Here is a 57,671-nt window from a genome sequence, read left to right on the forward strand (position 1 = left end):
TGGAGGTGAGTGACAAAAGACGCAATCTCAAAACGCACACCTTACATTCCCGCAGTTCAAAAAAGTGCTAGATATATAGCTTTGCGTCTTTTGTCACTAGCCCAGTTCCAAAGACACCTGGAGAAGGCAACAAGAAAGCCGCACCACCAGGGTGCGGCTTTCCAACCTACTGATTAGACCGGTTCAGAGCCCCGACCATCGGAGTCCGAGCCAGAGTCAGGCTCAGGGCCGGACTCTGTGCGCTCATCTGGGAACTGGGAGGCCTCGGTCTCAGGGGTGCCCTCCGAAGGGGCGATGTCCCGAACGGCCTGCTCCTCAGGTTCCTCGGACGCAGCGTCCTCGCCGAACGTTTCCGCTGGCAGCGGGCGTGGGCGCGGGGTGAAGGTGAAGGTTGCCTCCGGCGCAGCCTTGCCGCGGGTGTTGCGGGCGGCTTCGATGTCCCCATCCCAGCCTTCGACGTCGACGGTGATGATCTCGCCGGCGCCGATCTCGCCGAACAGGATCTTCTCCGAGAGCATGTCTTCGATCTCGCGCTGGATGGTGCGACGCAGTGGGCGCGCGCCGAGGACTGGGTCGAAGCCGCGGATGGCCAGGAGGTTCTTGGCCTTCTCGGTGAGCTCGATGCCCATGTCCTGCGCAGCCAGGTTGGTGTCCACCCGGCTGATGAGCAGGTCCACCATCTGCACGATTTCTTCCTGGGACAGCTGGCGGAAGACGACGATTTCGTCAATGCGGTTGAGGAACTCTGGTCGGAAGTGCTTCTTCAGCTCGTCGTGGACCTTGTTCTTCATGCGCTCGTACTGGGCGTCGGCGTCGGTGGCGGTGCTGCCGGTGAAGCCGAGGCCGACTGGCTTGGAGATGTCGCCGGTGCCCAGGTTGGAGGTGAAGATGAGCACGGTGTTCTTGAAGTCCACCATGCGTCCCTGGCCGTCGGTGACGTGGCCTTCTTCGAGGACTTGGAGCAGCGTGTTGTAAATCTCCTTGTGTGCCTTCTCGATCTCGTCGAAGAGGACCACGGAGAACGGCTTGCGGCGCACCTTCTCGGTGAGCTGGCCGCCTTCCTCGTAGCCGACGTATCCCGGAGGGGCGCCGAAGAGTCGGGAGGCGGTGAAGCGGTCGTGGAACTCGCCCATGTCGACCTGGATGAGGGAGTCTTCGTCGCCGAAGAGGAACTCGGCAAGCGCCTTGGACAGCTCCGTCTTACCGACACCGGACGGGCCGGCGAAGATGAAGGAGCCGGATGGGCGCTTCGGGTCCTTGAGCCCGGCGCGGGTGCGTCGGATGGAGCGCGACAGGGCGCGGACAGCTTCGTCCTGGCCGATGATGCGCTTGTGCAGCTCGGCCTCCATGTTGAGCAGGCGCGAGGACTCGGACTCGGTGAGCTTGAACACGGGGATGCCGGTCCAGTGCGCGAGCACGTCGGCAATCTGGTCTTCGCCGACCTCGGCGATTTCCTCGAGGTCGTCGGAGCGCCACTTCTTTTCCTTCTCCTTGCGCTCTTCGCCGAGCTTGCGTTCGGTGTCGCGCAGGCCCGCTGCCTTCTCGAAGTCCTGGGCGTCGATGGCCGCTTCCTTCTCGCGGCGGACGTCGGCGATACGCTCGTCGACTTCGCGGAGTTCGGAAGGGGCGGTCATGCGCTTGATGCGCATGCGGGCGCCTGCCTCGTCGAGGAGGTCGACGGCCTTGTCCGGCAGGAAGCGGTCGTTGATGTAGCGGTCCGCCAGGGTGGCGGCGGCCTTGAGGGCGTCGTCGGTGTAGGAGACGCGGTGGTGCGCCTCGTAGCGGTCGCGCAGGCCGCGCAGGATGGTGACGGTGTCCTCGACGGAGGGCTCGTCGACCTGGACGGGCTGGAAGCGGCGCTCGAGGGCGGCGTCCTTCTCGATGTGCTTGCGGTATTCGTCGAGCGTGGTCGCGCCGATGGTCTGGAGTTCGCCACGTGCCAGCTTCGGCTTGAGCAGCGAGGCTGCGTCGATGGCGCCTTCGGCAGCGCCGGCGCCGACGAGGGTGTGGATCTCGTCGATGAACAGGATGATGTCGCCGCGCTGGTTGATCTCCTTGAGGACCTTCTTCAGGCGTTCCTCGAAGTCACCGCGGTAGCGCGAACCGGCAACCAGGGAGCCGAGGTCCAGGGAGTAGACCTGCTTGTCCTTCAGCGTTTCGGGGACGTTGCCGTTCGCGATGTCGAGCGCGAGGCCCTCCACGACGGCAGTCTTGCCGACGCCCGGCTCACCAATAAGCACTGGGTTGTTCTTGGTGCGGCGCGAGAGCACCTGCATGATGCGCTCGATTTCCTTGTCGCGGCCGACCACTGGGTCGAGCTTGCCCTCGCGGGCTGCGGCGGTGAGGTTGCGGCCGAACTGGTCGAGCACGAGCGAGTTGGAACGCTCGCCCTGCTGGCCTGGGCGTGGCCCGCCCATGATGCCGGGGCCCTGTCCGGCGCCTGCGAAGCCCGGTCCGCCGCCCTGCGGGGTCTCCGGGTTCTGCGCTTCGCCGCCCTCGTAGCCGGAGAGCAGCTGGATCACCTGCTGGCGCACGCGCGGCAGATCGGCGCCAAGTTTGATCAGTACCTGGGCTGCGACGCCATCACCCTCGCGGATGAGGCCGAGCAGCAGGAACTCGGTGCCGATGTACTTGTGCCCCATCTGCAGGCCCTCGCGCAGCGAGAGCTCCAGCACCTTCTTGGCGCGCGGGGTAAATGGGATCTGGTCAGTGACCGGCTGCGTGCCATGCCCGATGATCTCGATGACTTCGGAGCGGACGTCGTCAAGATTGATACCCATGGACTCGAGCGCCTTTGCTGCGACGCCTTCGCCCTCCTTGATAAGGCCGAGCAGGATGTGCTCGGTACCCATGAAGTTATGGTTCAGCTCGCGCGCCTCCTCCTGGGCTAAGACGATGACGCGGCGGGCCCTATCGGTAAACCTCTCAAACAACTGGCTGACCCCTTACTAATAATGGTTTTTAAAGAGTTGTCACCAACCATAACGCCCCCGACGGACACATCGTCCCGCCGAGGGCGTCATTTCATGGCTTCAGGGGCCATCGCACCAGCTCAGACCGGATGTTCGCTCGTAGCGAACAGAGGCTTTTCGACGCCTTCTCCGGCCCCAACCGGGCAGTTTAGAGCAAGTCGCGCAGCACCGGATCCGCGATCTTGAGCACGTTCTCGCGTGCCTCCTTCGCAGTCGGGGCGTCGACGGCAAAGTTGGCCATCTGGCGACAAGTGTCGCGGTCGTGCAGGCGCAGTGCGGCGCGCACCGCGTTCACCTTGCCCGGCGCCATGGACAGGGAGCTCACGCCCAGGCCGACGAGGACGAGCGCCATGAGTGGGTCGCCGCCTGCCTCGCCGCAGACGCCGATGGACTTGCCGGTGGCTTCGCCGCCGCGGCAGGTCTCGCGGATCATGGCCAGCGTTGCCGGCTGCCACGGAGTGAGCAGCTCTGCGAGCTCGCCCTCCATGCGGTCGGCGGCCATGGTGTACTGCGACAGGTCATTGGTGCCGATGGATGCGAAGTCGGCGATGTCCAGGATGTGGGAGGAGCGGATTGCGGCCGCTGGGGTCTCTACCATCACGCCGACCTTCGGCAGGCCGTGGGCGCGTGCGCGCTCGGTGAACCAGCGGGTCTCCTCTACCGTGGCCACCATTGGGGCCATGACCCACAGCTCGGCCTCCGGGACGGTCTTGTGTGCGGCGGCCAGCGCCTTGAGCTGGTCGTCGAGGAGGTCTTCGCGGGCCATCGACAGGCGCAGGCCACGACGTCCCAGCGCCGGGTTCTCCTCCTCGCCGAGGTCGGCGAAGGATAGCGGCTTGTCGGCGCCGGCGTCCAGGGTGCGCACGACGACGCGGCGGTCACCGAATGCGCGCAACACCTTGGTGTAGGTTTCGGTCTGCTCGTCGACACTCGGGGCGGAGTCGCGATCCAGGAAGAGGAACTCGGTACGGAACAGGCCGGAGCCTTCCAGGTCGTAGCCGGAAGCCTTCGCGGCGTCGTCCGCGGTGCCGATGTTGGCCAGCAGCTTCACGCGGTAGCCGTCGCGGGTGGCACCCTCGCCGGAGGAGCCCGCCAGGGCTGCGGCGCGGCGGCGGGAGCGCTCCTCGAGCTCGGCGACGTCCGACTCGTTCGGAGAGACGATCACTTCACCGACGCCGCCGTCGAGAGCGATCGCTGGGGCGTCGACAAGCGCTTCGCTAATGCCCTTGACCTGCACTGCTGCCGGAATCCCGAGCTGCGCGGCGAGAATCGCCGTGTGCGAGGTCGCACCGCCAGCCTCCGTCACGATGCCGAGGACCAACTCGGGGTCCAGCGTCGCCGTCTCAGCAGGCGCAAGGTCGTTCGCGACGAGCACGGACGGCTCGGTCAGCGCTGGAACGCCCGGCTCCGGCAGCCCGCGCAGGCGCGCGGTGGTGCGGTCGCGGATGTCGTACAGGTCGGTAACGCGCTCAGCCATGTAGCCGCCGAGCTTGCGGAACTTCGCCGCGTAGGCCTCCACCGCGTCGTGGACCGCCTTGGTCACGCCGCTGCCCTTCTTCAGCTCCTTCTTAATGCCGCGCACCAGGCCACGGTCCTTCGCCAAGGCAGCAGTTGCCTCAAGGACAGCCTTGGACGTTTCGGAGTTCGCGTGCGCTGCACGCGCCGTCAGGGACGCGGAGACCTCTTCCAGGACCGCAACGACACGCTCGCCGTCAGCGTCTGGGTCGGTGCATGGTTGTTCGTGCTCGTCGATACCAACGGCGGGTGTAACAACTGCGACCGGGCCAGAGGCGGTACCTGAGGAAACCCCGATCCCATACAAGACGGTGCGGTCAGTCATGAGTGTGTCCTTTCAGCAATCAAGCTAATGGTATTACATTTGATGGTACGCGCTGAGGCGCGCAATGTGCAGAGCAAGGTACGCAATTTCATCTTCTGTCAACGCTGTATCGAAGCGAAGCTCCACAACAGCGGCCACTTTTCGGGCGCACTCAACTTCCCGCGGGTAACTGCGCGTCAACTCACGCGCCAGCGGAGAATTTCCGCGCTCGAGTTGTTTCCCCTGCTCAAGACGAACAAAAAGATAACGAATGTGAGTAATGAACCGGGCCACATTTATCGACGCAGCTTCGAACTCCACCCCAAACTCAGCCGCAATGATCTGCATCATCTGCTGAATGAGCCCCGTCATCCGGTACGTATGCGCCAGATCGCCAGTGTTGAATCCGGCGTTGACCAGGTGCATCGCAAGCGCGGTGGCTTCGGTGGCGGGCAGGGTGGCGTCGAAAAGTTCGTTGATGCGCTCCAGCAGGCGCTCGCCTTGCTCGTACTCTGCTGGGTAAAGGTACTGGACCTCGGCGCGCAGCGGGTACGCGATGTTCTCGCCCCGCGAGGCGCGCTCTAACGCATTAATAATGTGGTCCGTCACCGCGGTGACCAGCGTGATGCCGGGCGTGGCACCAACTGCCTCCAACGCTGCAGTCACCCGGTGGACATCCTCGGCGGGAAAACCAGCGATCATCTCGCCGGAGTGGTCCGGGTCGCGACCATCCGCCGGGACAAATACTCGCTGCACCTTCGACTCGTCGATGAGGTCGCCCTTCTTTGCCCCGAAGGCGACGCCCCGACCGGTCACCACAACGTCCTCAGACCCGCGACGGGCCAGGACGACGTTGTTGTTAAAGATGCGGAGTATTTGCATGCACTCGACCCTACTTGGTTACCCCCAACAGTGGCTGGCCGACCACGGCCTCACCAGTGGCGATATCTTCCACAGCAGCCAGCGACTTGGAGTTGACCACGGTCATAATCACCGTGGTGTCCACGCCGTGACCTGCGATTGCGCCGAAGTCGACGTCCGCAAGGGCGTCGCCGATCTCGACGCGCTGCTTCTTCTCCACGAGCGGGGTGAACCCTTCGCCCTTCAGCTTGACGGTGTCAATACCGATGTGGACGAGAACCTCGACGCCGTCGTCAGTCTTGATGCCGTAGGCGTGGCCCGTCTTCGCGACAGAGATCACCTTGCCGGCAACCGGCGCCACGACCTTCTCGACGCCACCTTCCGGCAACACACCAACCGCCTGGCCGAGCGCACCGGATGCGAACGCGGCGTCCTGGATCTGATCCATCGGGACAACCTTGCCGGCGATCGGCGCGTTGACCTCGCGGGTGTCCGCTGCAGGGGTCGCAGATGCCTCAGCCTCGGCCTCTGCTGCTGCGGCGGCTGGCGCGGCAGCAGCCGCCGGAGTTGCTGCCGCAACTGCCGGAGCTTCCTTCTGCTCCTTTTCTTCCTGTGCCGCGCGTGCGCGAGCCAGGGCTTCTTCACGCTCTTCCGGGGTGCGGTAATCGGTGAAGTAGATGACGAAGAAGGAGGTAAAGAACGCAACCGCAATCGCGATGACGTAGACCCAGATTGGGCTGAAGACCACGGTGGTCAGCAGCGAGGTGAACACGAACGCGTTGGTCTGCACACCACCGAACGGGGTGCCCAGGATAGCGATGGTCAGGCCACCGGTGAAGCAACCCACCAGCATGCGCGGGTAGATCCTCTTGTAGCGCAGGTGGATGCCGTAGAGGGACGGTTCCGAAATACCACCGAACAGACCAGCTGCCAGCGCCGAACCGGAGGTCTGGCGCATGACCGGGTCCTTATCGCGCAGAGAGAGCGCGAACACAGCCGCGGTTGCACCGAAGCAGGCGAAGTTCCAAGCACCCATTGGGCCCTGGATGAAGTCGTAGCCCAGGGTCTGGATGTTGACCAGCATGAGGGCGTTGAGTGGCCAGTGCAGGCCGAGCGGAACCAGGAACGGGTACAGCATCGGAATCAGGATGGCGAACACGAACGGCGCGTTGCCGTTCAGCCACGCCAGGCCAACACCAATCCATGCGCCGAGCGCGTAGCCGAGCGGGCCAATCACGATCGCGGTGACCGGGATCATCACCAGCAGGGTGAGGAACGGCACGAACACCATGTGGACCGCGGACGGAATAATCTTCTGGAAACCCTTGTACACCAGGGCCGCCACGACCGCCATGATCAGCGGCACAAACACGTTGCCGCCGTAGTCAGGCAGCACCATCGGCAAGCCCATCACGGTCACGCGGCTGACCTCAGTGCCGAGCAGGTTGTTGACCTCAGTCACGGCATCCGGGTGGTCCGCCAGCCCCATGAACTCAGGGGTGAACAGCGCCAAGATGACGGCGGCAGGCACCCACGGCTCAATGTTGAGCTTCTTGCCCGCGTTGTACGCAACCATCACCGGCAGGAAGTAGAACACCGAGCGCCACATCGCGTCGACGAACTGCCAACCCGGAGTCTTGACCTCCGCACGGAAGTCAACAAATCCCAGGGCGTCCATCACTGCAGCAAACGCAATAATTAACGACGCCCCAAGCAACACACCCAGAATCGGCCTAAAGGAATCCGAGAGGTACTCGAAGAACGCGTCCATCCACGGCACCTTGCCCTGCGCTTTCGCGCGCTGGGCCGCCTTCACGTCATCGTTGCTTTGGCTGCCACGCGACTGCATCTCAGGCAGGTTGTTCATCGCGTTGTACACCGTCGCGACGTCCCCGCCAACAATCACCTGGTAGTGCGACCCGCCCTGCGGCACCGCACCCATCACCTTCGGGTTCGCCTCAAGACGCTCCTTGTCAGCCAGGGAGGCGTCGTTGAGCTCAAAACGCAAACGGGTCGCGCAGTGCGTAAAGGACGCAATGTTGTCCGCACCGCCAATCCCCGCAAGGATATCCGCCGCCTGCTCCTGCAAGCCGGCCTGCTTGGTTGCCATGTTCACTCCTTTTCTTCAAAGAACCAGGGATGAAAAAAGACCCGGGACGCGAAAACGCCCCAGGTCTTGCCCCGCCGAACCCGGCAGGTAACAACCCTGTGGTTGGTATTACGTTCCACTATATGCCGGAACGTTTTGGTGTGCAATAAGCTTGCTCTCAGCTGGGAACCAACGCTCCAGCAGCAGCGCTGCCCACATCGCCAGCGACGCCAACCCGATCAAGTTGCCCATGTACCAAAGGGGCGTCGAGAAGCTGTAGGCATCAACCTCCGGGTAGAGCTGATACGACGGCACAAACAGCACCGCGACGTAGAGCACGTGCGCGAGCTTCCACACCGACGGCACCGCCGCGAAAATGAGCGGGACCGCCAACATCACGCAGGAGAAGTGGTGCGACACCGCGTAGGGTCCCCCCACGCTGATACCCAGCGCGACGAAGAACAGCGCATGCACGTCCAACCCCCGGCGCAGCAGGTACCACGCACCCAAGCCCGTGAGCAGCGCGAACACCAAGAAGATGACGCCGGTCGGGGCCTCCAGCCCCGCACGCGCGAACAGGCCGGACAGCGCCTGGTTCGGCGGGTACATCGCGTTGCCGCCGCGGTCGGTGTTGAAGAACTCGTCGGTGAAGTAGTACCAGGTCTCCGCCGGACGCATCAGCACACCAATCAGAATCGTGCCCACGAACGTCCCGGCCGCACGCGCCACCGACGCCCAATCTTTCTTCACCAAGAACAAAATCGCGAACGCCGCCGGCGTGATCTTAATCCCAGCCGCAATCCCCACACCGACACCGCGCAACTGCCGCGGCAACAAGCCCAGCACATCCACCACGACCAGCGCGAACAAAAACACGTTAATCTGGCCGAAGAAGAAATTCGCCTGCAGCGGATCAATCGCCAAGGACCACGCAATCACCCCCACCAGCACCAGCGGCGTGACCTTCACGTCTAGCTTGCGCAGCGCCAACCACGAAATGAGCGCCACGCACGCCATCGTCGCCAACGTCCACACCACGTCCATCACTGGCTCAGGCATCCACGTCAGCGGCACAAACAGTAAGGCCGCGAACGGCGGGTAGATGAAGCGGAACCCGCTGCGCGTCGGGAAATCGTCATACAGGTCGGCGCCGCTGGTCAGGGCGTTGCCGGCGTCGCGAAACACGCCGACGTCCAGCAACTCACCGCGCGCCGCACTGCCAAAGACCTCACTGAGCCCACTCGCAGCCGCGAGCACACCAACGAGCACCCACACCCACAACGAAACCTGCTTCACCATCGCATCGCCTTACGCCCATCACTGCTGACTAACTTTGCTGCCTAACTCTGCGCATCATACCGATACACAGGGACACGAATGAACTACACTACGGAATAATCCTTTCCCGACTGCTTTGAATAGAGGAAGCACATGAACAACCAGCAGCCCATGTACGACAAAGATGGCCTCCCAATCTCGCAACCAACCAGCCAATTCCAGGGGTTCGGGCAGTACGGGCAATTCGGGCAGGCTGGGCAGTTCGGGCAGGGATCACCGTACGGGCAACCGCAGATGCAGCAGTTCGCACCTGCACAAACGCCCCAAATGCAGCAGATGCAGATGGCCTACGGGCGCGCCGTGCCCCAAAAGAACAAGTTCCTCGCGGCGGCGTTGTTCTTCTTCCTGGGGTCGTTTGGTATCGGCAACTTCTACCTTGGGCAGAACGTCCGCGGCGTCACCAAAGTGGGGCTCTTCCTGACCGGCAGCCTCTTCAGCCTGATCCCGTTCGTCGGCTGGATCGTTTCCACCCCGATCTTCCTCGCACTATGGGTGTGGTGCGTCATCGAGATGATCATGGTCCTCGTCGGCGGCGGAGGCTACGACACCGACGCCAATGGAATCCCACTGAAGTAAAACTTCAGGCGGTTGTCCTCAGCTCCGTGGCTGAGGACCTGTGTTTGGGTCAACCCCCATCAACACGGGTCGCACATTCTTATGGTCCTCTGTATTCAAGGCACGAGAAGAAGTTCCCACGCTCGGGAACTTCTTTGCGTTTGAGGCCGGTTCTGGTCGCCCGGCACTCGCGTTTCTCCAGGTCGCGACGGCTGTCAACGAAGAAAGTTCCCGCTATTCCTGAAATCGCGGGAACTTTTTCTGAGGGGAAGTGCGAGAGGGGGCCGAGGGCCCGGCAGGGCTCAACGACAAGAAACCAGCCCTACGCCTCCGGCTTCACCAGTGGGAAGAGGACGGTTTCGCGGATGCCGAGGCCGGTCAGGGCCATCAGCAGGCGGTCGATGCCCATGCCGCAGCCGGCGGTTGGTGGCATGCCCTGTTCCATGGCGGCGAGGAAGTCCTCGTCGAGGACCATGGCTTCGTCGTCGCCGTGTGCGGCGAGGCGGGCTTGGTCTTCGAAGCGTTCGCGCTGGATGACGGGGTCGACAAGTTCGGAGTAGCCGGTGGCCAGCTCGAAGCCGCGGACGTAGAGGTCGAACTTCTCGGTGACGCCGGGCAGCTCGCGGTGGTCGCGGGTCAGTGGGGACGTCTCGACTGGGAAGTTGATCACGAATGTTGGTTCGTAGAGCTGGTCGGAGCAGAGGTGCTCCCAGATCTCCTCGACGAGCTTGCCGTGTAGCCAGCCCTCATCCTTCGGCACTTTCAGGCCGATGACGTCGGCGATGCCCTTGAGTTCCTCCACGGAGGATTCGATGGTGACTTCCGGCTGGCCTGGGAATTTCTCCTGCAGCGCCTCGTTGAGGGAGGGGTACATCTCCATGACTTTCCACTCGCCGCCGAGGTCGTACTCGGTGCCGTCGGCGAGGGTGACGGTGGTGGAGCCGAAGACTTCCTTGGCGCAGAACTGCACGAGTTCCTGCATGGTCTTCGCGCCGTCCTTGTAGGTGCCCCATGCTTGGTAGGTTTCGAGCATGGTGAACTCTGGCGAGTGGGAGGAGTCGACGCCCTCGTTGCGGAAGTTGCGGTTGAGCTCGAAGACGCGGTCGATGCCGCCGACGACGCACCGCTTGAGGTAGAGCTCTGGCGCGATGCGCAGGTAGAGGTCCATATCGAGCGCGTTAGAGCGGGTAATGAACGGGCGGGCCGCGGCGCCGCCGTGCAAGGTCTGCAGCATCGGCGTTTCGACCTCGACGAAGTCGTGGCCGGTGAGGAACTTACGCACAGCGGCGATGACCTTGATGCGGGTCATGGCGTTCTTGCGGGCGTCCTCGCGCATGATGAGGTCGGTGTAGCGGTGGCGGACGCGCTGCTCCTCGTTCATGTCGGCAAACGCGACTGGAAGTGGGCGCAGTGCCTTGGACGCCATGTGCCAGGACTGGGCCTGGACGGAGAGCTCGCCGCGGCGGGAAGCGATGACGCGGCCGCGGACGGAGACGATGTCGCCGAGGTCGGTGTCGGCCTTCCAGGACGCGAGTGCCTCCTCCCCTACCTCCGCGAGGGAAAGCATGACCTGCAGCTGGGTGCCGTCGCCCTCTTGGAGGGTGGCGAAGCACAGCTTGCCGGTGTTGCGCTGGAACATAATGCGGCCCGCGACGGCGACGACGTCCTGGGTTTCTTCGCCCGGCGCGAGGTTGAACTGGCCGTCGCCCTCACCTTCGGGCACGGCGCGGTACTTCTGGCGCAGCTCGTACAAGGAGGTTGTGCGGTCGACGACGACTGGGTAGGCGTCGCGGCCTTCGGCGAGAAGCTTTTCGCGCTTCGCACGACGGAACTGTTGCTGTTCGGAGAGGTCCTGCGTTGTTTGATTCTTCACGCTGACTTAGCCTAGTCGGTTGGGGTTAGCCTCGGTCAATTAGTCGTGTGTTCGGCTTGGCTCCCACGAAGCACACCGCCGCAACGACGAGTAGCATGCCGACGCCACCAACGATGAAGGCGCGCGCCGTCCCGTCGGAGGCACTGCCGGTGGCCTGTGTGCCCATCGTCATCGTGGCGATGAATACCGCGGTGCCGGCCGCTCCACCGAGCTGCTGCAGCGTGTTGAGCGCCGCGGACCCGTGGGCGTAGAGCTGCGACGGCAGCGAGGACAACGACACGGTCATCAGCGGGGTCATGATCATGGACATCGCTACGTTGACCAGGATCAGCACGGCGACGAGCTGCCACTGCGGGGTGTCGTCGGCGAGGATCATGACCAGGATCCACTGGGAGGCCAGCATCAGCACGGCACCCGGGATGGTCAAGGGCCGGGGCCCGTACGCGTCGTAGCAGCGCCCCGCGATTGGGGACGCGATGCCCTGCGCGATGCCGCCGGGCAGCAGGATCAGGCCGGTGGCCACCGTGGAAATCCCCAGTCCGACCTGCATGTAGACGGGCAGGATGTTCACGGTGCCCAGCAGGATGCCGAAGGCGATGAACACACCCACGACGGAGAACGCGAAGTTGCGATGGGTAAAGACGCTGAGGTCAAGCAGTGCGCGCCCGGTTGGCGCCAGGCGCAGCTGCCTGCGCACGAACAGCGCGAGAAAGACTGCGCCGATGACCAGAGCCACAAGAGGGTTCCAGGAGGCGCCGGTGAGCAGGGAGGTGATCGTCGATAAGCCGTAGACAAGGCCGCCGAACGCGAGTGCTGAAAGGAGTACCGACAGGATGTCGAGTGGGGCGTCGTGGCGCTCGCCGACGTTCGGGAGGGCGAACACCGCGAGCAGCACCGCGGCGGCGGGGACCGGCACCATCACCCAGAAGATGTGGTGCCAGGTAAACGCGCCGAGCACGAAGCCGGCGAGCGTTGGTCCGAGGGCGGGCGCGACCGACATCACCACCGCGTTGAGCCCCATCACCGTGCCGCGGCGCTGCGGAGCGACCACCGTGACGGTGACCGTCATGAGCAGTGGCAACATCGCCGCCGTGCCGAGCGCCTGCACCACGCGCGCGGCGAGCAACACCGCGAACGAGGGCGCGGTGGCCGCCATGACACAGCCGACGATGAATAACGCCATCGAGGCAAAGTAGACGGTGCGGGTGCTCAGGCGTTGGATGACGAAGCCGGAGGCCGGGATCGCAACGGACATAGTCAGCAGGAAGCCGGTCATCAGCCACTGGGCCGTATCGGCGGGAACGCCGAAATCCGCCATAATTGCGGGCAGGGCAACAGCGACGGTGGTCTCGTTGAAGATCATCATCATCGCAGAGACCACCAGCACTCCAATAAGCAGTACTGGGTTCGTTGATTTCATAGCCCGCTAAGGCTACTCCTCGTCAGCAACTGGGGCACAGAGAGGCAGGTCGAGGCGCTGCGCCTCGGCGTCGTCGCCGTTGATGACAATCATGTACTCGCGCTCGGTGCGCGGGGTCAGCACGAAGGCTGGCGGGGTGGCGTCGGGAAGCTGGTAGTCGTAGATGAGGCACTCGCCGGAGCCCAGCACGACGGCTTCCTTCGGGTCCGGCAGGACGCGATCGAGCGCATCAGAGGACACATACTTTGCGACGGAAACCCCCAACGTCTCATCCGAGCACCTAATCTTGCCTTCCTGGCCCTCGTCCGGGGTCGCGGACTCGCAGATCAGGCCGTGCCAGCCCTTCTGCCCGGCCTTGTCGGACACGATGCCGGGGTAGGTCTCGGCGATCTCGGCTTCGACGCCGACCCATTCCTCACCGCGGTGCTCCATCCAATACCAGATAGCGCCCGCAGCGATGAGCAGCAACGCCACGATGGCTGCGATCCACGGCCAGAGCTTGAACTTCTTCTCGTCTTCCGGGCGGACGTACTCGCCAGTCGGCCCATATGGGTAGGGCTGCGGTGGTTGACGGTAGCCGTCGGTAGCGCCCGGCGCGACCGGGGATACCTCAGACTCGTTGACTGGTTCGCCGGCGACGGCGTTGAGGTAGCCGACGCAGCCGGTGGCGGCCTTCGCGGCGTTTTCATCGACGTCGAGGCCGGTCATGGAGTTAAAGAGCTCGATAAAGCTTGCGACGTTCGCCGCGTGCTGCTCCTCCGCGTGCTCGGAGGCGGTGACCGTCGGACCGACCAACGTGAGCTTGACGGGGACGCTCGACCAGGCTGGCTGCACGAGCATCCGGGAGGCGTCCACGGAGCGAGCGACGAACGCGCCGAGGCCCTGGGCGTCGTAGTCGTCGATGGCTTCCGCCACGCCGATGAGCAGTTCGCGGGCCTCGGCGGGGGTGAACACGCCGCCGTCGGCGTGCTTGTCGGCGATCAGGCGGGCCAGCGAGGCGCCGGTGGGGGCCTCGCGGAGCACATAGAGGTGGCCGTCGTCGGTGTAGCCGGCGCTACGTGGCTGGAATGCACCCGGGTGGTTCGAAGCGGCAAGCGCCCGGTTCAGGCCGACGATATCGCGGCGTTGGTCCTCGGGCTGGGCGGCGTCGAAAAGCTCGACTTCGACGGCCTGGCCTGCATCATTGCTGGCGACGAAGAGCTGTGAGTCTTCGGTGCGTCCTGTGGCTTGGACTTGTTCCGGGGTGAAGTCCATGCCGAAGCGCTCGTTCAGGATTCCAGCAATCAGGTCTATAGGCATGCCAAAGAGTGTAGCGAATAACTCGCCGTTCCTCCGTATCAGTCCTAGTCCTCGATGTGTTTGAAGCCGATGCCGAGCGGCAGACCCACGTTGTCGTGGAGGCGTACCGTGCCGCCGTCGGTGGCGGGCAGGTCGATGGCGGCGAGCAGGCGGGCGTCGCCCTGGGCAGGGGCCTCGCGCATGGCCAGATCGCGCACGGCAAGGTAGGCGGGAGCGACCCCTGCGGCTTCGAGCACGCCACGCACGGTGTCCAGGACGGTCTCGGCGCCGTGCTCGGCGGCGTGTGCCCCGGCGGTCAGGGCAGCGGACAGGGCCAGCGCCTGGTCGTGGGCGTCTTCGGCGACGCGCTCGTTGCGCAGCGAGAGCGCCAGCCCGTTCGGCATGCGCACGGTGGGCACGCTGTGCAGCTTCACCTCCATGCGCAGGCCAGCCACGGCCAGCTGCGTGGCCACGAGCAGTTCGAAGTCCTTCTCCCCCATGACCAGGTCGGTGGCGTGGGTGGCGTTGAGCACCGCGAGGATGCGGGCGACGTCGCGCGCCATGGCATCGGCGTCGTCGAGGTGCTCCATCCCTGTGTGTACGGAAATGGCGGTGCGCAGCTCGCCGTGGAAGACCACGTCGACGCCCTCGTTGCGGAAGGTCTCTGGTACTTCCTCGCCCGAATAGGTGACGAACACGTACGCGCCGAGCAGCGACTTCGCCGCCCGGATCAGCTCGATGTGCCCGGCGTGGACGTCGGCACCCAGCGGCACGACCGCAATCGTCTTGCCAATCTTGCGGAACGCTCGCCCGTAGGTGGCCAGCAGCTGCTCGTCACGCACGACAACCGCGTTGCCAGGTTCAAAGGTCACAGGTCTTCCTCTCGTTGCTGCGCCGCGCGGCGCTCCAATACTTCTACTAATCGACGCACCCCTTCTCCCCCAACCGGCTCTCGGTCGAGCGGGCGCAGCGGCGGCAGCTCGGCGCCGTCGAAGGCGTCAGCGACCGCCTCGAAGTTGGGATTGGCCTGCCGCAACAGCCGAAGCGCGTCTTCCTGGACGACGCGCTGCAAGGCGCGCAGATGCTGGGCGGTGGCCACCAGTGGGCGGTCCGCATCCGTGATCGGCATGGCGACCTGCCCGAGCTCCCCGAGCACCAGCGCGATCACGGTCTCCCCCAGCTCGTCGGCAGCGGAAGTAACCCACACGTTGTCCACGATGTTGTGCGCGCACATGACGACGGCCCCTGCGACCTCCACCTCGTCGAGGAGTTGGGCGCCGTGGTCCAGGTTGGTGTGCCAGAACATTTGCTTCGGGCGCACGAACGGCGCACACTCGGCGGCGGCGCGTTCGATGAAGTCAGCGGAGCCCTCGAGGAGTACCAGGTCGGCGGGGGCGATGTCCGCGGCCACGCGCGGGTACGTCACGCGGTGCCCGGCGCGCGCAAGCTGCTCACTGAGCGCGCTGGGGCCGCGCCAGGCGGCGATGGTCAGCGTTGGGCTCATTTGTTACGACGCGCCAGCAACTCGGCGACGGAAACAGCGTTCTGGCCCGCCGCGTCACGGCGGCGGCGTCCCCCGGCGCGCGGTTCCGGCTCGGGTGGGGTCTCCACGGCTTGGATGACTTCGGTGGGCTGCTCGTGGCGGCCGTGCTCAGCCTCAGGTTCAGGAGCCGGTTCCGGTTCTGGTTCTGGCTCAGGAACCGGTTCAGGCTCAGGCGCTGGCTCCGGCTCTGGTTGCTTGGCTTCCTGCTTCGCCTGGTGCTCGCTGATCAGAGCCGTCAACGGGTTTTGCGTCTCCCGGCTCGGCTGGCTGCCGATGCGCCCGGCGATCGCGTCGGAGGACGGCGCCCCGGCTGGGCGGTCGTCGGACGGCTCGTAAGTCGGCTGGGTGAAGGACTCGATCTCCTGGATCCGGCGCGCCGCGGCGTGCACGGCGGCGGGCTCGTACTCGAAGACGTGCCCGCTCATCTCCTCAATCGTGGAGCGCAAAGAACGCAGCTCCTCCTGGATGTCGTGCAGCAGTTCCTCGGAGGGGGCGTCGACACCCGAGGGTGCGCCAGCGCGGGCAGCCTCGAGCTCGGCGGCGAACGTCTTCTCCCGCTCCTCCTGCAGGCGCGTGGCCTCCTCGTTGTCGCGGCGCAGGCGGTAGATCACGATGAGGCCCGCGACGGCCGCCCACAGCGCCAGGATCAGCGAAAGCTTGAGTATGTTCGCGGAGTTGGTAAACAACATCACCACTGTGCCTGCAAGCGCAGCCACAAATGGAACAATCACCCAAGTATTTTTCATGCCCACTACCTTAGCTAACCTGTTCTCCACTTGAGGGTGGCGACACCTCACACACCCGTTCCAGCACCACACCGGCCACTGCCAGCGTGATACCGCCCAGCGCTCCGGACGCCAAGGGCGGCACGTCGTGCGTCGCCGCCGCCAGTACGTGCAGCCGCGGAAGCACGAAGAGCAGGCACCCCGCGTACAGTCCACCGCTGACCGCCCCTGTCCACGTACAGGCTTTGCCGAACAGCATGAAGTTCGCCGCCATCATCGGGTTGAGCTGGCTGCGGTCCAAACCAACTTTGCCCTCCTCGCGGCGCTTGCGCACCATAAACGCAACGTAGAAGCAGACCGCGGCCACGATCCAGAGGCTCAGCGGCACCACCATGTTCAGCGACTCAAGCAGGCCGAACAGGCGACGCACGACGATGAACGCCGCGGCAGTACAGAACCCGAACGCGGCGACAACCCCGGCCAGCGGCGTGCGTTTCACAGCTTGCGCACCCCCTGCGGATCCAGCTCAGCGAGCAGCTCACGCACCGGGCGGCCGTGCAGGGAGGCGTCCGGGTCGATTTCCAGCCAGGGAACCAGCACGAACTCGCGCAGGTGCGCGCGCGGGTGCGGCACCGTCAGCTCAGGGTCGTCGCTGGTGTAGCCCTCGATGTCGACAATGTCTACGTCCAGGGTGCGCGGCCCCCAGCGCACGTCGCGGGTGCGGTTCGCCTCCTGCTCAAGGCGCTGGCAGCGCTCGAGGAGGGCACGTGGAGCGTTCGGGCCGGAGGGGGCGTCGATAAGGAAGCTCTGGTTAAGAAAGTCCGGCTGCTCCACCCCACCCCAGGGCGCGGTGGCATAGATCGAGCTTGCTGCCAGGAGTTCTGCGTCAAACTCTTCGGCAACCGCCGCAAGGTGGGCGCGCGAGGCCCCCACGTTCGAACCTGCCGAAATCACCGCGCGCATCAGCGGGCCCCCATCCGCTTGCGGGAGCGGCGCGCCACCACGGCGACGTCCTCGAATGGCAGCGGGATCGGCGCGTGTGGCTTGTGCAGCGTGACCTCCACCGCGTGCAGAATATCGAAGCGCTCCATAGCGGCCTCCGCGATCTCGGTCGCGACCGTCTCAATGAGCTGACGCGGCGTGCCCGAGGCGATGTCGCTGGCCAGCTGGGCCAGCTCCGCGTAGTTCATCGTCTGGGTCAGGTCGTCAGAAGCGGCGGCGCCGGCGAAGTCGAGCCAGCAGGTGATGTCCAAAAGGAAGCGCTGCCCGTGCTCGCGCTCGTGCGGCAGCACGCCGTGGTGCGCGTAGACGGACAGGCCTTTGAGTTCAATGCGGTCAGCCAAGGTTGCCCGCCTTCCACGCGGCGGCGACGTCCACGGCGTCGCGGGAAACGGCCACCTCGTGCACGCGCACGCACCAGGCGCCCGCCTGGGCGCACAGGGCGGTGACGGCGGCGGTGGCTGGGTCCGCATCGACCGGGCCGTGCTCGAGTCCGCGGGCGGCGCGCACCCCGGTGAGGAAGCGCTTACGGCTGGCCCCCACCAGCAGCGGGTAGCCGCAGTCCATGAGCGCTGGCAGGGCCTGGAGCAGCTGCCAGTTCTCCTGCGGGGTCTTGGCAAAGCCGAGGCCCGGGTCCAGCGTGATCTGCTCCGGCCGCACCCCGGCCGCCGTAGCGTTGGCGACCAGCTCCTCGAAGACGCCGAGCACGTCGGCCACCACGTCCCCGCCGTGGTCGGCGGCGCCGGAGGCGTTCACAAACTGCTGGGCACGCCAGTGCATGAGGCACACCGGCAGGTCCGTGCGCGCCATCATGGCGTACATGTCCGGGTCCGCGAGCCCGCCGGAAACGTCGTTGATGAGGTCCACGCCCGCCTCGGCGGCGGCCTCCGCGGTGGCCGCGCGCATCGTATCCACGGAAGTCCGAATGCCGTCCTCGTGCAGCGCCCGGATCACCGGGACCACGCGCGCCGCTTCAACCTCGGCGGGCACGCGCGTCGCGCCCGGCCTCGTCGACTCCGCGCCGACGTCAATGATGTCCGCGCCCAGGCGGACCAGCTCGTGGGCGTGCGAGAGGGCGTCGTCAACTGCGAGCCACTTCCCGCCATCCGAGAAGGAGTCCTCCGTGACATTGACGATGCCCATCACCGTCGTGCGCCCCGGCGCAGTGAGGTCTTGCACACTAACCATACCTAGCTCCTTATCAGGCTCAGGACCTCGGCGCGGGAGGCGGCGTTCTTCTGGAAGCCACCGCGCACCGCGGAGGTCGTCGTCACGGCACCAGGCTTGCGGATGCCCCGCATCGCCATGCACAGGTGCTCACATTCCAGCACCACAATCACGGCGGAAGCCCCCAGCTTCTCGACGATCGCGTCCGCAATCTGCGCCGTCAACCGCTCCTGCACCTGTGGCCGCTTCGCGTACAAATCGGCCAGGCGGGCCAGCTTCGACAGCCCAGTGACCTTGCCCTCCTTGCCCGGGATGTAGCCGACGTGCGCCTTGCCAAAGAACGGCACCAGGTGGTGCTCGCACGTGGAGTACACCGGGATGTCGCGCACGAGCACGAGTTCGCGGTAGTCCTCCGCGAACGTCTTCTCGAGTACCTCGGTCGGGTCCTGGTGCAGCCCCGCGAACACTTCCTCGTACGCCTTCGCGACCCGCGCCGGGGTTTCCCTCAGCCCCTCACGGTCTGGGTCCTCGCCGACGGCGATGAGGAGTTCGCGCACCGCGGCTTCGGCGCGGGCGCGGTCGAACTTACTGGTCATCCTCGTTGCTCCTGTGTCGTGGCAGCTGCTGGGTTTCTTCCTCGGACGGGTGGTCGGGCCGCTCGTGCTCCGGCAGGCGGAACCCGATCTCCTCGTCCGGGCGGTAGTTGTCCATGCCCGGGTGCGTATCCGGCTCAGGCTTCGGCGCAGGCTCAGGCGCTGGCGCGGGCTCAGGTTTCGCCTTCGGCGCGCCCGGGTACGTCCAGTCGCTCGGCGGCTTCGGCCCGCCGTAGGTCGGGGTACCTCCCGCAGGCGGCGGTGGCAGCGGAGCGCCGTGCTCCTTCTCCCGTTCTTTTCGACGCCGCTCCCGCGTCTCACGCGACGCCTCAAGGATGGAGAAGCGCTTCGGTGGCTCCTCGCCACGCTCTTCGGCCAGCTCAACCGGAGTCTTGACGGGCTCGCGGCCGATCTGGCGGCCGAAGCGGATGTCGTAGGCCGGCAGCTCCGGACGGTGCGGCTCCACGCCTTCGAGGAGTGCTTCGAGGTCCTGGCGGCGCAGCGTTTCCTTCTCCAGCAGCTTGGACACCATGGTGTCGAGCTGGTCGCGGTACTGCTCCAGGATGCCGTAGGCGGTGGCGTGGGCGGCGTCGATAAGCCTGTGGACCTCCCTATCGATCGTGGCCGCAACCTCCGGCGAGGACTCCATCTTGGCGCCCGCCCCCATACCGGAGAAGGCGTCGCCCTGCGCCTGGCCGTACTTCACCGTGCCCAGCGCCGAGGTCATGCCGTACTCGGTGACCATCGCGCGCGCAATCTTGGTGGCCTGCTCGATGTCGTTGGAGGCACCCGTGGTCGGCTCGCCGAAGACGAGCTCCTCCGCGGAGCGCCCGCCCATGGCGAAGACGAGCTGGGCGAAGAGCTCGTCGCGGTTGTACATGCCTTTGTCGTCCTCGTCGGCCGTCATGGCGAACCCGCCGGTGCGGCCGCGGGCGAGGATGGTGACCTTGTAGACGCGCTCGATGTCTTTGAGCGCCCACGCCGAGAGCGTGTGCCCACCCTCGTGGTAGGCGGTGACCTTCTTCTCCTTCTCCGAAATCACCTTCGAGGAGCGGCGCGGCCCGCCGATCACGCGGTCCGTGGCCTCCTCCAGCGCGTCCGGGGTGATCACGTTGCCGCCGATGCGGGCGGTGAGCAACGCGGCCTCGTTGAGCACGTTGGCCAGGTCCGCACCGCTCATACCGGCGGTGCGCTTCGCCAGCGCATCCAGGTCGACGTCCTTGGACAACGGCTTGCCCTTCGCGTGCACCTTCAGAATCTGGGCGCGGCCCGCGATGTCCGGGTTGGTCACCGGGATCTGGCGGTCGAAGCGGCCCGGGCGCAGCAGCGCCGGGTCCAGGATGTCCGGGCGGTTCGTCGCCGCGATCAGGATGATGCCCTCGCGGTCGCCGAAGCCGTCCATCTCCACCAGCAACTGGTTGAGGGTTTGCTCGCGCTCGTCGTGGCCGCCGCCCATACCGGAGCCGCGCTGACGGCCGACAGCGTCGATCTCGTCGATAAAGATGATGCAGGGCGAGTTCTCCCTCGCCTGCTTAAACAGGTCGCGCACGCGCGAGGCGCCCACGCCGACGAACATCTCGACGAAGTCGGAGCCGGAGATGGTGTAGAACGGCACCCCGGCCTCACCCGCAACCGCGCGGGCGAGCAGCGTCTTACCCGTGCCGGGCGGACCGTACAGCAGTACGCCGCGCGGAATCTTCGCGCCGAGCGACTCGTAAATCTTCGGGTCGATGAGGAAGTCCACGACCTCCTGCAGCTCATCGACAGCCTCATCCGCACCAGCGACGTCCGCGAACGTGTTCGTCGGATTGTCCTTCGACAGCTGCTTCGCCTTCGACGAGCCAATCCCGAACATGCCGCCGCCGGCCTGCATGCGGTACATGAAGAAGAACAGCAGACCGAAGATCAGCACCATCGGCAGCATGAAGCCGAGCATCGACATCAGGAAGGACTCCTGCGTCACGTTCGTCTTGTACTTGTCAGGGGCGGCTTCCTTCACCGCGCCAAAAATCTCCGGCGTGGTACGCGCCGGGTACTGCGCGCTGATCTGCTCGACGCCCTCGCGCTCGTCAACCTTGATCGGCTCCCGCAGGTCAATGCGGACGCGCTGCTCGCGGTCGTCGATCTGAACTTCCTTGGCGTTCTTGTTCTGCAGCTGCTCCATCGCGATCGACGTATCCACCCGCTGGTAGCCGCGGGTGTCATCCCCGATGAGGGTGAGCAGGTACAAAACAATAAGCACGGTGGCGCCAATCAGGCCCCACCGCAACACGTTTTTATTCTTGGTCATACAGCTCTTCTGTGTGTATTAGATGTCCTCAGGCGCGTCGGAGTAGACGCGAGGGTGCAACGTGCCCACGTACGGCAGGTCGCGGTAGCGCTCGGCGTAGTCCAGGCCGTAGCCGATAACGAACTCGTTGGGGATGTCGAAGCCGACGTCGAGAAGATCAATCTTGGCCTTCTGGACCTCCGGCTTCCGCAGCAGCGTGATCACCTCGAGACTCTTCGGGTTGCGCCCCGACAGGTTCTTCAGCAGCCATGACAGGGTCAGGCCGGAGTCGATGATGTCCTCGACCACGAGCACGTCGCGGCCTTCGATCTCCTTGTCCAGGTCCTTCAGAATGCGCACCACGCCCGAAGACGTGGTGGAGCTGCCGTAGGAGGACACCGCCATGAACTCCATCTCGCACGGGATGGAGAGCTTGCGGGCGAAGTCCGTCAAGAAGAACACCGCGCCCTTGAGCACGCACACGAGCACCAGGTCCTGCTCGGAGTCGCGGTACTTCTCGGAGACCATGTCAGCCAGCTCTTGGATGCGCTGCTGTAGGTCTTCCTCAGGGATCAACACCGCCTCTACGTCGTCTCCGTAGCGGTGTGGCGCAACGTTGAAATCCTTCTTGTCATACAGCTCGGTCATCGGGTGCCCTTTCTCAAGACCGTCTCGGTTGGCATCAGTTCATCATCTTGCCACTTTCACGCCACCTTGGACAACCATTTACGCGAACACGAGCTTTCCGTCGCGCCGCTCGACCCGCACTCCCCCGCCGAGCTGCACCGCGCCCTGCCCCCGCCAGTTCGTCACCAGGGCTTCAATCGCCGCAAGGTGGGCACCCTTGACCTCTCCCCGCTTTTCGACGACCCACTCCGCCACCACTGCCCTCCTCACCACCGGCGTCAAGCTGGCGAGCTCCGCGCAGTCCAGGGTGCCTGAGTCTGTGCTTGTTGCCGGGGTGATGCGTTGGAGCTGCGCCGCCGCCTCCGCGATCCGGTCCGCCGCCCCCGCCAGGGCCGGGACAACCTCCCCGCCGACGATCTCCTCCAACAGCGGAATCACTCGGGTGCGCAGCGCCACCCGCCGGTAACGCTCGTCCTTATTCATCGGGTCCTGCCACGGTGTGGCGCCCAGTTCGGCGCAGGCGCCTTCGGTGTCCGCGCGGCGGACATGCAACAGCGGGCGCACCAGCCGACCAGCGCGCGGGGACATCCCCGCCGGGTTGCCGCGCAGCGCCCCCAACAGTAGCGTTTCGGCCTGGTCGTCGGCGGTGTGGGCCGTCCACACGTCCCGGTCGGGGCCGGCGTGGTCGAACAGGGCCACGTAGCGGGCCTGGCGGGCATCCGCCTCGGTGCCCTTGCTCGTTGGTGTGATCTGGATGGTCGCGATTTCCGCGGGCACCCCAAAGTTCCGCGCCTGCTCCGCCGCACGCCGGGCCACCTCCGCCGATCCCTCCTGCAGCCCGTGGTCCACCACCAGCGCCGTGACATCCAAACGCTCCGCCGCGGCAGCCGCCACCAGCGCCAACGAGTCCGCACCGCCCGACAGCCCAATCACCGCCGGCTCCACCCACCCGCGCACCGCACGGCGGCACGCCAAAAAGTGGGGGCTGCGCCGGGGCCAGAACGGCTCCATGGCTAGAACTCCCGCAGCGCCGAAGCGAACGTGTCCATCGCCCGTCGTGCCTCCAGAATGTCCGAATCGTTCGAGAGCAGCGCGAAGGTGTACACGTTGCCGCTTTCCGCAGTCACCGTGCCCGCCAGCCCGGACGTCTCGTCCAGGGTGCCCGTCTTCGCGCGCACCCAGCCGCGCCCGGCCAGGTCCCCGTAGCGGGTGGCCAGGGTGCCGTCGCCGGCCGCAATCGGCAGCGCGTCCAGCATCGGGCGCAGCTGCTCGTGTTGAGTGGCGTCGCTCAAGATGCTGTCCAGCAGGCGCGGAGTGATCCGGTTATCCACCGACAAGCCGGAGCTGTCTACCAGCGTGATGCCGCCTGTGTCGAAGCCGTGCTCCGCCAGGACGTGCAGGGTGGCGGAGGGGGCGTCGATACCTACGTGGGCCGCCACCTCCCTGCCGATCGCCTCCGCGTACACGTTGTCGGACTCCTTCATCATCATGTGCAGGCGCTGCACCAAATCTGGCGACTCCACGCTTGCCAGCGTCTCCGCCTCCGCAAGGGCCGGGCCCAAGCCGACCGTCTCGGCGCCCACGCGGTCCGCGAGCGCCTGCGCCACATCCAACGCCGGAGTATGCGAACGCGGCACATCGCCTTCCGTCTCCCCGTTCAGGCGACCACCCGACAGCATCGCCGGTTCCAAGGGCGCCACGAAGCCGCCATCGATGTCCACGGGGTCCCAGCCTGGCATCATCGTCGGCTGGCCCTCCCACGCGCTTGTGTCGATGAATACGGCGGTCACCTGCTCTGATGCGAGTTGCTCGGCGAGCTGGTTGACAGCCTCCGCGTCAAGCCACACATCACCATTCGCTTTGATCACAACCGAACCTGGCTGCTCCCCACTCACCACCCGCGTCTCGATCCTGTCATCCGCCCCCAACTCCAACACCGCCGCCGCAGCCGTCAAAATCTTCGTCGTTGACGCCGGACGCAACGCCTCCCCCGCCAACCTGTCAAACAACACCTCACCCGTCGAACCATCCGACACGCGCGCATGGAACGTGCCCAACGCCGGATCCTCCGCAAGCTGCGCCAGGCGCTCCTGCAGCGCCTCGACATCCACCGGGCGCGGCACCGCCGGCACCAACACCGGCTCCGCCTGCGGCAACTGATACACCGGGGCGTGCTCAATCCGGCCCAGCTCCTGCTGCGTCGCCACACCAAAGCCAGCCGCGCCACCCACCGCGACCAACGCAACCCCACCAACAATCCAAGTCCAAAGCTTCACGGCGCATAAGCGTAGCCCAAACCCACACGGCGACGCAGCCCCGTATGATAAGTACCGGTATTATCAACGCGACTACAAAAGGAGCGCACATGGCTGTCGAAGTCACCATCGAAATCCCCAAGGGTTCCCGCAACAAATACGAACTCGACCACGAGACCGGCAAGGTCTACCTCGACCGCTACCTGTTCACCCCGATGGCCTACCCACTCGACTACGGCTTCATCGACGAAACCCTCGCCGACGACGGCGACCCAATGGACGCCCTCGTCATCCTCCCCGAGTCCGTCTTCCCAGGCGTCATCGTCAAGGCACGCCCAATCGGCGTCTTCAAGATGACCGACGAAGCCGGCGGCGACGACAAACTCCTCTGCGTCATCGACGACGTCCGCTACGACCACTACCAGGACATCGACGACATCTCCCAGTTCCTCAAGGACGAAATCGAGCACTTCTTCGTCCACTACAAGGACCTCGAGCCGAACAAGGAAGTCTCCGGCTCCGGCTGGGGCAACAAGGCAGAGGCTGAGAAAATCCTGCAGGCCTCCATCGAAAACTACAAGAAGTAGTCTGCCGCCTTTGAAGCCGCCTGGGTGTTACCTGGGCGGCTTTTTGCTTGGGTTCGTGTCCTCTGAGCGCCCTCAGTGACAAAGGACGCAATCCTGTCCGCCTATCCTGGCAAAAGACCAGGTCACGAAAAGTGGATTGCGTCCTTTGTCACTGGCCCCCACGAGCGGCTAGAACTTGAGGTGATCCTTCGCCCAGAACGCCGCCGCGCCCAACAGCGCCAGCAGTGGCACCAAGATCGCCGCGATGATGCCGCCCTTCGAGCTGCCCTCACAGTTCTCGGAGGATCCACTCGAAGAACCATCCTTCGCGCAGGTAGCAGGCGCCGGAACGGTAGGCTCAGGTGTAGCCTCACTTGTCGACGTCCCCACCTCCGGCTTCGGAGTCTCCTCCTCCGCCGACGGCTGCGCGCTAGCCCAAGGCGCGCTTGTGCTCACGCTTGCGCTCGTTGTCAAACTCGTTGTCGTGCTTGTGGAAGTGCTTGTCCGCGGGGCGGACTCGGTCGTCGACTGCGTGGTCGTAGCAGCCTCGGTCGTGGTAGCAGCCTCGGTCGTCGATGGCGACGGTTCAGGTTCCACCGAGGTAATCGCCGGAGCAGCCGACGTGGTTACGGTTGTCCGCGGCGCGGACACTTCCGGCGCCTCCGAGGTCGAAGACTTAACGGATGAGCTCGATGAAGTAACCGACGTCGACGAAGCAACCGTGGTAGTTGGCGTCGTTGTCCGCGGGGCGGACACCTTCGGAGCTTCTGGCGAAGTGGTCGTCGATACCTCTGGCGTGATCGGAACCGGCGCGACCGAAGTGGTCACCGACGTTGGCGCTGCAGAAGAAGGCACCTCCGTGGTGGTTGGCGTCGGCTCCTTTGCCAGCAGCTCGTCCAGGTTTTCCTGCGCCTCGACGACGCGGAAGAAGGTGCGGTCGAGTTCGGCTTGCGCCTTGTTGATTTCTGGTGCGTAACCGGTGGGGCGCACAGCTTTCATGAGCGCTTCCGCGATCTTGTGTTCCTGTTTCGCGGTCGCCAGTGCCGCGCGGGCTTCCTCAACGCTCTTCGGTTTCACGGCGGGCGCGTAGCTCGGCGCTTCGTACTGCGGTGTTGTGGCTCCGCAGTTCGGGCAGCAGCGAGGCGATGACGTGGAGGTCTCCCCACTTGTCGACGGCCCCACCGTCGGCGTTGTCCGCGCCGCGGAAGTGGTGGACGTAGTAGGGGCTGCCGACGTGGACGTAGTTGTCTTCGCGGCGGAAGTGGTGGACGTCGTCGACGTCTTACGCTTCAACTGTTCACGCAGCTCTTCCAGGTTGTCCTGCGCTTCTGCGAGGGCACGCTTGGCGTTTTCAAAGCGCTCTTGAGCCACGAGACGATCCTCGACCTTTGTGGCCTTCATGAGTGCGTCGCGGGCAGCAAGGAATTCCGCTGCCGCGTCGTCGACGATGCCCTGCCCCTCTGCTTCCGTGGCTGGCTTCGGTGGTGCCACATATTCCGGCACGGTAATGCGTTTGGTGCTCGTAGTCGGAGTCGGCTTCGGCTTAGGCGAAGGCGACGGAGAAGGTGAAGGCTTCGCAGAAGTTGTCGAAGTCGAAGTCTTCGGGGTCACTGAAGTCTTCGGCGTCGTTGGCGTAGCAGACGTTGTTGAAGTCTTTGACGTGGTCGGTGTCGGCATCGGCTGGACGCTCGGAATGGTCGGCATCGGCAGCGGCGGCAGGTCTGGGAAGGACGGCTGGCTCGGCGCCGAGGTAGTTGGCGTCGTCGAGGTAACCGAAGTGGTCGAGGTCGTGGGCGTCGGCTTCGGGCGCTCGGGCGTCGTCGAGGTCGTCGTGGTCACGAGCGGCGGCAACGGCGAGGGCGAAGGCGACGGGGTCGGCGTCGGCTTCTGGCGCAGGTTGTTGCGCAGGATGAGGATTTCGGCGTCGAGGGGTTGAGGCACCACGCCTGGCTTACGGGAGTACCCGGAGACCATGAGCAGGTTGTCGCAGCTGTGCGCGAGTGCCATCGCGTGGCCCATTTCGTGGGCGATGGTCATGATGCGACTGGTGTTCTCGACGTACCGCCCGAACATCCTTGGACTGATCCGCACAGTGAGGGTCGGCCCGCCGCCGGTGACTCGGCCGAGCACCGGCAGGTTCGGGTCGACAATTACGCTGACGGCCTCGGGCGTTTTGTGGTCGATGAACTTGATGTCGAGATAACCGCCGCGGGCGCGCACGGCCTCGACCCACAGGTCGGCGGCGCGCTTGACGTCGGCGCGGTGGCCGGTGGTGTCGTAAAGGTAGAGGGTGTTGTTTCGGATGCCCGTGTTGTGGTCACCCGGGAATGTAAAGCGCGTAATGTCGAGCTTCTGCCCCCGCTTGAACTGCGACTTCAGTGCCCGACATTCAGAGCCATCCGGCTTTACATCGTCGTGCGCGGATGCGGGCGTCGTACCCCCTAGTATCAGGGAGAAAGAGCATACTGCAGCAAGGACACGTCGAGTTTTCACAAGGGATTACTATATGAGGTATCGGCGCCCGTACGCAAAGACGGCCGCACCAATTATCGACGCCACCACCAACGCAAACAGCGCCCGAACCAGGGTGTTGGACCCGGTCTCAGCTGCGATACCGCGCTGCTCTGCAACCGGGACTTCTGCCGGTGCCTGAACCGGGGCAGACTGCTGCTGCACCTCGACAGGCGCCTGACCTGCAGCCTTCGAGGTTGCCAGGCCCTGGCGTGCGACTTCAGCGGCGTTCTCCGCGAGGAGCGCGTTGGAGTCCTTGACCTCGGCGTCGGTTGGCGGCTCGTTGATGCGCGCCAGGTCGGTGACGTAGGTCTTGCCGTCAGCGTTGAGGTAGTACGTGAGACCACCGATCGCGAGCACTGCCGGCAGCGCGATCAGGCCAGCTGCCGCTGGTGCCGGGTTGTTCGGGTCAATGTCCTCGGCGGTGAATGGGACGTCCTGGTGGTCGCCGGTCGGGGCTGGCTGCTCGACTGGGGTGGTTGCCTCGGGAGCGGAGGGGGCGTCGATAAGTCCGGCGGCAGCCGCCTTGGCCACGTCCACTGCGCGCTCACGGTCAGCAGCCGAGAGCTGGTCAAACGCGATGTTGACCAGGTTGCGGTCCGGCACGTAGTGGGTGCCGTCCTGGGTGAGGAAGTATTCGGCGCCGTTGATGTCGTGGGTCACGGCTGGCAGCGGGACGTCCTGCGCCTGGGCCATGGGGACGATGGTGGTTGCGAGCGCGCCGGTCATGACGGCGGCCAAAACGGTGTTGCGCTTCATTAGGGGCTCCTTTGCTCAACATGAAGTCTCAAGTCTTACTTCATGGTTTAGCCCCACTGTAGACGCAGTTCACCCCAGTCACAAGTGTTTACACAAAAAACTTCAGTTACTTCGCGCCCGTATCGGTCGGCGGCGCATCCAGCACAGACGCGAATTGCCACCCAATCACCGCATTGCGAACCGAGTCCGCCAAAATATTGCGCGGCTGGATACAGGAGATCGTGAGCAGGCGCCCCGGGCGCGGACCATCACCCCAAATATCAACATCGCTGGCCATGACCTCTTTTACCGGGTCGTGCAGGTCAGTCGCGCGGTAGGACAGCCACTTCCCGCCAGCCGCCTCCGAGTCGGCGGTGCGAAGGTACAGCATGTCGCCGACATGGATGGTGTGATGGTCGGAGGAGCCGTCGAAAAGCTGGTCAAAGACTCCGTGTACCCCAGCACCCGTGTGACCAGCGACGACCACCAAATCCTCAGCATCCGGACCCGGCAGTGAGTACGGCCTATCCGACGCCGTATAGACGCACGCCTTATCTAATGTGGCCGGATCCAGGGCATCCGCGCGCACACGGCACGGGCCCTCCTCGAACTGCGCGCGAAGCCCCACCGAGGGAATAAACATCTCTAACGGCTGCGACTGGCCGAGCGTTGCGGGAGCCGGTGCGGGAGGCTCGGGCGCAGGCTCAGGCTCGTCCTTGCTGCACCTCACCGGCAGCGAGACGAGCACCACGAGCAGCACCAACGCCACAACCCGGCGCACCCAAAACACCCACTGAGGCGGTCGAGTTCGAGAAGGCGTGCGCATAGTGGAAATCGTAGCCGACGCACCCGACACTTCCGCTACAATCGCGCACATGCAATCCATCAACGTCAACAAAGTCCCCGAAAACGCCCAGCTCATCGACGTCCGCGAACCCGAAGAGTACGCCGAAGTCCACGCCGTAGGCGCCACCAACCTACCACTGAGCGAACTGACCACCCTCACCGACCGTATTGACCCCGACCAGGACATCTACGTCATCTGCCGCTCCGGCGGGCGCTCGTCGCGCGCATGCGAGTACCTCGAACAGGTCCACGGCTGGGAACCCATCAACGTCGAAGGCGGAACCATGGAGTGGATCGCCAACGGACTGCCCACCGAGTAGCACGGTTTCATTCCTGGCCAGCAGCCCGATACTCTGGGACTTATGGCCACGATTGAACTCCCAGAGGCGCTGACCACTTCGCCCTCATTCCAAATTGAGCGCGTGCGCAGACACACCAAAGATGAGGTGGAGCGCACCCTGGCGAAGCACGACTCCTCCATGCGCGAGTTTTGGGTGCTCAGCTGCGTCTCCGAACAGGCACGCTCCCAGTCGCAACTCTCCGAACTCCTTGCCATCGACGCCTCCGACATGGTCCGCCTCATCGACTGCCTGGAGAAACACGCGTGGGTCAAACGCGAACGCGACCCGAAGGACCGCCGCCGCCAAATCGTGACCGCCACCAAGAAGGGCGGCAAGGCGCTAGCGAAACTCGCGGAGGATGTGGCCGCCGCCGAGGAACGCGCCCTCGACGCCGCCAACCACAAGCAGCTCAAGAACCTGCGGAAGCTGTCGCAGGCGATTTTGTAGTTTTTGTTTGGCCTTCCTGAGTGACGGAGTGACAAAAGACGCACTTCGATTTGGACTAGCCATTCATACCGGCTGGTTAGAAAAGCGCTAGAGGTTTGTGGGTGCGGCTTTTGTCACTCACACCGGTTGCTATGCCCCAAATTTCCGGTTTTCGGCAGACCCGCGCAGCATTTCCCCAGGTCGTCCACCCGACGCCGAGGACCGTGGTGCCCAGCTCACTCCCAGCTACCCCTCCCGCCGACGCTTCCACCAGCGCCACAGAATCAGTAGCAACACCACCAGCACGATCAGGGCTACGAGGATCATCCACCGACTGATGCCCAGGCCGGTGACGCGCGGTTCGGGGGCGTCGGGGTCGAGGGGCACGCGAATGGCATGGACGAGCAGCCTGTCGGTGTTGAGTCCGTATGGGGTGCAGGTGATGAGCGTGAGGCGGTCTTCGCCTGGTTGGTAGCGTACGGCCTGGTATTGGTCCGGTTTCACGACTTCGCGGCCGACCATTTGGTAGCGCAGCCGTTGCCCCATCACATCTATGTAGATGTCTTGGCCGTTTTTGAGGGTGGGGAGGGCGTCGAACATGGCGGCGTTAACCATGCCGGTGTGGGCGGTGATGACGGCGTTGGTGCCGTCGCCACCGACGGGGAGGGTGGAGCCGAACATGTGGCCCGCACCGTCGTAGAGGACGTGGGGTGCGGTGGTGTGGTAGGCGGGCAGGTCGACGCCGATGTCGGGGATGCGGATGCGCGCCATGATGCCCCCGGAGCCCGGCAGGTTGAGTTGTGCCATGTAGTCGGGCATGTCGGGGTCGTTGGGGGCGGGTGGGCGTGCGTGTGGGCCGGTGGACAGCAGGCGTTGGTTGTAGTCGCGGGCGCGGGCGAGTTGGGCGTCGCGTTCTTCGGCGCTGAGGCTGGTGGTGTGTTCGCTGTAGGCGTCGGCTTGGCGGCGGAGTTGCTCGTTGGTGGCGAGTGTAGCCACGATTGGGTAGAGCAGCAGGAGCGCGCCGAGGATCAGCCCGATGAGCGAGATGAGGTTCCCGGCGCGTTTGCGGGTGGGCTTGCTCACTGTTCCTGCTCGTCTTCTTTTCGACGCGCCAGCAACCATCCAACAACGATCAAGGCGAGAGCGAGCAGCGCGAGCCAGATGACGTTGGCGCCTGTGTAGGCGAGGACTTGGTCGACGCGCCCGCGCGGGCCGTCCTGCGAGGGCTGAGTCTGGTCGCGGCCGGGTTCTTTATCAGCCGGTCGAGGTGTCTCCGGCGGGGTCCCCTGCGAGCCCGCAGGCGCCGTGCCCGACGGTGTCGTGCCTGCCAGCCCCGGCAGCAGCGGCACGAGCGGTAGCAGGCCAAGCAGGCCCCACAGCCAGCGGCGATCGGGTTTGGAAGAGCCCGGCCGCGCGGGCGCCTCGACGAGCACGTCGGCGTGGGCGGCCTCCACGGTGACGTGCTTGCGTTCGGGGTCCATGCCGTCGGTGGTGAGGGTGGCGTCGGCACCTGCGGTGCCTTCTGCGGTGGCGCGGGCGCGTTGCTCCAGCGTGACGGTGGTGCTGGCGTCGGTTGCGCGAGCACGGGCGAGTTTCTGCAGGCCCGACTTGGTCAGGACTGCGCGCAGGTGGTTGCCCCCACGGCGGAAAGTGACATCGCCTGGGCTGAGCGCCTCCCCATTGACGCGCACCGTAGGGTCCCCATCAAACGCCAGGTTTCCGGCGAGCGTCAGGGTGAGCTCGTAGTGGCCGATGGTGCCGTCGACAGACGGGTTGGGCGCCACGCCGCGCACGGTGAGCGTGACGTCCTCGCCGGGGTGGACGCGCTGGCGATTGGCCTCGAGCACCACATTCAAATGCTGGGCTTTCGGCTCCACGGTGCGCGCGGACCCTTCCGCCACGGGCACCACGAAGGGCGCGAAGAAGACGTGCGACGCAGCCTTCGCCTCACTGTCGCCGAGCGTGAAGAGGTACGCGCCGGGCTGCAGGCCGTCGAGGGTGACTCGCCCGCCGCTGGTCCGCGCTGTGGCGACGTCGACGATCGCGTCGGGCTGCGTGCGCAGCAGCCGCGGCACGTCGAGAGTGGCCAGGGATTCGCGCCCGGCCTGGGTACTCATGTCCACTGTGGTGATGCGGGAGGCGGTGACGGTGCGCTCCCCGATGGTGTCCAGGCCGTCGACACCTGCGGCGGCGCGCAGGTCCACCGTGACGCTCCCCGGTGCCGCGGCCACCGCAGCGGGTGGGCCGGAAACGGGCATGCCGACGCCGGCAACGCCGACCGTTACGGCCAACGCCACCGCCATCGCAGTCCCCGGGTTTCTCACCGCTGTGTGCTCCCCTACTTATGCCTTGCGGGAGCGCAGCTGGTAGGCAGCGCCGCCGCCGAAGAGGACCACGCCGAGCGCCAGGATGATGAGCATGGTGCGCTCACCGGTTGCTGGCAGGCGGCCGAACAGGTTGTCCTTCACGTTGTTCACGCTGCCGGTGAGCGTCTTCGTGGCTTCGTCGTAGGTGAGTGGCTGTGGCTCCGGGTTGTTCAGGTAGCCGGACACGCCCTTGGTTTCTACGGCACAGTAGTCGGCGAACGTGTTGTTCTTCTTGATCCGGTTGAGACCCTCAGCCTTCGCCAGGGCGGCACCGGCGTGCTCCTTGCCTTCGGCGACGGTCTCGTCGGCATTCAGCGTGGTCTCCACCTTGCCGCCGATGACGACGCGCTGGGCAGCGGTGCCTTCGTCGACCTTCCAGGAGCCGTCGTCCTGCTTGGTGCAGGTGAAGATCTGGAACTCGGCGCCGGCGCCGTTCTTGTCGCCGTCTTTGGCCTGCTTGTTCAGCAGCTTGGTCACCTCAACCTTGGCGAAGTTCAGCGTCGTGGCGCCGTCGTTCGGGTCGTCGGTTGGGGTGGTGTTGTGCGGCTTGTCGTCGTTGGAGTAGTACACCTGCGCGGTGTTGTCGATCGTGCCGTTCTCGGGCAGCTTGATCAGCTTTGCGTCGAACTCGGTGCGCACGGTCAGGCCGGGGTTGGCGGCGCGCAGCTCGCGCAGCTTCTTCAGACCGGCCTCGGTGAACTCCACGGTGACGGTGTTGTCCCCTGCATCGGCCACGGTGTAGTGGGTGTCGACGGCAAGCGTCTCAGGGGCGTCATCGTCCGCGGACTTCAGCACCTGCACCTTCACGGGGTGCTCGGCCTGGCTCCACTTGAGGTTCGACGACAGCGTATCGACGACCCTCAGCTGGTCACCTTCCGGGTTCGGGCCGAAGGCTGGGATGGGGGCGTCGATACGGTAGCGCGCGTTGTCTCCCAGGGTGGTGTTTTCGCTGATGAGAGACTTCTTCGGCTCGAGGATCTGGTTCTTCGGGTTGATAGTGCGCTCGTACTGCGCCGCGCCGTTTTCGAATGCCGGGAGGGTGAGCAGGAACGGGGTCGCCACGGAGTGCTTGGCCCCCTCGGCGCGCAGCTCGGTGACGCGGAAGAGTCCCACGCCGAGGTCGGTGAACACGGCCTCACCGTCAGCGTTCGTTGCGACCTCCTTCGCCGTAAAGTTCGGGTCCGCCTGCAGCTCGGTGACCTTCTTCTCGCCGGCTGCGGCGACGTCTTCCCAGCCCTTCGCGGTGTTCAGCGGCGCGGTGGGGATGCGCTCCACCTTGAAGGTGACATTCGGAATGGTCTTCATGCCGTCAAGCGTGCCGTTCTCGCCGATCGGCTCGCCCTCGTACTTCTTGATCGTCAGCTTCGTGTCGTGGTTGACGTCGACCTGCGCCTGGGCGACGGCAGCTGGCAGCGTCGCCACGACGGAGGCGCCCACCGGCCCTACGAACGCGACTGCGGCCGCGGTGGATACTGCAAGTGCTGTGCGGGAAATGATGTGTTTCATGGTGTCTAACTTTCTGTTGTTGGAGTTGTTGAGGTTGAAGTCTGTGTCAGGAAGCGGCGGGCACTGAAGCCGAAGAGCAACAGGCCAAGCAGCAGAATCCACACGAGTGTAGTGCTGCCGGTATCGGGCAACAACCAGCCGATAGTCGACGGCACCCGCAGGGCCCCGTACGTGGATTCGGCGCTGACCACCCCGAGGGCGCCCGTGGCTGCCTGCAGCGTTGCGGTGCCGCGGTGGCGGAACGTTCCCTCCGCGGGGATGTCCACCGTGACGGTGCAGGTTGCGGACTGGCCGGGCGCCAGCGCCGCGCGTGCCGCCTCGCACGCGGCGGCGGGGATGGTGCCCTGCTCGCCGATGGTGTGCGGTCCGTCGGGGGTGTGCACCGTCGTCCCTGCCAGGGCTGGGTCGCGCAGCACCATGTTGGACAGGTCGAACTGGCCGGTGTTGGTCAGCCCGTAGGTGACGTCCATGGTGGTGGCGTGATCCGGCAGCAAGGCGGTATCGGCAACACTGGTGACGCCGGACAGCGGGGTGCCCGCGATGTGCTTGTCCAGGGCCACGCTGGCGAACTTGTTCATCGCGGTGGCGGCCCAGGCCTTCCCGGCGCGGGCGGTATCAGCGGCCTCTGGGGCGAGCACCTTGAACCCGACCGATGGCCTGTCCAGCTCAGTGGGGTAACCCTCCCCCAGCTTGGCGCCCTGGGAGGTCAGCGCGAACGTGTATGTGCCTTCCGCCTGTTGTTCCTCCACGGTGCACTCGCTGTTCACGGGCACGCCCCACAGCACGTGGGTGTGACCACTGCTCAGATCGAAGGGATCGCGGGCGCCGTCGCCGCAGTTCGCGGTGAACTTATAGACGCCGTCGGCCTCCGGGGCGCCCGCGGCCCGCTTGGTGAAGGCCACGTCCACCGTGGCGCGCGGGTGGTGCGCCTGCACGCCAACCACCACGGCAGGGTCCTCTGCGGCTGCAGCATCCGGCGCGCCCGCGGGGACGGCCACGGAGTACTCGTACTCCTTGGCACGCACGTCCTGCGGTGCGACCTCGTCAACCGTGGCTGTGGGTCCCTTGTACACGCCTCGCTCCCAGGCAGCGAACCCCAGGTAGGGGCGACGGTCACCAGCGGCAACCTCCACCTCGCCGCGGGCACTCAGCGCACCGGAAGCATCCATGGTCAAGGCGCAGGAGGTACCCGCAGGCACCTCGAAGGTGCGAAGCCCGGTCACGGGCACGGCGTCCGCACCAGGCAGTGGGCGCTCAGGGACGTCGGCCAGCGTGAACTGAACCGGGCGGGTGGCCAGGGTGGCGTCGCCGTCCTTGCACACCAGCTGGCCGGTGTAACCGGCGGGGTCCGCGCCGTCGAGGTAGCCAGTTTGGCGCATCGCCACCTGCAGGTTCGTGGTGCGGCGGCTCACCTGGTTCACCAGGTGCAGCTGTGCGCCGTCGGCGGTGACGTCCGCTTCGGCGCTCGGCTGCGCGGTGGTTACGCGAAGTTGCGCGGGCACGTTCTCCATCGCGATTTCGCGCAGGCTGCAGTGCGCGCCGACGGGCACAGCCGAGTCCACACCTCCGGCAGAGACGTAGCGCAGCCCACCGTCGACCGCGGTGAAGTCACCCGGTGTCAGCTGCAGGGGCACGCCGGGGACGTCGGTGAGTTCGGTGCCGAGCGCCCGGCACTGCAGCGCGAAGCGCATCGTATTCGCCTCGTTGAGCAGTCGCATGTCCGAGGGATTGCCCTCGATGTCTTTGCGCAGCGTCAGCGGCGCGGTCTGGTAGGCATAGCGACTCGTCGCACGCACTGCGTTCTGTGCGGCGTCTTCCTCCACCACGAATGCCGGAGACAGCGCCGCCGTACCGGGCTGCTCGAGTGGCTTGCCCGTCGCCAGCGTCGCATCACCCCGGCTCACCGACCAGTCCACCGCGTCCGGCAGCACCGTCGCTTGCAGCGGGCCGTCCTGCGTGTCCGCCTTGAGGTGCAGCGACGCATACGCGCCGAGCTCCACGGTGCAGGCCGCGCCAACCGGCACTCCAGTCACGGTAACCGTGCCCTCACCGTCCACGGTGGCGCTGCGGCGCAGCAGTTCGGCGTCGCCATCGCGGCACACCACCGTCACCGGGTGGGCGGGCAGCACCGCGTCGAGTGTGTTGCCCGCGGCCTCATAGTCCTGGCGCGCCGTCCCCGGCAGCACCACGCTCGTCTGCACCGTGGCGTCGGTGACGCGGCGGGAGAAGGTGTTCACGAACTCCACCTTGTTACCCGCCTTCGCGATAGTAAACGTGTTGCCCGCCTGCCCATCAACGTTGGTGGTGGCCGCCATGTGGATGCCCGGCTCCGGGGTCAGCGGGTTCTCGGCGACGGTACAGCTGCTGCCAACCACCAGGTCATCCTGGGTAATCACCACGCCGTTGCGCACCGACGCCTGCAGCGACGCCCCCGGCGTGCCGTCCGGCAGCACACAGCGTAGCGACGCCGGATACTCCCTCTGCAGCCACGCCTCCCGCTTCGCAGGCGCGATCAGGTGCTTCGTCGCCGGATCGAACTGGACCTTCTTCACGCCTGTGATAGTGGCCCGCTGGTAGGCGAACTCGTCCTCCATCGCCAAGGTAGCGCGCTCCCCGACCGTGAATGCCACGCCCGGCGCCAGCTCCGTGGACTGCTCACCGCCCGGCGCGTAGTGGCCCACCGTCGTGTGCGTGATTGGGTAGCGCACGCCCTGGCTGTTGGTGCGCTCGGTCTCCAGTGGGGTGCGTCGCTCCAGGGTGCACTGGGTGCCCGCGGGAATCTCGGCGGCGGTGAAGGAGCGCTGGGCGCCGTCGACAAGCTGGAAGGACGACTGGAACGCACCGCACGTCAATTGATAATCGACGCCCACCTTCGGGTACAGCGCCTGCTCCCCGGTGTAGCGCTGCGTGATGGTCAGCCCGTTGCCGGCGGGCGTGAACGTGTTGTTCACCGTGGCCGTGTTGGTCGGGCCGGTGATGGTGAGCGTCGCGTTGTCCACGTCGGTGTCCCAGTTCACGCCGCCGGGCAGCTGCGGGCGCTCTTCGGTGAAGGTACAGGTGTTGCCGTAGGGCACACGCATGGTGGCGCCGGGGCCGTCGTCGACACGCGGGTCCCCCACCTTCAGCGTGACCGGCGCGCCGGGCGCGACCGTTGCGGTGCCCTCGAGCTTGACCGCCGTGACCTGCCCGTCGGTGACCACGTTGCGGCTACCGCACGCGAAGTTGAACGTGTAATTCGCTGGCAGGCCGCGCACGCCGTTCGCGGTGACCGCCTTGGCAAGCTGTGCGGTGCCGTACTTGTAGTCGTAAGCGCGGTTGATAGTGAACGCCTCCGCCTTGCCGTCGCCGACGGTGAGCGTCTGTGGCTCCACGGATGTGCTCTGCAGCTCGTAGCCTTGATCCGCGCCGCCCTCAGGGGCGGGCGCCTGCGGGCTCAGCGTGCAGGTGGACCCGACCGGGATATCCCTGATCAGGGCGTGCCCGTCCAGCAAGGTGACGGTGCCTTCGCGCTTGGTGGCGTCGGGGGTGGTGCAGGCGTAGGTGGCGCTAAAGCTCTGTCGCGTCACGGCTGGGAGCGTCGCCGCCGGGCCGGTCAGCACCTGGTGGACCTCTACCTGTTCGGTGCGGTAGTCGTAGGTGCTGCGTATCTCCACGGGCACCGTCGGCTGCGTGCCATCTGCTGGCAGCCGGAGCGCCAGCCCGTCCTGCTGCTGGGTCGCACCGGTGGCGTCCCTGCTGGTCAGGGTGAGGTATTTCTGCTGCTCCACCGTGAGTCCTTCGACGGGGCGCAGCACGCAATCCTGTCCGCGCGGCACGTTGTCCAGGGTTGCCGGGGCGTCACCGCGCACGGTCACCCTGTGCGCCGGCGCGTTCGTTGCCGGGCAGCTGAGCTCGAACGTAAACGCTTGATTCTGCAGCGCAGGCGTCGCCGCCGGGCCCTGCACCACGTGGCGCAGCTGCAGCGTCGCGGTCCGCGCGGTGTACTGATTGTCTGCCTCAACAGGAAGTTTGTCAGTCAGCGTCACCTTCTTCTCGACGCCCCCTTGATTCGCAGCACCATGCTGCCCACCATCCCACTGCAGGTCCAGGTCAGCGCCGGAGACCGCCGGAGGCGCGGTTTCTTTCAGGGTGCACGTGGCGCCGGCTGGGAGGCCGTCGACAAGCTGGGGGCTGCCGGGTGTGACCTCGCGGGACCCGCTCAACTTCACGTCCGGGTACGCGGCCTGGAACCCCTCCGGGGCCGTGCACGCATATGCGATGGTGAACTTCTTGCCCGCAAGCTCCGCGTAGTTGCTCGCCGTGCCGGTGACCCGCTTGTTCAGCTCCAGCGATGCCGGTGCGAAACGGGACTTCCAGTGCACGTTGCAGTTGATTTCGCGGTTTTGCTTGTTCGCGAACTGCACCTCCGCGCTGCCCGCAGCGCGGTTCTCCCTGAACCAGATGCCGAGGCGTTCCGCCTCGGCCCGGGACAGCGGCGCGCCGTTGTGAGTCAGACGCGCAGGCGCGCCCCCGGCGTTGGCCCCAGGCTCGTAGATGAAGGTGTCCGTATCGCCATCGGCGGAAATCGCGCTACAGGTCCACTCCGGCGAGTACCGACGAAACGCCAGCTCCTTGCCACTCATCGTCGACTGCAACCCAACAGTATCTTCCGGCACACCCTCCGCGTTCAGGCGGCGCAACACCGGCGTAGTACTCGACCCGCCAATGGGTTCAATCCAGTTACGATGCTGCCCATCCTGGGTGAAAATCCTGGTCACAGGCTTGTCTGAGTCGCCTGTGAACGCCTGCTGCGCTGTGATGTCCGCGGTGCCCAGTTCCTTGCCTGCCTGGGTAGAGATGCGGTTGAGCGCAATCGCCATCGCGAACGCCTGGTTGCCGCGCGGGTCCGGGTTCCTCGCGTTGCCGCCAGAGTTCGACGCAATGCCAATCTCAAACGCCGTCGGCGAATCCAACCCAACAAGGAACGTGCCGTAGGTACCGCCAGACTGGTTATCGCAGATGAAGTCGCGCTTCTTGCCGCCCATGTTGGCCCACTGCCACTGATTCCTCTCGACGCCCGCCCCATACTTCTTCCGACACGCCTCAAGGCTGCCCTTCGGCGTCAGCTTAATTGGTGGATTGACCGTGCCCGTGCCACCGGAATTCGAGATGTCCACACTGATCATCTCACCGCCGAGCACACTACCTGTGGACTCAGCATCCGCAACCATCATGCGAAACGACGGCAGCGGCTGCCCCCGGTACGTAAACTTCACATCCCGAAACGACAACCGAACGAAGCGGTTCTTCTCCGTCTTAAAGATGTCATTCGCAGTGGCACCCGCCTCCGCAACGAAGAACGACTGGCCCGCAATCTGATTACCGAACGCCGCCCGGTTCCACGGCGGCTGCTGCCCCGCCGATAAGCTCCCCTTATTCGACCCAGTCCCCGTATCCGAGGCCTCCACCGTGACCGTGTACGTCAGGGTGTAATCCCCAAAATGCTTCGTCACATTGTGCGTCCCCGGCTTCGCCATATCCGACGCATCAATCCAGCACATCTGGTTCGCCCACTTCTTGGCGTCCCCATCGGCTTTACGGAAGGAGCAGTCCCCAATGTTGACACGGTCGTTAGCACTCGCCGCCTGCGCCCCGCTCGAGGGCCCTCCGAGCACCGTCACCAGTGCGAACAGCATGGACACTATTACTGCCGCTGTGGCTCGTCGCAGCCGAGGCGGTTCGCCAAACACTGGCCAACCCACTGTTGTCATGAAACCGCCTTTTGCTGCCCTAGCTTCCATTGATGAAAGACACAATCATATCGTCCCCACCAGCGGGACAGCAATACTTACAGAGCCTTAAGAAACTGCAGGCTAATAGGGGTGTGCGTTCACTTTTGTGGTGGGCGCAATGCAGCTGTGTGTTGGCTGTGCACCAAGATCGCCACCTCCCCCTAGCTTTCGGCCAGGCCAATAAGGAAAGCCCGGGTTGGACCTGACGTCCAGGGGCTGACAGCTAGGGCCTGTGCCGGAATTTGGTGCCCCGTGAGCGAGGTGGAGTAACAAAAGACGCATACTATTTTGGTCCAGCCATTCAAACTGCCAGGTTATAAATATGCCAGATGTTTAACGCTGCGTGCTTTGTCACTCGCCCCCAACCCATACACCAAATTCCCTGTTCTTCCCACGGCGGATTTTGGTGTCAGACCAACACAGTTGCGCTCGTTTGAGGCGCCTCACTGTCAGCCGCTTCAGCCACCCGTCTGCCCGTTTCAGGCATATACCCCACAGCTACTCCGCGCAGGAGCCGCCCGCTGCAGTGTTTTGTTAAAAGCGTGAGCGTGCTTAACAGATGGCCTACCCCGTTTGATCTTCATCAAAAGCCCGACCCAATGCTTGGTTTAAGGGGGACAAGGGGGCATTACTCCCATCTGCAATTCTATTCACAAAATCCCGACTCCGCTCGTGATGACTGTCCCTACCCCAAGAATTGGACCTTAAGAGCCTTAAAAGACATCACGCGTAACCCCCGCAAATCCCCTCTCGCACATCGTGGTGCCCAGCCGACTCACAGGCCCAAGCGCCCCAACAGAAAAGCAGCAACGGAAAGTCCCACTCTTCCGTTGCCGCCTCCTAGATAGGCTTACACCCTAGTCCCCAATCTGATCACGACCCCGCTTCACGATCAGCGGATCCGGCGTCCCCACCACATCATGATCCTTGTTCGTGTATTCGAACTTGCTCAGGATGTAGCGCATCGCGTTGAGGCGGGCGCGCTTCTTATCGTTCGACTTGATGGTGATCCACGGCGACTCGTCGGTGTCCGTGTAGCGGAACTGTTCTTCCTTGGCGTTGGTGTAGTCGTCCCACTTGTCCAGGGATGCGAGGTCCATCGGCGACAGTTTCCACTGGCGCACCGGGTCTACCTGCCGGATGGCGAAGCGGGTACGCTGCTCTTTCTGGGTCACGGAGAACCAGAACTTGGTCAGGGAGATGCCGGAGCCCAGGATCATGTTCTCCAGCATCGGCACTTCGCGGAGGAACTCGGCGTGTTGGGATTCGGTGCAGAAGCCCATGACGCGCTCAACGCCGGAGCGGTTGTACCAGGAGCGGTCGAAGAACACGATTTCGCCGGCGGCTGGGAAGTGTTGGATGTAGCGCTGGAAGTACCAGGATGTGGATTCGCGCGGGCTGGGCTTTTCCAGGGCGACGGTGCGCGCACCACGTGGGTTGAGGTGCTCGTTGAAGCGCTTGATGGTGCCGCCTTTACCGGCTGCGTCACGACCTTCGAAGATAATGATGTGGCGCTGACCTGTGTCTTTGGTCCAGTTCTGCCACTTCAGCAGCTCGATCTGGAGGGCACGCTTTTGCTCTTCGTATTCGTGCCTGCTGAGGCGTTCTTCGTAGGGGTAGTTTTCGCGCCAGGTTTCGATTGGCGTCCCGTCCGGCATGAGCAGCGCCGGGTCATCTTCATCAGTGTCGTCGACGATCCAGCCTTCTACGGCGGCGAGGTCGATCATTGGGAGTTCGTCATCCTTGTGGTCAGCCATGTATTTAGCTTAACCCCATTGCCCCCGTATCGGCGCTGTTTGTTGTTTTTTATTTATCGACGCCACCCCCGTTTTCCCACGCCCTCCCAAAAGGAAAACCCCGCCACGTTTTGTGGCGGGGTTTGTATCAGGGGGTCTTAGGAAACCAGACCGATAAGCTTCACTACAGCGTCAGCGATGTCGCCGAGCTTGCCCAGGATTGAGAGCAGAGCGCCTGCTACGTGACCATCAGACGAGAGGAACTTCCAGTTCTCGAGTGCCTGCATGTTAGACTCCTTATCTTCGCAAAGGTTGTTGTTGTCGGTTAATTACTTCTTGGAAGGAACCTGGGTAGCCCCGGTAAAGTCCTTAGCCTTATCACCAAGACCACCGAACTGCAGAAGCACATCAGGAACAGCGCGGAACAACTTAACGATTGCAGATGCGAAGGTGTTGAAGTCCTTCAGCGCGTCGACGATGACGGCGAGATCCATACTTACCCCTTACAGGTCATGACACGACGGACACATGCCCGACTGTCTGGTTTATATTCTCGACCCCCTGGCGGGATGTCTTAATCGCTTATTCTGCACATATTTTTAGCTCACGTCAAGGCTTTGGGAATGATTCACCTCACATTAGGGGCACCCGGCACGTGTACCTTACATGCATAACGCGGCTACAAACTTTCAAGTAAGTTCTCCCAACACATCCCCCCAAAATCATAAATACTACTTAAGCTGAGCAAACACGTTTATACGTTTCAGCGTGAACTATTCTTCTACCGTTTCTTTGAGTTTCCTGTATAAAAGCGACACTCGGACCATTGTTTCACGGTCCCGTAATTCTGAAAGTTCGCTGAGCACGGATCGTTACGGCTTTCGCTTCCACCCCACCGCCACGACGATCTCTCACCCCAGCTAAAAAGCGTTCGGCATTAGCGAACGTTCGGCAATACCGAACACCCCAAGCCATGTTGATTGGCATGCCCACCTTAGGCCAGATTTTTCGCCCGGCCGCAAATGCCAATCACTGTCGTCGATACAACAGTTCCTCGTGTCGGTGCGGTCTCGACAAACCTTTTCAATCGTGTAAAATCCGATACATAGTTTCCCCGTTCTCCTCGGAGGCGGGTTTTCTTTTTGCCTAGTTTCGCATGTGGAGCTCTATCACGCTGTTATTAGTGGGTCACGTCTATGACTAATGATGGCAAAAGAGGAAATGCTGGCGTGGCGACGGGCCGGTTACCGGAGCGTTGTCGCCTGGAGCCGCGTAGGCTCCAGAGCTTTTTGACACCTCAGAGAATCCGTTTTTAAAGCTAATGCCTAGGGATAATCGCCTTTTCGTGAGATTCATGTCTCCTCACGCCTCAGTCCGAAGCCAGCCAAAGCCCTGTCACGCGATCGTACCCGCCTGCAACTCCACTGATTTCTATACACTTTTCTGAACACGTCTATTGAATCGTCCCGGTGTAGCATCACTGGACCCGTTTCGCCTGCCGAGGAACACACGCAGGTTGCCTGTTCGCATCACGGAAAATTTGTCACCGAAGTCGTTGACGCTTGCGAGATAGAACGGCTTTTCCGCGACCGAGAAACGCTTCAGGACGCAACGCTGGCGCTGGTTCGCGTCGCCAGCGACAAAGGCAACCGCACAGGCCTCGACGAAGTCATCGAGCTTTTAGGGTTTTCCCGGTCCGAGCTAGAGGCCGAACTTTCAGCCGAGGTTCACAGCTGCAAGCACGGCTATGCAGCACAAGTCACCCCACGCATGAGTCTGCCTCATTGACGACGCCATCTACGGCCTAGAAACCTCCAGCACAGAGATACGGAAATTGGAGTCGCTCGCTGAACAAAGTGGTTGTGATCCTGGAGCTTTCATCCGCGAGTCCGTGATCACCAAACACCGCGAAGGCATGACCACACCCGAGGTCTGAGACTGGATAGCACACGTCACCGGCCGGCGCCCAGCACCAACCTCGGTAAGGACCTGAATTACTGACAGACGCAACGGCTACATCGGAGCTGCCCGGAGGATGTTATCGGCAAAAACAGCGCGACGTTTCGTGGGGTACCCGCCATCCCCGCGGTGGCTACTTCCTCACTACGTTGTTGCTCGAAAATGCTATGCGCGCTTCTTCAGGAAATACGATTTCCAAAACCTATTTTTCGAACGATCCTCAGAGTAGCGACGTGCCATGAATTCATCTGTACGGTGACGTGAAGTTTCGGCAGCTTCCAAAAGGGCAGCAACAATTTCAGGGTCGACTGACGAAATTTGCGCTTTGTCTTTACGTCGCTGCGGATAGCGCGTCGTCATTTGAGTTTCTCCTTCCCCTCATCTTCGTCATCGTAGTGCAAAATGAGCACCTGCAGGAGCATCACAAAAATACAGATGAACCCAACGGAATATGGGATTATCCCAAGTGAACGAAGAGTTGTGTTTGTTCCACTCCTATTTCGTTCCGGTTCGGCAAAATCGAGACCCCCACCTGGCGTAAGGTTTCCTGGACTACTCGACTCCTTGCGCAGTTGAGCCTCAAGAGCATTGGCGTAATCTTCAGCCGCCTGTGTGTCGGATGCGGTTTGTTGGTACCGGTGTTCCAGTAACGCGGTATCGGCCTATTCCGGGTAGTTGGTACCGATCCGGGTCAAGCATCAAGCATGCGCTGCCCAACCTTGTAGGTGATGCCGATTTTGACAAGGTATTTCTTTTTGCCTCCGTAGGGTATCTGTGCGTAGGTCATGATGATCTCGCGTTTTTGTTCTGTGGTGAGCTCCTCCGACGCGGAGCTGGTGGCAGGCATGACTACCGTCATCGCGTCAGTCCTTCCTACCCGGTGTTATACCGGGTGACGTGGGAAGTTCACGAGTTCAACGGCAGGAGGGGACCTGAGGTAGGAACTAAACCCAGGACGCTTCATTGTATGTCCTGTTCGGACTTTGAAGACTTTATCGAAGTCGATCGGGACGAATCCACCTTGCCCGGTACTTTGTTTGTCAACAAACAACTTCTCAAATTCGTTGTCTGCCAGAGCTGCGATCTGTTCAACTGTGACAACCCACAGGTTCGTAGTGGAACCGCGTGTGGTTCGCGCGTGCGGCTGCACGGTGCGAGCACCCGAACTGATGTTCTATTCTGCGTTAAAAATGCTGCTTATTCAGCAACCTCATTATCGCGCGGTAATCCGTCATGAGCGAACTCCTTCCAGCTGATGCCACATCTGTGTAGTGCGGCTACCGAAAGTATGTATGTGAAGGGATATCCAGTGCGACCAGATACTCACTGTGGTCCTACCGGATAATCACGACACTGTTATCAAATAGCCGGTCACAACAGTTAACCTCGGCTCTAACGAACGCGAACCTTTTCGAGTGACGTGCTTTTCTGCGGATCAAGAATTTCAATCGGCACATGGAGATTAGCAATAGCTTCGTCCCCTAATTTGTTTAAGGCTTTTTGCAGTGGGCCGGTAAGCGGGGAATGAGACGATATCGTTTTGCCATATTCTTGCGTACCAAGAACGCTCATTTCATTGTGATAACGTATGGTTGCGGCGTAAGCGGAAGTTAATTCGTTGATACACTTTCCTAGCGCAGGATGCGTGACCTCGAGTTCAAGTTCGCGAACCGATAAAAAGCAGCCAGTATAATAATCTTCCCATATCCCGACTAAATCGTTAGCCAAATTTGAACTTCCGTTATCGCTATTGACGGCCTGCTCGTCAAACTTCCGAACCCTGTCTTTGACCCTATGTCTTGTTACGGATGCTTCGCTACGAAGTTCACGGACACACTTGGCCACAGCATGCCTTTGCCTAGCATAATCTTCGCGTAAAAGCTTATCGTGCAGCTCCTGATCTAACCTAAGGTACTCGCGCTCACGTCTCTCTTCTTCAGCCTTCTGACCGCGTTTTCGACTCTCTTCCGCCATGGACGAGGTCAAATAACTACTTCAAACTGCACCTATCAGCGCTGCAATAGCTACAATCGATGAAGCAATGATCTGTACCATGAGTTCTCCTTACTAGAAAATCCTAGGGTGAAGATCGCAACAAATTAGTTTTCCCATAGCAGTCTAACAATGTTTTGTCCATAGGGTTTTTGGACACGGAGTCCGGCGGCTTCTTGGACACGGAATCCATGGTGTTCTTAGGCACTACTAGCGACTTACGGTTGCAGCCTGCGTTTCGGCCGGGGCTTGGATAGTTTCGGGTTCATCCGCGGTGGTTGGCGATGTTTCATTCCTTCGACGAGGTTGATGTTGATCTGACCACCTGGCGGGCGGCGGCTCAACGTGATCGGCAGGGACACGCTGAAACGGAATTCACCATCATGGGTCGTGTAGAGCTCCGTAACATTATCGACTGTGACTGTGGAGTAGTGCCTGCGGTTTTTAAACCTCAAATCAATGTAGAGACCGAAGCCGCATACGCGTACAACGCCATCTTTGCTCACGCAGAGTTAGTCTGGGATACCCCAATGGTTTGTTGATTGTTTGGTCGGTGTCGTTAGTGTGGGTTTATCGGTAGGGGCTGGGGCCCCTTTAATTTGCTGACTACACGTACCAAATAGCCTCACCTCACGGCCGACAACCTCGGTCGGCTATCGCTAGATCGAAAGACGTGCCGACCAGGTTGCATGGCCACACCCTAGTCTCGCTGCCTCCGAGTCCCCATCGCAGCACCTAGTCCTATCACTAAGAAGCCCGCAACAGTCGGAGCGAAAAGCCCGATGCCACCCGTCTTGGGCAAATTGCCCTGCCTTACGTTGGCGACCTTCAGCGAGATCACTGGACGGGAGTTTCCAGCAAACACCTTGCCTTCGGTAACCTCCGCTGGGAGAGAGTTAGAGTAGTTCACTCCGTCGAAGTATTGAATCTGATAGCCACCGTTTGCGGCGCTCTCAATTTTGAATTTGAGCGGCTGAACTAGAAGAGCGTACTGCGCACCATTGGCTTGTGGCGCCCTGGTCTCTGTAAGTGTGTATTCGATGCCGGGTCGCATGAGCTTCTCAACAGAGTATGTCGCGGTTCCTCCAGTAAGGGGGTGATTCTTCACCTGCCCGTCTTCAATCCAGGACAGGTTGAACTCGGCGCCGCTTAGGCTTCCTGTGACTCCGTCAGCATCCACTTTCTCTAGCTGCAAGTCGAGGCCAGTTTCGGACTTACGGTTGGCAACGACACAGCGAACAGATGCGTATGGCTCAGCCTTGACGATGAACCCGTTTTCACCATCGTTAACGACTTCGGCTACGGATTCAAAGTATCCAGGGTTATCTTTGCCAGGTTCCTTAAAACCAATCGTTTGCGTACAGACCGCGTTTTTACCGTCTTGGGGCATCAACGTAAACCCGGGTTGGGATTGTTCGTTGACTTTCAGACTGGTCTTCGAGTTTGAGACGATTCGCCAAGCGGCTTCGCCTTTGACTGTCTTATTCGGAGCATCGACCGTCTCGCGGGCAGTCAGCTGCGAGGACGAACTGACCGCGCCGGTTGGGTTCCCCAAGTCCGGGTTATTGAGAATCCTGTAGCCGTTCTTCAAGATGTTCTGCGCAGCAGCGTCGCTCGCGTTGAATCGCCATCCTGGTGCAGCCTCGTCTAGCAGTTTCCCGTTTTCGTCGTAGGTTTGCTTTTGGACGATCAGCTCACCTTCGCAATAGGTCTTTTGCTCATCTACGACCTTCTTCAATGCGCCCGCGAGATCAGTATAGGTGTCATACTTCTTTGGGACACCGGTCCAGGATATGTACTCGGCGGTTTGCTGGAAGTTGAGGGTTCCTAGGGCCCAGTCCTTCACATTTTTCTTCCAATCGTACGGGGATTGTCGGTCGTTAATGATCTTGAAGGCGCCGTGTTCGATGGCCGTCTTGAAGTTCGGATAGGAGTCATCGTTAGGGTACTGGTAGGCGGATAGCTTCTTCTTCTGTGCATCAGACAGTGTCTCCTGGTACCACCAGATGTATTTGTTCAAATTAGGCTGAGTGGTACGCAAAATATCTCGCAAAACGAGCTCTTCATCAACCGTTTGACCATTGCGCATTTTAACATTCACGAGCAGTGGCTCAATGCGGGTACCTTCGTTCTTAATCTCGTTGGCTCTCTCGATCGCAAGCCTCAAAGAAGTCTTTTGGACGTACTGGCCTCCACCAGGTTTGTTAGCCTGCCAACCTAGGTCGTCGAATGTAGGCATACCATCAGTGATGAAGTAGACAAGGTCGTACCCCTTGCCTTTCACCTGTTTCAAACCGGCTTCCCAGTTTGTCGACGGGCTGCCGTCTGGCCAATACTTCCAGCCTTCAATGGCATTCTTTGCGCGTTCGAACCCTGCCTGCGTACTCAAGCTTGTGGAAGGCATAACTTCTCTCGCGCCGGTACCAAACTCGTACAAACCCACCTCTGTAAGAGTGCCGTTCAGTGCTTCAACGACAGACATCGCGGGAAGGATGTAATCTTCGTCAGGGCCTCGGCGTTTCTTCGCCTGGTCGTACGGAAGATCCTTACGGAATTTCACCGATGCTGAGCGGTCTGCGACAATCGCGATTTTGAGTCCACATTTTTTCGGCAGAACTGGGTTTGGTACAGGATCGGGCAAATCCCGACGGTCGAAATCGGCCGGAAACTCGATTTTCCCCGTGTCTGTCTGTGTCTTTACAGGCTCGCCATAAATGTCGACCATACCGTCAATTGTTATCGGGTTGTTGAAGTAGCTTCCTGAAACTATAAAGTTCGAGCCTTTCTCAACAAGCACAGAGTCGACGACTTTTCCATCCTTCATCGGGACGACTTTGAACAAGACGTTGTCGCCGTCGTTATTGCCTGGAAGCTTCTCGAGCTTAAATTTCACTCCGGGTTCAATGAGGTTCGCATCAAAGTGAAAGTACTTCCAATCAAACGAGCTGCTTGGAGCTTTGATTTTTACAATGGCTTCTTTGAATTTGATGCGAGACTCAACAGTAGTAGAGGCCTCAAAGTGTGGCCCTTCTGCGTTAAAACTAGGATCCGTGAGTTGAACGCCACCATGCCCGGAAAACTGAACCAATTTATCGGGTTTCACGGTCGGCTTTTCTAGCTCCTGGCCCCAAATCTGTGCAGCGTACCACCCATTTGGTGGACCAATCAGGTTCATAGTGACCGTGTCACCAGGCTGGAATTCAATATCCGTAATTTCGGGAACGAGCCGGAACTCCGTGTCAAAGGACTTACCCAGATTATTTTTGTTCCAAAACCGCTGGTTTGCGAAATCGGCGTTTTCCTTTTGACCAACCGTCCGAAAAGTGACTTCTCTACTGACAACAGTTTGATCTGCTCGAGTGACACGAATCCGTACAGGGCCTTCAACGCTCTTAGTGTTTGAGTCGTTTCTCTGTTTTTTGACCGCAAAACGAGTCAACCGGTATGCAGGCTTATCGCCTGTAGCCGTAAATGAAATTTCTGGATTTCCATTCACATACCTATAGCTGAAATCTTGCTTCGCAGAAAGCTCTTTGTCAGGCCAGCCGGGAATAGTCGCGACGTCACGGTTCTGCCCCACTAACTGATCCGGAGCCTCCTCCGCCGGGCGCCCCTTCCCATAACCGGACGCGGTAAGCTGCGCCTCGGACGGCACTTCGGCGCTCTCGGCGATCGCGTACTCACCGGCGTCGGTCGCGCGGACCTCGATCTCAACGACCTGTGGCGGGATGGTGTGCAGGGCGTTCAGGTTGAACGCCACAAAGCCGCCGTCAGCGGAGTTCACGAAGCCGTAGTCGTAAGGCTCGAGCTTGCGGCCGTCAGCGGTGACGGACAGGACTTCCTTAATCTCGCCTTTGCCCGCGCGCTGCAGCGCGAAGATGTTTTCCTTCGACGCCTTGCCGCCGAACTCCCATGCCTCGCCCTCGGGGTCGTTGACCACGATGCGGTCAACGTCGCCCTTGCGCTCGACGGTCACGGAGTTCGCGGTAGCCGGGGCCTCTGCTGGTTTCGAAGCAGATGCAGAGGCAGCGGCAGGCGCCGAAGGCGTGGCGGAGGACGACGGGGTGCCGTCGTCCATCCACGAGTAGGTGGGCAGACCGGCGTCGTCGGTGGGGATGTCGGAGACCGTCGTGGTCTCCTCCGCATGCACGGCCGGGTACGCGCCCAGGCCAGCGGCGAGTGCCACCGAAGCAAACACAGCGGCGAGGCCACGGGCACGGTGCCGAGCAGGAGATCCTGCAGGTTTGATAAAGTTTCGCATCTTTCTTTCCCTACTTCCGCTTTACCGTGTCTCGTTCTTGCTTCGCCGCGCCAGGAACAATCCCAGCACAATTAACAGTCCGCCAAGTCCCGCGGCCCACAGCACGTTCGCACCTGTGGACGCCAGCGACCCGCGCTCTTTCTCGGGGACGGCGCGGGGGTGGGTGACGGTGGTGACCACGCCGTTCGGTTTCGTTGTCACGATTGTCGACGGCACCGTGGTCGTCACCGTTGTCGGTGTGCCATTCGGTGGAGTCGTGGTGTACGTCGTCCGGATAGTGGTGCTCACCCGAGGAGGTGTCGACGTCGTCGTCTTCGTCGTGGTCACCGTGTGACCGGGCTTTGTTGGCGTGGTTGATGGTGGCTCCGAAGGCTCCCACGGTGGTGGGGTGCCGTAGCTCTTGTCCCACTTCATCACGAGGACGTTCTCGTACTCGTAGCGGATGCCGCGCTCGTCAGGAAGTGGGAGGATGAGCAGCTTTGGGCTGCTCAGGTGGTACTCGTACTTCGTGTCCGGGGCGGACTCCTCCACCAGGTACAGGCCCGGCGTGAGGTTGTCGAAAAGGACTTCGCCGCGCTGGTTCGTCGCCTTCGTTTCGATGACGTCGAGGCCGCGCGTGCGGGCGTCGTCAAGCGTGGTTTTCTTTGCCACGTTGCTGCCCTGTTGCGTCGTGATGTCGATGCCCCGCACCTTCGACAAGGTGAACTTGGCGCCGGCGATGGCTGGAGGCTTCTGGCCGGCCGGGACCTGGTCGTATGGGTTGGTGCCCTGCTTCTTCAGCAGGAGCTGGATCGGCTTATTCTTATCGATGCTCGCCGGGTCCAGCTTCGCATCATTGCCGCTAATTGGGCGCACATCAGCCACCGCGGGCGTCAACGCACCCGCGGCGAGCATCGTGGCTGCACCACACGCTGCCAATAGTTGGGACAAGCGCATTAGGACAGAACCTCCTCGTTCACAGCGCCGGAACGGTCGCTCTTCTTCTTTTCGCGGTACACCCACCAGATCAGCGCCAGCAGGATCAGCAGGGACACCCCGCCGAGCGCCCACATCCACCACTGCAGGGTGGAGGTGGAGTCGTCGAGGACGCTGGCCTCGTCTGGGTCCATGGGTACTCGCTCCGCGTGGACGAGCAACCGGTGCGTATTGATGCCGTACGGCGTACAAGTGATCAACGTCAGCAGGTCGCGCTCCGGGTCGGCGCGCAGGCTGTCGGTCTCATCCGGCAGCACAACTTCGATGTCGTACACCTTGTACTTCATGCGCTCGCCGAACGTGGAGACGTAGATGGCGTCGCCGACTTTAATGTCGGAAAGGTTGTCGAACAGGGTGGACGTCGTTAAGCCTGTGTGACCCGTGATGACCGAGTGGAACCCCTTGCCACCTGTGGGAAGCGCCGACCCGTACAGGTGGCCAAGGCCCTTCTGCAGGGTGTCCTCCGCCGTGCCGTGGAAAACGGGCAGGCGCAGGTCAATCGCCGGAATCGCAATCTGCGACATCGCCGACACACCCTCCAGCTGACGCTCGTACTCCTTGTAATCAGCGTTGTCCTCGCTGATGCGGGCGAGCCACGGGTCGAGGATCGGCCCGTCGGTGTGCGCCTCGTTGTACGCCTTCGCGGCTTCGAATGCCGTATTTACTTCTTCGACTGGTGTTTGTTGCAGCTCTTCCTCGTAGAGCTTCGCTACCTGCTCCTGCACCCGGTTGTTCCACTGCGTCGCAATGACCGGATACATGAGCACCGCAATGCCCACCAGCACCAGGATGACCGGCAGCGCCATACGCTTGAAGAACGACTGTTGCCCCGGCTCCCGCCGATGCTTCGCCTTCACCTCTGTTGCCACCGCGTCTTCCTTTCATTTGGCACGTCTTATCGACGTCCCCTTCTTCCAAAACTGGGGCGGGAGTTTCAAGCCGTCCCGCCGACCGGCCATCCCCTGCGGGGCTTCCCGCAGGGGGCTCCTACATCACGTACGGATTACGCGGTGCGGGAGTTACGACGTGCCGTGTAGACACCGCCGCCGATGATCGCGAGACCCGCCAGGGCCACGATCAAAATACCCATGCCACCGGTGGATGGGAGGGTGTTCGGGGACTTCTGGTTCTTGACTTCAACCGCAGCTTCGATGGTCTTCACCGGCGCCTTGGTATCCGGGTTTACGTCACCGCGCTTCAGCTCAAAAGGAATAAGAGCGTCGTTCGCGATGTAACCTGCAGGAGCCTTCGTCTCCTTCAAGCAGAAGTCAGTCTTAGGATCTGCTTCACTGTTGTTCTCGAAGTCCTCGACGTGGATGCCGGAAATCGTCACCGTACCGTCATCACCAGTCTTGAAGACGTTGGTTACCTTGTCGGCGGTGCTGGACATTGCGTTACGGTTGCCGCCCTCGAGCTCGACAAGCTTTCCGCCTTCAGCCTTGCAACCAACAAGCGCGAATTCCGCGCCCGGCAGCGGCTTCTTCTCCTCGTTGGTCTTCGTGACCTTCAGGTTGCCCCAGTAGCTGTGCACCTTATTCGTTGGCTGCTCAGTGTCGTGCTCCGAGCTGCCGTTATTGTAAATCAAGGTGCCTTCGTTCGGAATGTGCTGGACAGCTTCCTTGGTCTTGGTCTTGATGGTCGTCTTTACTGGGACTCCTGCTTGCAGCTTCTTCAAACCTTCAGCAGTGAACTTCACTTCCACCTTCTGGCCGTCAATGTTGACCTGGTAATCTGCATTGACCGTGTAACCTTCGACAGTCACGTTCTCTGGCTTCGGAGCTTCCAGCTTCTCATTGAGTACATCTCGCACGATGTACTTCGTCAGCGTGCCAGTAGGCACACCCGTGGTCAGGGTGTAGGTGTATTCATCACCAACGTTGGCCCACTCATCCTTGACTTCCTTCGTCACCGTGTTTTCGGTGTTCTTCGGGTAAGCATGAACGTCGTAGATCCAGTCGGTGCCATCCTGGTTCGTCATCGGCACGTAAACCAAGAACGGTGCACCAGGGACGACACCAGCAGGTGCCTTGGTCTCGACGACGCGGTACAGACCACGCTTGAGATTCTCGAACTTGACATCGCCACCGTTAGCGGTCGTACCAGTTGCTACGTCGGCCTTTTCCGGCGTGATCTTCAGAATATCTGCAGTCTTGTTGTCCTTGTAGGTCTTTGCAGCTTCCTGCCAGTCCTGGTCCGTATTCAAGGACTTGATCAAATCAAGCTTGTACTCAACTCCATCAAGCCCGGATCCAGGAACACCCTGCATTTCCTGGCCGTTTGCCTGCGCTCCTGGCTGCTCAGTGCTGGAAAGCTTCTTCTTGTGCAGTGTCAGCGACAGCGTCTTGTTGCTATCGATACCGGCACCAGTCACATTCGATGTGTGCGCCGCCTGTGCTGCGTCCTGCGCCATCGCGTCCTGCGCCGCGATGCCGGCGGAACCGGCGAAGGTCAGGCCTGCAGCGATTGCGATCGCGGCGGTTTTCTTGAGGGCAATTGCCATTTGGTTTCCTTCCAAAAGAGGTTGCTCGGGCCCCTCAGCGCGCTTCAAGAAGTTAGGTCTCTTGCGCACACGTCAGTGGCCCAACTTTGGGAACACATTGAATCTAATCACCCCCCCCCCGCTTTGTCCAGGCGGATTTGAACGAATCTCAAGGTTTCTCAGTCGACATATTCTCCTATTTTCGCTGAGCAAATCGGTTTTATTCGTTGACCATTGCTTATGTAACCAACCGGCCATTATTGCTAGACATTCATGCCTAGCTTCTCCGCTAAAACTCTAAGAATTTCCTCATACTTCGCAGGCTGCTGCAGGCGCGGTTTCAGGCCTGCTCCCTCCGGGGCCTTTTGCTGCCACAATCATTCCAGTCGACCTCTTCCGGTCGACCAACGCTGGCCAACGCAAAACCGATGCCGAACCACACGCAAATCTGTTCACAAAATCTCTAGCAAGGTTTTGTGAACACATCCCGCCCAAGCAAAGAAGCAAAAATCCCGGGCCACCCCACCGCGAAAGCGGGGCGCCCGAGATACAGCCAGCCGGAAGCTAGCGTTTTACATCATGCCTGCCATGGCGTCTGGGTCCATGCCACCGGCTGCACCGGCTGGCTCAGGCTTGTCGGCAACGACGGCCTCAGTGGTCAGGAACAGGGCCGCGATGGAGGCAGCGTTCTGCAGTGCGGAGCGCGTCACCTTTGCCGGGTCGTTAATGCCGGCTTCCATCATGTCCACGTACTCGCCGTTGGAGGCGTTCAGGCCCTGGCCGTCAGGCAGGTTGGCAACCTTGTCGGCGACAACGCCTGGCTCCAGACCAGCGTTCAGAGCGATCTGCTTCAGCGGTGCGGAAAGCGCCTCGCGGACGATCTTCACACCGGTTGCTTCGTCGCCTTCGAACCCGAGGTCGTCGACAAGCTCGCGGGCGGCCTGCAGGAGGGCGACGCCACCGCCGGCGACGATACCTTCCTCGACGGCTGCCTTCGCGTTGCGGACGGCGTCCTCGATGCGCAGCTTCTGCTCCTTGAGCTCAACTTCGGTGGCCGCGCCGACCTTGATCACTGCGACGCCGCCGGCCAGTTTGGCCAGGCGTTCCTGCAGCTTCTCGCGGTCATAGTCGGAGTCGGAGTGCTCGATTTCGGCGCGGATCTGCTTGACGCGGCCGTCGATCTGTGCCTGGTCGCCGGCGCCCTGGACGATGGTGGTCTCGTCCTTGGTCACGACAACCTTGCGTGCCTGACCCAGCAGGCCCAGCTCTGCGGTCTCCAGGGAGAGGCCGACCTCCTCGGAGATGACCTGGCCGCCGGTGAGGATGGCGAGGTCCTGCAGCATTGCCTTGCGGCGGTCGCCGAAGCCCGGTGCCTTGACGGCGACGGACTTGAAGGTGCCGCGGATCTTGTTCACAACGAGGGTAGAGAGGGCTTCGCCCTCGACGTCCTCGGCGATGATCAGCAGTGGTTTGCCGGACTGCATGACCTGCTCCAGCAGCGGGACGAGGTCCTTGACGTTGGAGATCTTGGAGGAGACCAGCAGGATGTATGGGTCTTCCAGGACGGCTTCGCCGCGCTCCATGTCGGTGGCGAAGTATGCGGAGATGAAGCCCTTGTCAAAGCGCATGCCCTCGGTGACTTCGAGGTCAACGCCGAAGGTGTTGGACTCCTCAACGGTGATGACGGATTCCTTGTTTACCGCACCGTTGCCGACGGCGTACATCGCCTCAGCGATCTTCTTGCCGATCTCCGGGTCGGAGGCCGAAATGCCAGCCGTGGAGGCGATCTGCTCCTGGGTCTCTACTTCCTTCGCGTTATCCAGCAGGTACTTGGACACCTTCTCGGTCGCTGCCTGGATGCCGCGCTTGATGCCCATCGGGTTGGAGCCAGCTGCGACGTTGCGCAGGCCCTCGCGGACCAACGCCTGTGCCAGGACGGTTGCGGTGGTGGTGCCGTCGCCGGCGACGTCGTCAGTCTTCTTGGCTACTTCCTTGACCAGCTCGGCGCCGATCTTTTCGTATGGGTCCTCGAGGTCAATCTCGCGGGCGATGGTGACGCCGTCGTTGGTAATGGTTGGTGCGCCCCAGGACTTCTCCAGGACGACGTTGCGCCCCTTCGGCCCAAGGGTGACCTTGACGGCGTCGGCTAGTGTGTTCAGGCCGTTTTCCAGGCTGCGGCGTGCTTCCTCGTCGAATGCGATCATCTTAGCCATGTAAGTTTTCTCCTTGTATTCGTCGTAAAGTGCAGGCGCCCGCGACGGCACGGTTGGCGCGTGGCCAACCTCACCCGCGTTAGCACTCAATTGCCTCGAGTGCTAAGACACAGTTTTAGCACTCTCGCCCGCCGAGTGCAAGGAACCATCTTCGGCAACCGAGGTGACCTTGGAGCGCGTCTTCGAGTACACGAACCACACCAACACAACGAACAGGGCCGTACTAAACCACGGCGTCCAGGACTGCTCCGTGAACACCTCCAGCGGGCTCTCCCCCGCCGCGCCCGCGATCAGCGCCGCGTTGAGCACGCCGAACAGAGACTCGCCCACGATCATGCCCGTGGCCACCAGCGTGCCCATCCGGCGCGCGAAGTCCGGGTGGCGCTGCACCTGCGCCCAACGGTTATAGATGTATCCGATCAGCCCTCCGATCGGCACGATGACCGTCACCGCCACTGGCAGGTACATGCCCATGCCCACAGCCAGCGGCGGCAAGCTGTACTTGCCCGTGGTGCGGGTGAGGGTCTCGTCGATAATGATGAGCACAACGCCGATGCCCGCGCCCAGCAGGATCAAGCCCCAATCAAGCGAGCTGTTGAAAATGCCGTTCGCCACCGAGGACATCAGCGCCGCCTGCGGAGCCGCGAGCGCGTCCGGGCCTGCGCCCTCCATGCCCTGGAAGCCGAAGCCGGTGAGCATCACCTGCAGGATCGGCGGGATGACCACCGAGCCGAACAGCACACCAATAATCAGCGCCACCTGCTGCTTCCACGGCGTCGCACCCACGAGCTGGCCCGTCTTGAGGTCCTGCAAATTATCGTTCGAAATCGTGGCGATGCCAAACACAATCGCCGCCGTAAACAGCGTGTACGCCACCAGCGAGCTCGCATTCGCGTCCGTGCCCGCCATGAACGCACCGATCAGCAGCGCGCACGAGAGCACCGCAATAATGCCAATCGAGGAAATCGGGGAGTTCGACGCCCCAATCAACCCCGCCATATAGCCACACACCGACGCCACAATCAGGCCAATGACCAGGATGAACAGCACCGAGATCATGGTCAGCGACAGCGCGTGCTCGTGAATGTCGGTGCCGCGCACGAAGTTCCACAGCAGCAGGCCAATCGGCAGCATCGACGCCACAATCACAACCGCCACGATCGGGAACGGGATGTCACGCTCCGTCACATCGACGGCCACGCCCTCGTGCCTCTTTTTCGACGCCGCCAACGACGAAGCAATACCCGTCGCAATCGGCTTCGCGATCTTGATCAGCGTCCACAGCGCCGCCACCGCCATCGTGCCCACACCGATAAAGCGGATCTCGTCCGCGAACGTCGTGGAGACAACCTCGGCAAGCTCCAGGCCGTCGCCCATATGGGCCGCCGACTTCATCGGCAGCAGGATTGCAAAGGAAATCACGACGCCGACCAGCATCGCAATCCCCACCGGCAAGCCCACCAAGTGCCCCACGCCCAGCAGCGCCAAGGACAACGAGCCACCCATCATCGTGCCGCCCCCACCAACACGGAAGAACCCAGCAACCTCGCTGGCCGCCGCCTTCATGGCCGTCAATAAGGAATAGAACGCCGACGCAACCGCACCAAGAATAATCACGCGCAGACCCTCAGAGTTCTCCGCGTGATCACGCTCCGAACCACCATTATCCCCGTCGCCGACGCGCAGCACCTCCGCCGCCGCGACACCCTCCGGGTACGGCAAATCCGAACCAGTCACCAGCGCGCGACGCAACGGAATCGAATACATCACGCCCAACGTGCCACCCAGGGCACAGACCAGGGCGGTCGTCCAGAAGGGGAAACCCTGCCAGTAGCCGACCATCACCAAGCCCGGAAGGACGAAAATAATCGCCGAAAGCGTACCCGCCGCCGACGCAATCGTCTGCACAATGTTGTTCTCACGCACATTGTGCCCAGCAAACTTCCGCAGCACCGCCATGGAAATCACCGCCGCCGGAATGGACGTGGCAAAAGTCAACCCGACCTTCAACCCCAAATACACATTCGCAGCAGTAAACACCAAGGTGATCAAGCCACCAATGATGATCCCGCGCAGCGTCAACTCACGCATCGTCGAGGCCATTGCAAGACCTTTCAATATATAGGCATAAAAACGAACGGAAAGGATTGTACTCCTCGCCTTAGTGGTACTTTCGACCACATGACACAAACAGCTTTTACCCCAAACCGTGACCGCATTTTCGACGACCTCTCCGCCCTCGTCAGCTTCAACTCCCCACACTCCACGCCTGAGCTCGCCGACCAGCATGAAGCCACCTGCGCCTGGACCGTGAACGCGCTCGAAGCCCTCGGACTGGACGTGACCCGCCACGCGACCGTCGATAATGCTGACACCATCATCGCCACCAAACCAGCCGTCGGCGACGCCCCCACCGTCCTCCTCTACTCCCACTACGACGTCGTGCCCGCCAACAACCCCGACGCCTGGACCAGCGACCCCTTCACCCTCACCGAACGCGACGGCCGCTGGTACGGCCGCGGCGCCGCCGACTGCAAAGGCAACCTCGCCATGCACCTCGAAGCACTCCGCCTCATCCAGGCCAACGGCGGCACCGACCTCG

The 57,671-nt window shown here is 62.6% G+C and carries 45 protein-coding genes (1 of these 45 cut by a window edge); 5 read left to right on the top strand and 40 right to left on the bottom strand.

Annotated elements, in window-relative coordinates; genetic code table 11:
* Positions 1-173: 173 nt before the first annotated feature.
* From BJP08_RS06310 to BJP08_RS06330, 5 genes are all read right to left on the bottom strand, one after another.
* Entirely contained in the window at positions 174-2,933 is a 2,760-nt protein-coding gene (locus BJP08_RS06310; RefSeq protein WP_071568807.1) for an ATP-dependent Clp protease ATP-binding subunit, read from the bottom strand.
* 187 nt (positions 2,934-3,120) lie between these two features.
* Complete coding sequence (gene ptsP, locus BJP08_RS06315; RefSeq protein ID WP_071568808.1) at positions 3,121-4,812, bottom strand: phosphoenolpyruvate--protein phosphotransferase; 1,692 nt, start codon at positions 4,810-4,812, stop codon at positions 3,121-3,123.
* A gap of 33 nt (positions 4,813-4,845) precedes the next feature.
* Positions 4,846-5,673 carry a PRD domain-containing protein gene (locus tag BJP08_RS06320; RefSeq protein WP_071568809.1) on the bottom strand — a complete coding sequence of 276 codons (828 nt, stop codon included), beginning with the start codon at positions 5,671-5,673 and terminating at the stop codon, positions 4,846-4,848.
* A gap of 10 nt (positions 5,674-5,683) precedes the next feature.
* A complete protein-coding gene (locus BJP08_RS06325; RefSeq protein ID WP_071568810.1) occupies positions 5,684-7,762 on the bottom strand; it encodes a glucose PTS transporter subunit IIA in 2,079 nt (692 codons plus the stop codon).
* Positions 7,763-7,870: 108 nt separating this feature from the next.
* A complete protein-coding gene (locus BJP08_RS06330; RefSeq protein WP_071568811.1) occupies positions 7,871-9,040 on the bottom strand; it encodes a glycosyltransferase 87 family protein in 1,170 nt (389 codons plus the stop codon).
* Between the two features lie 132 nt (positions 9,041-9,172).
* Here BJP08_RS06330 and BJP08_RS06335 point away from each other — a divergent pair, with 132 nt between their 5' ends.
* Positions 9,173-9,655 carry an NINE protein gene (locus tag BJP08_RS06335; RefSeq protein WP_071568812.1) on the top strand — a complete coding sequence of 161 codons (483 nt, stop codon included), beginning with the start codon at positions 9,173-9,175 and terminating at the stop codon, positions 9,653-9,655.
* A 301-nt stretch (positions 9,656-9,956) separates the two neighbouring features.
* Here the strand turns inward: BJP08_RS06335 and lysS are convergent, their stop codons facing one another.
* The 15 genes from lysS to dacB all read right to left on the bottom strand — a co-directional run bounded on the left by lysS (position 9,957) and on the right by dacB (position 24,404).
* On the bottom strand, positions 9,957-11,507 hold the full coding sequence (lysS, locus tag BJP08_RS06340) for a lysine--tRNA ligase (protein ID WP_071568813.1): 1,551 nt from the start codon (positions 11,505-11,507) through the stop codon (positions 9,957-9,959).
* A gap of 25 nt (positions 11,508-11,532) precedes the next feature.
* Positions 11,533-12,927, bottom strand: coding sequence for a DHA2 family efflux MFS transporter permease subunit (locus tag BJP08_RS06345; RefSeq protein ID WP_083428445.1), 1,395 nt, complete (start codon positions 12,925-12,927; stop codon positions 11,533-11,535).
* Positions 12,928-12,939: 12 nt separating this feature from the next.
* On the bottom strand, positions 12,940-14,226 hold the full coding sequence (locus BJP08_RS11190) for a hypothetical protein (RefSeq protein ID WP_083428446.1): 1,287 nt from the start codon (positions 14,224-14,226) through the stop codon (positions 12,940-12,942).
* A gap of 44 nt (positions 14,227-14,270) precedes the next feature.
* Entirely contained in the window at positions 14,271-15,077 is an 807-nt protein-coding gene (locus BJP08_RS06350) for a pantoate--beta-alanine ligase (RefSeq protein WP_071568814.1), read from the bottom strand.
* A complete protein-coding gene (locus BJP08_RS06355) occupies positions 15,074-15,709 on the bottom strand; it encodes a hypothetical protein (protein ID WP_071568815.1) in 636 nt (211 codons plus the stop codon). Before BJP08_RS06355 ends, BJP08_RS06350 begins: the two co-directional genes overlap by 4 nt.
* Positions 15,706-16,494, bottom strand: a complete 789-nt coding sequence (locus tag BJP08_RS11610; RefSeq protein ID WP_177221723.1) for a DUF6779 domain-containing protein — start codon at positions 16,492-16,494, stop codon at positions 15,706-15,708. Before BJP08_RS11610 ends, BJP08_RS06355 begins: the two co-directional genes overlap by 4 nt.
* 10 nt (positions 16,495-16,504) lie before the next feature.
* Positions 16,505-16,972: a DUF3180 domain-containing protein gene (locus BJP08_RS06370; protein WP_071568818.1), complete on the bottom strand. Its 468-nt coding sequence runs from the start codon at positions 16,970-16,972 to the stop codon at positions 16,505-16,507.
* Positions 16,969-17,436 (bottom strand): 2-amino-4-hydroxy-6-hydroxymethyldihydropteridine diphosphokinase, encoded by a 468-nt coding sequence (gene folK / locus BJP08_RS06375; protein WP_071568819.1) that lies wholly within the window; start codon positions 17,434-17,436, stop codon positions 16,969-16,971. The genes BJP08_RS06370 and folK overlap by 4 nt, the downstream gene beginning before the upstream one ends.
* Positions 17,436-17,816: a dihydroneopterin aldolase gene (gene folB, locus BJP08_RS06380; RefSeq protein ID WP_071568820.1), complete on the bottom strand. Its 381-nt coding sequence runs from the start codon at positions 17,814-17,816 to the stop codon at positions 17,436-17,438. Before folB ends, folK begins: the two co-directional genes overlap by 1 nt.
* Positions 17,809-18,660 (bottom strand): dihydropteroate synthase, encoded by an 852-nt coding sequence (gene folP / locus BJP08_RS06385; protein WP_071568821.1) that lies wholly within the window; start codon positions 18,658-18,660, stop codon positions 17,809-17,811. Before folP ends, folB begins: the two co-directional genes overlap by 8 nt.
* Before the next feature lie 2 nt (positions 18,661-18,662).
* The gene (gene folE, locus BJP08_RS06390) at positions 18,663-19,235 is read right to left on the bottom strand and encodes a GTP cyclohydrolase I FolE (RefSeq protein ID WP_071568822.1); all 573 of its coding nucleotides are present in this window, start codon (positions 19,233-19,235) and stop codon (positions 18,663-18,665) included.
* Positions 19,225-21,522 carry an ATP-dependent zinc metalloprotease FtsH gene (gene ftsH / locus BJP08_RS06395; protein ID WP_071568823.1) on the bottom strand — a complete coding sequence of 766 codons (2,298 nt, stop codon included), beginning with the start codon at positions 21,520-21,522 and terminating at the stop codon, positions 19,225-19,227. The genes folE and ftsH overlap by 11 nt, the downstream gene beginning before the upstream one ends.
* A gap of 18 nt (positions 21,523-21,540) precedes the next feature.
* Complete coding sequence (gene hpt / locus BJP08_RS06400; protein WP_177221724.1) at positions 21,541-22,149, bottom strand: hypoxanthine phosphoribosyltransferase; 609 nt, start codon at positions 22,147-22,149, stop codon at positions 21,541-21,543.
* 78 nt (positions 22,150-22,227) lie between these two features.
* Complete coding sequence (gene tilS, locus BJP08_RS06405; protein ID WP_071568824.1) at positions 22,228-23,139, bottom strand: tRNA lysidine(34) synthetase TilS; 912 nt, start codon at positions 23,137-23,139, stop codon at positions 22,228-22,230.
* 2 nt (positions 23,140-23,141) lie between these two features.
* Positions 23,142-24,404 (bottom strand): D-alanyl-D-alanine carboxypeptidase/D-alanyl-D-alanine-endopeptidase, encoded by a 1,263-nt coding sequence (dacB, locus tag BJP08_RS06410; protein ID WP_071568825.1) that lies wholly within the window; start codon positions 24,402-24,404, stop codon positions 23,142-23,144.
* Between the two features lie 89 nt (positions 24,405-24,493).
* Here dacB and BJP08_RS06415 point away from each other — a divergent pair, with 89 nt between their 5' ends.
* Complete coding sequence (locus tag BJP08_RS06415; RefSeq protein WP_071568826.1) at positions 24,494-24,970, top strand: inorganic diphosphatase; 477 nt, start codon at positions 24,494-24,496, stop codon at positions 24,968-24,970.
* Positions 24,971-25,138: 168 nt separating this feature from the next.
* Here the strand turns inward: BJP08_RS06415 and BJP08_RS11410 are convergent, their stop codons facing one another.
* From BJP08_RS11410 to BJP08_RS06440, 3 genes are all read right to left on the bottom strand, one after another.
* Positions 25,139-27,442: a hypothetical protein gene (locus BJP08_RS11410; protein ID WP_143110030.1), complete on the bottom strand. Its 2,304-nt coding sequence runs from the start codon at positions 27,440-27,442 to the stop codon at positions 25,139-25,141.
* 9 nt (positions 27,443-27,451) lie between these two features.
* Positions 27,452-28,219, bottom strand: a complete 768-nt coding sequence (locus tag BJP08_RS06435) for a hypothetical protein (RefSeq protein WP_071568830.1) — start codon at positions 28,217-28,219, stop codon at positions 27,452-27,454.
* 106 nt (positions 28,220-28,325) lie between these two features.
* On the bottom strand, positions 28,326-29,024 hold the full coding sequence (locus BJP08_RS06440; protein WP_255364784.1) for a hypothetical protein: 699 nt from the start codon (positions 29,022-29,024) through the stop codon (positions 28,326-28,328).
* Between the two features lie 49 nt (positions 29,025-29,073).
* Between BJP08_RS06440 and BJP08_RS06445 the strand changes: the two genes are divergently transcribed.
* Together BJP08_RS06445 and BJP08_RS06450 are read left to right on the top strand one after the other, a co-directional pair.
* A complete protein-coding gene (locus tag BJP08_RS06445; RefSeq protein WP_070363433.1) occupies positions 29,074-29,364 on the top strand; it encodes a rhodanese-like domain-containing protein in 291 nt (96 codons plus the stop codon).
* Between the two features lie 42 nt (positions 29,365-29,406).
* Positions 29,407-29,832, top strand: coding sequence for a MarR family winged helix-turn-helix transcriptional regulator (locus BJP08_RS06450; protein ID WP_070361882.1), 426 nt, complete (start codon positions 29,407-29,409; stop codon positions 29,830-29,832).
* A 225-nt stretch (positions 29,833-30,057) separates the two neighbouring features.
* Here BJP08_RS06450 and BJP08_RS06455 read toward each other — a convergent pair whose 3' ends face one another.
* The 17 genes from BJP08_RS06455 to BJP08_RS06525 form a co-directional block, all read right to left on the bottom strand.
* Positions 30,058-30,894 (bottom strand): class C sortase, encoded by an 837-nt coding sequence (locus tag BJP08_RS06455; RefSeq protein WP_071568831.1) that lies wholly within the window; start codon positions 30,892-30,894, stop codon positions 30,058-30,060.
* Positions 30,891-32,135, bottom strand: a complete 1,245-nt coding sequence (locus BJP08_RS06460; protein ID WP_143110031.1) for an LPXTG cell wall anchor domain-containing protein — start codon at positions 32,133-32,135, stop codon at positions 30,891-30,893. The genes BJP08_RS06455 and BJP08_RS06460 overlap by 4 nt, the downstream gene beginning before the upstream one ends.
* Before the next feature lie 18 nt (positions 32,136-32,153).
* Positions 32,154-33,683, bottom strand: coding sequence for a SpaH/EbpB family LPXTG-anchored major pilin (locus BJP08_RS06465; protein WP_071568833.1), 1,530 nt, complete (start codon positions 33,681-33,683; stop codon positions 32,154-32,156).
* Positions 33,684-33,688: 5 nt separating this feature from the next.
* Positions 33,689-39,433, bottom strand: a complete 5,745-nt coding sequence (locus BJP08_RS06470) for a CshA/CshB family fibrillar adhesin-related protein (protein WP_143110032.1) — start codon at positions 39,431-39,433, stop codon at positions 33,689-33,691.
* A gap of 878 nt (positions 39,434-40,311) precedes the next feature.
* Complete coding sequence (ppk2, locus tag BJP08_RS06475) at positions 40,312-41,211, bottom strand: polyphosphate kinase 2 (RefSeq protein ID WP_070478171.1); 900 nt, start codon at positions 41,209-41,211, stop codon at positions 40,312-40,314.
* Between the two features lie 137 nt (positions 41,212-41,348).
* Complete coding sequence (locus BJP08_RS11870) at positions 41,349-41,477, bottom strand: hypothetical protein (RefSeq protein WP_255364785.1); 129 nt, start codon at positions 41,475-41,477, stop codon at positions 41,349-41,351.
* Between the two features lie 42 nt (positions 41,478-41,519).
* Positions 41,520-41,684: a hypothetical protein gene (locus tag BJP08_RS11615; RefSeq protein ID WP_177221725.1), complete on the bottom strand. Its 165-nt coding sequence runs from the start codon at positions 41,682-41,684 to the stop codon at positions 41,520-41,522.
* Between the two features lie 1,630 nt (positions 41,685-43,314).
* Positions 43,315-43,509: a hypothetical protein gene (locus tag BJP08_RS06485; RefSeq protein WP_071568835.1), complete on the bottom strand. Its 195-nt coding sequence runs from the start codon at positions 43,507-43,509 to the stop codon at positions 43,315-43,317.
* A gap of 331 nt (positions 43,510-43,840) precedes the next feature.
* Positions 43,841-44,008: a hypothetical protein gene (locus tag BJP08_RS11620; protein WP_177221726.1), complete on the bottom strand. Its 168-nt coding sequence runs from the start codon at positions 44,006-44,008 to the stop codon at positions 43,841-43,843.
* Between the two features lie 533 nt (positions 44,009-44,541).
* The gene (locus tag BJP08_RS11415) at positions 44,542-45,123 is read right to left on the bottom strand and encodes a hypothetical protein (RefSeq protein ID WP_143110033.1); all 582 of its coding nucleotides are present in this window, start codon (positions 45,121-45,123) and stop codon (positions 44,542-44,544) included.
* 236 nt (positions 45,124-45,359) lie between these two features.
* A complete protein-coding gene (locus BJP08_RS06495) occupies positions 45,360-45,647 on the bottom strand; it encodes a hypothetical protein (RefSeq protein ID WP_255364786.1) in 288 nt (95 codons plus the stop codon).
* 194 nt (positions 45,648-45,841) lie between these two features.
* On the bottom strand, positions 45,842-49,402 hold the full coding sequence (locus BJP08_RS06500; RefSeq protein ID WP_071568837.1) for an LPXTG cell wall anchor domain-containing protein: 3,561 nt from the start codon (positions 49,400-49,402) through the stop codon (positions 45,842-45,844).
* 21 nt (positions 49,403-49,423) lie between these two features.
* Complete coding sequence (locus BJP08_RS06505; RefSeq protein ID WP_071568838.1) at positions 49,424-50,338, bottom strand: SpaA isopeptide-forming pilin-related protein; 915 nt, start codon at positions 50,336-50,338, stop codon at positions 49,424-49,426.
* Positions 50,338-51,246 carry a class C sortase gene (locus BJP08_RS06510; RefSeq protein ID WP_255364787.1) on the bottom strand — a complete coding sequence of 303 codons (909 nt, stop codon included), beginning with the start codon at positions 51,244-51,246 and terminating at the stop codon, positions 50,338-50,340. The genes BJP08_RS06505 and BJP08_RS06510 overlap by 1 nt, the downstream gene beginning before the upstream one ends.
* A 134-nt stretch (positions 51,247-51,380) precedes the next feature.
* On the bottom strand, positions 51,381-52,877 hold the full coding sequence (locus BJP08_RS06515; protein ID WP_071568839.1) for a SpaH/EbpB family LPXTG-anchored major pilin: 1,497 nt from the start codon (positions 52,875-52,877) through the stop codon (positions 51,381-51,383).
* A gap of 551 nt (positions 52,878-53,428) precedes the next feature.
* The gene (gene groL / locus BJP08_RS06520) at positions 53,429-55,069 is read right to left on the bottom strand and encodes a chaperonin GroEL (protein ID WP_071565924.1); all 1,641 of its coding nucleotides are present in this window, start codon (positions 55,067-55,069) and stop codon (positions 53,429-53,431) included.
* Between the two features lie 102 nt (positions 55,070-55,171).
* Entirely contained in the window at positions 55,172-57,172 is a 2,001-nt protein-coding gene (locus BJP08_RS06525) for an OPT family oligopeptide transporter (RefSeq protein WP_071568840.1), read from the bottom strand.
* A 78-nt stretch (positions 57,173-57,250) separates the two neighbouring features.
* Between BJP08_RS06525 and BJP08_RS06530 the strand changes: the two genes are divergently transcribed.
* On the top strand, positions 57,251-57,671 hold the 5' portion of the coding sequence (locus BJP08_RS06530) for a dipeptidase (protein WP_071568841.1). The gene runs 923 nt beyond the window's last position; 421 of the gene's 1,344 nt are visible here — the first part of the coding sequence; its start codon is at positions 57,251-57,253; its stop codon lies beyond the right edge, outside the window.

Origin of the sequence: Corynebacterium sp. NML140438 (assembly GCF_001875725.1) — a bacterium.
GTDB lineage: Bacteria > Actinomycetota > Actinomycetes > Mycobacteriales > Mycobacteriaceae > Corynebacterium.

Excerpts from the sequence above, each read along its gene's own strand:
- ppk2 (WP_070478171.1), bottom strand. The coding sequence starts at position 41,211 with ATGGCTGACCACAAGGATGACGAACTCCCAATGATCGACCTCGCCGCC.
- BJP08_RS06440 (WP_255364784.1), bottom strand. The coding sequence starts at position 29,024 with ATGCGCACGCCTTCTCGAACTCGACCGCCTCAGTGGGTGTTTTGGGTG.
- BJP08_RS11615 (WP_177221725.1), bottom strand. The coding sequence starts at position 41,684 with ATGGATCTCGCCGTCATCGTCGACGCGCTGAAGGACTTCAACACCTTC.
- BJP08_RS06445 (WP_070363433.1), top strand. The coding sequence starts at position 29,074 with ATGCAATCCATCAACGTCAACAAAGTCCCCGAAAACGCCCAGCTCATC.
- BJP08_RS06330 (WP_071568811.1), bottom strand. The coding sequence starts at position 9,040 with ATGGTGAAGCAGGTTTCGTTGTGGGTGTGGGTGCTCGTTGGTGTGCTC.
- tilS (WP_071568824.1), bottom strand. The coding sequence starts at position 23,139 with ATGGAGCCGTTCTGGCCCCGGCGCAGCCCCCACTTTTTGGCGTGCCGC.
- BJP08_RS06325 (WP_071568810.1), bottom strand. The coding sequence starts at position 7,762 with ATGGCAACCAAGCAGGCCGGCTTGCAGGAGCAGGCGGCGGATATCCTT.
- BJP08_RS06500 (WP_071568837.1), bottom strand. The coding sequence starts at position 49,402 with ATGCGAAACTTTATCAAACCTGCAGGATCTCCTGCTCGGCACCGTGCC.
- hpt (WP_177221724.1), bottom strand. The coding sequence starts at position 22,149 with ATGACCGAGCTGTATGACAAGAAGGATTTCAACGTTGCGCCACACCGC.
- BJP08_RS06450 (WP_070361882.1), top strand. The coding sequence starts at position 29,407 with ATGGCCACGATTGAACTCCCAGAGGCGCTGACCACTTCGCCCTCATTC.
- BJP08_RS06415 (WP_071568826.1), top strand. The coding sequence starts at position 24,494 with ATGGCTGTCGAAGTCACCATCGAAATCCCCAAGGGTTCCCGCAACAAA.
- BJP08_RS11620 (WP_177221726.1), bottom strand. The coding sequence starts at position 44,008 with ATGACGGTAGTCATGCCTGCCACCAGCTCCGCGTCGGAGGAGCTCACC.
- BJP08_RS06465 (WP_071568833.1), bottom strand. The coding sequence starts at position 33,683 with ATGAAACACATCATTTCCCGCACAGCACTTGCAGTATCCACCGCGGCC.
- BJP08_RS11190 (WP_083428446.1), bottom strand. The coding sequence starts at position 14,226 with ATGCCTATAGACCTGATTGCTGGAATCCTGAACGAGCGCTTCGGCATG.
- BJP08_RS11415 (WP_143110033.1), bottom strand. The coding sequence starts at position 45,123 with ATGGCGGAAGAGAGTCGAAAACGCGGTCAGAAGGCTGAAGAAGAGAGA.
- BJP08_RS06355 (WP_071568815.1), bottom strand. The coding sequence starts at position 15,709 with ATGAGCCCAACGCTGACCATCGCCGCCTGGCGCGGCCCCAGCGCGCTC.
- groL (WP_071565924.1), bottom strand. The coding sequence starts at position 55,069 with ATGGCTAAGATGATCGCATTCGACGAGGAAGCACGCCGCAGCCTGGAA.
- BJP08_RS06435 (WP_071568830.1), bottom strand. The coding sequence starts at position 28,219 with ATGAAGCGCAACACCGTTTTGGCCGCCGTCATGACCGGCGCGCTCGCA.
- BJP08_RS06320 (WP_071568809.1), bottom strand. The coding sequence starts at position 5,673 with ATGCAAATACTCCGCATCTTTAACAACAACGTCGTCCTGGCCCGTCGC.
- folK (WP_071568819.1), bottom strand. The coding sequence starts at position 17,436 with ATGCGCGCGGTGATTTCGGCAGGTTCGAACGTGGGGGCCTCGCGCGCC.
- BJP08_RS06505 (WP_071568838.1), bottom strand. The coding sequence starts at position 50,338 with ATGCGCTTGTCCCAACTATTGGCAGCGTGTGGTGCAGCCACGATGCTC.
- BJP08_RS06345 (WP_083428445.1), bottom strand. The coding sequence starts at position 12,927 with ATGAAATCAACGAACCCAGTACTGCTTATTGGAGTGCTGGTGGTCTCT.
- ftsH (WP_071568823.1), bottom strand. The coding sequence starts at position 21,522 with ATGACCAAGAATAAAAACGTGTTGCGGTGGGGCCTGATTGGCGCCACC.
- BJP08_RS11870 (WP_255364785.1), bottom strand. The coding sequence starts at position 41,477 with ATGCAGGCACTCGAGAACTGGAAGTTCCTCTCGTCTGATGGTCACGTA.
- BJP08_RS06525 (WP_071568840.1), bottom strand. The coding sequence starts at position 57,172 with ATGGCCTCGACGATGCGTGAGTTGACGCTGCGCGGGATCATCATTGGT.
- folE (WP_071568822.1), bottom strand. The coding sequence starts at position 19,235 with ATGACCAGTAAGTTCGACCGCGCCCGCGCCGAAGCCGCGGTGCGCGAA.
- BJP08_RS06515 (WP_071568839.1), bottom strand. The coding sequence starts at position 52,877 with ATGGCAATTGCCCTCAAGAAAACCGCCGCGATCGCAATCGCTGCAGGC.
- ptsP (WP_071568808.1), bottom strand. The coding sequence starts at position 4,812 with ATGACTGACCGCACCGTCTTGTATGGGATCGGGGTTTCCTCAGGTACC.
- BJP08_RS06335 (WP_071568812.1), top strand. The coding sequence starts at position 9,173 with ATGAACAACCAGCAGCCCATGTACGACAAAGATGGCCTCCCAATCTCG.
- BJP08_RS06485 (WP_071568835.1), bottom strand. The coding sequence starts at position 43,509 with ATGACGACGCGCTATCCGCAGCGACGTAAAGACAAAGCGCAAATTTCG.
- folP (WP_071568821.1), bottom strand. The coding sequence starts at position 18,660 with ATGGTTAGTGTGCAAGACCTCACTGCGCCGGGGCGCACGACGGTGATG.
- BJP08_RS11610 (WP_177221723.1), bottom strand. The coding sequence starts at position 16,494 with ATGAAAAATACTTGGGTGATTGTTCCATTTGTGGCTGCGCTTGCAGGC.
- BJP08_RS06470 (WP_143110032.1), bottom strand. The coding sequence starts at position 39,433 with ATGACAACAGTGGGTTGGCCAGTGTTTGGCGAACCGCCTCGGCTGCGA.